43 protein-coding genes are annotated in these 45,463 nt (G+C 71.8%); 24 read left to right on the forward strand and 19 right to left on the reverse strand.

The features are described from left to right. The first annotated feature begins 42 nt into the window (after positions 1–42). From Q0D57_RS07745 to Q0D57_RS07755, 3 genes are all read left to right on the forward strand, one after another. On the forward strand, positions 43–135 hold the full coding sequence (locus Q0D57_RS07745; protein WP_291040961.1) for an SHOCT domain-containing protein: 93 nt from the start codon (positions 43–45) through the stop codon (positions 133–135). 98 nt (positions 136–233) lie between these two features. Further along, on the forward strand, positions 234–2,246 hold the full coding sequence (locus Q0D57_RS07750) for a M13-type metalloendopeptidase (RefSeq protein WP_291040817.1): 2,013 nt from the start codon (positions 234–236) through the stop codon (positions 2,244–2,246). A gap of 70 nt (positions 2,247–2,316) precedes the next feature. Continuing rightward, a complete protein-coding gene (locus Q0D57_RS07755; RefSeq protein WP_291040819.1) occupies positions 2,317–3,303 on the forward strand; it encodes a serine hydrolase in 987 nt (328 codons plus the stop codon). 114 nt (positions 3,304–3,417) lie between these two features. Here the strand turns inward: Q0D57_RS07755 and Q0D57_RS07760 are convergent, their stop codons facing one another. Then, positions 3,418–4,509 carry a LysR family transcriptional regulator gene (locus Q0D57_RS07760; protein WP_291040825.1) on the reverse strand — a complete coding sequence of 364 codons (1,092 nt, stop codon included), beginning with the start codon at positions 4,507–4,509 and terminating at the stop codon, positions 3,418–3,420. A gap of 93 nt (positions 4,510–4,602) precedes the next feature. On the opposite strand from Q0D57_RS07760, the gene Q0D57_RS07765 reads away from it, so the two are divergent. After that, positions 4,603–5,652, forward strand: a complete 1,050-nt coding sequence (locus tag Q0D57_RS07765; RefSeq protein WP_291040828.1) for an aminotransferase class V-fold PLP-dependent enzyme — start codon at positions 4,603–4,605, stop codon at positions 5,650–5,652. A 236-nt stretch (positions 5,653–5,888) separates the two neighbouring features. Here the strand turns inward: Q0D57_RS07765 and Q0D57_RS07770 are convergent, their stop codons facing one another. The 3 genes from Q0D57_RS07770 to Q0D57_RS07780 form a co-directional block, all read right to left on the reverse strand. Then, positions 5,889–6,305: an NUDIX domain-containing protein gene (locus Q0D57_RS07770; protein ID WP_291040830.1), complete on the reverse strand. Its 417-nt coding sequence runs from the start codon at positions 6,303–6,305 to the stop codon at positions 5,889–5,891. Between the two features lie 91 nt (positions 6,306–6,396). Then, positions 6,397–7,788, reverse strand: a complete 1,392-nt coding sequence (locus tag Q0D57_RS07775) for a glutamyl-tRNA reductase (protein WP_291040833.1) — start codon at positions 7,786–7,788, stop codon at positions 6,397–6,399. Between the two features lie 93 nt (positions 7,789–7,881). Beyond that, entirely contained in the window at positions 7,882–9,396 is a 1,515-nt protein-coding gene (locus Q0D57_RS07780; RefSeq protein WP_291040836.1) for a hypothetical protein, read from the reverse strand. A gap of 85 nt (positions 9,397–9,481) precedes the next feature. Between Q0D57_RS07780 and Q0D57_RS07785 the strand changes: the two genes are divergently transcribed. The 9 genes from Q0D57_RS07785 (at position 9,482) to Q0D57_RS07825 (ending at position 17,668) form a co-directional block, all read left to right on the forward strand. Further along, positions 9,482–10,693 (forward strand): uroporphyrinogen decarboxylase, encoded by a 1,212-nt coding sequence (locus Q0D57_RS07785; protein WP_291040839.1) that lies wholly within the window; start codon positions 9,482–9,484, stop codon positions 10,691–10,693. Beyond that, positions 10,690–12,417: an FAD-dependent oxidoreductase gene (locus tag Q0D57_RS07790; protein WP_291040846.1), complete on the forward strand. Its 1,728-nt coding sequence runs from the start codon at positions 10,690–10,692 to the stop codon at positions 12,415–12,417. Before Q0D57_RS07785 ends, Q0D57_RS07790 begins: the two co-directional genes overlap by 4 nt. Positions 12,418–12,571: 154 nt before the next feature. After that, positions 12,572–13,057, forward strand: coding sequence for a YtxH domain-containing protein (locus tag Q0D57_RS07795; RefSeq protein WP_291040848.1), 486 nt, complete (start codon positions 12,572–12,574; stop codon positions 13,055–13,057). A gap of 22 nt (positions 13,058–13,079) precedes the next feature. Then, a complete protein-coding gene (locus tag Q0D57_RS07800) occupies positions 13,080–13,487 on the forward strand; it encodes a phage holin family protein (RefSeq protein ID WP_291040850.1) in 408 nt (135 codons plus the stop codon). Then, entirely contained in the window at positions 13,484–13,777 is a 294-nt protein-coding gene (locus Q0D57_RS07805; RefSeq protein ID WP_291040852.1) for a DUF3618 domain-containing protein, read from the forward strand. The genes Q0D57_RS07800 and Q0D57_RS07805 overlap by 4 nt, the downstream gene beginning before the upstream one ends. Before the next feature lie 123 nt (positions 13,778–13,900). After that, a complete protein-coding gene (gene hemQ, locus Q0D57_RS07810) occupies positions 13,901–14,647 on the forward strand; it encodes a hydrogen peroxide-dependent heme synthase (protein ID WP_291040854.1) in 747 nt (248 codons plus the stop codon). A 74-nt stretch (positions 14,648–14,721) separates the two neighbouring features. Next, positions 14,722–15,912 carry a ferrochelatase gene (locus tag Q0D57_RS07815; protein WP_291040964.1) on the forward strand — a complete coding sequence of 397 codons (1,191 nt, stop codon included), beginning with the start codon at positions 14,722–14,724 and terminating at the stop codon, positions 15,910–15,912. Continuing rightward, positions 15,909–16,856, forward strand: a complete 948-nt coding sequence (gene hemC / locus Q0D57_RS07820; protein WP_291040856.1) for a hydroxymethylbilane synthase — start codon at positions 15,909–15,911, stop codon at positions 16,854–16,856. Before Q0D57_RS07815 ends, hemC begins: the two co-directional genes overlap by 4 nt. Further along, positions 16,853–17,668: a uroporphyrinogen-III synthase gene (locus Q0D57_RS07825; RefSeq protein WP_291040859.1), complete on the forward strand. Its 816-nt coding sequence runs from the start codon at positions 16,853–16,855 to the stop codon at positions 17,666–17,668. Before hemC ends, Q0D57_RS07825 begins: the two co-directional genes overlap by 4 nt. A gap of 33 nt (positions 17,669–17,701) precedes the next feature. Here the strand turns inward: Q0D57_RS07825 and Q0D57_RS07830 are convergent, their stop codons facing one another. Beyond that, positions 17,702–18,346: an alpha-ketoglutarate-dependent dioxygenase AlkB gene (locus tag Q0D57_RS07830; RefSeq protein WP_291040862.1), complete on the reverse strand. Its 645-nt coding sequence runs from the start codon at positions 18,344–18,346 to the stop codon at positions 17,702–17,704. A gap of 116 nt (positions 18,347–18,462) precedes the next feature. On the opposite strand from Q0D57_RS07830, the gene hemB reads away from it, so the two are divergent. The 3 genes from hemB (at position 18,463) to Q0D57_RS07845 (ending at position 21,305) form a co-directional block, all read left to right on the forward strand. Continuing rightward, positions 18,463–19,458: a porphobilinogen synthase gene (gene hemB, locus Q0D57_RS07835; RefSeq protein WP_291040865.1), complete on the forward strand. Its 996-nt coding sequence runs from the start codon at positions 18,463–18,465 to the stop codon at positions 19,456–19,458. Then, positions 19,458–20,837: a glutamate-1-semialdehyde 2,1-aminomutase gene (locus tag Q0D57_RS07840; protein ID WP_291040866.1), complete on the forward strand. Its 1,380-nt coding sequence runs from the start codon at positions 19,458–19,460 to the stop codon at positions 20,835–20,837. Before hemB ends, Q0D57_RS07840 begins: the two co-directional genes overlap by 1 nt. A gap of 93 nt (positions 20,838–20,930) precedes the next feature. Beyond that, the gene (locus Q0D57_RS07845) at positions 20,931–21,305 is read left to right on the forward strand and encodes a hypothetical protein (RefSeq protein WP_291040869.1); all 375 of its coding nucleotides are present in this window, start codon (positions 20,931–20,933) and stop codon (positions 21,303–21,305) included. Positions 21,306–21,347: 42 nt separating this feature from the next. On the opposite strand, the gene Q0D57_RS07850 is transcribed toward Q0D57_RS07845, so the two are convergent. The 3 genes from Q0D57_RS07850 to Q0D57_RS07860 all read right to left on the reverse strand — a co-directional run bounded on the left by Q0D57_RS07850 (position 21,348) and on the right by Q0D57_RS07860 (position 24,090). Then, positions 21,348–22,289: an MDR family oxidoreductase gene (locus Q0D57_RS07850; RefSeq protein WP_291040986.1), complete on the reverse strand. Its 942-nt coding sequence runs from the start codon at positions 22,287–22,289 to the stop codon at positions 21,348–21,350. A gap of 125 nt (positions 22,290–22,414) precedes the next feature. Continuing rightward, positions 22,415–23,224, reverse strand: coding sequence for an ABC transporter permease (locus Q0D57_RS07855; protein ID WP_291040872.1), 810 nt, complete (start codon positions 23,222–23,224; stop codon positions 22,415–22,417). Next, the gene (locus tag Q0D57_RS07860; RefSeq protein ID WP_291040877.1) at positions 23,221–24,090 is read right to left on the reverse strand and encodes an ATP-binding cassette domain-containing protein; all 870 of its coding nucleotides are present in this window, start codon (positions 24,088–24,090) and stop codon (positions 23,221–23,223) included. The genes Q0D57_RS07855 and Q0D57_RS07860 overlap by 4 nt, the downstream gene beginning before the upstream one ends. Positions 24,091–24,253: 163 nt before the next feature. On the opposite strand from Q0D57_RS07860, the gene Q0D57_RS07865 reads away from it, so the two are divergent. After that, the gene (locus Q0D57_RS07865) at positions 24,254–25,714 is read left to right on the forward strand and encodes an LssY C-terminal domain-containing protein (protein ID WP_291040883.1); all 1,461 of its coding nucleotides are present in this window, start codon (positions 24,254–24,256) and stop codon (positions 25,712–25,714) included. Positions 25,715–25,727: 13 nt separating this feature from the next. On the opposite strand, the gene Q0D57_RS07870 is transcribed toward Q0D57_RS07865, so the two are convergent. Both Q0D57_RS07870 and Q0D57_RS07875 read right to left on the reverse strand, forming a co-directional pair. After that, positions 25,728–26,588 (reverse strand): isocitrate lyase/phosphoenolpyruvate mutase family protein, encoded by an 861-nt coding sequence (locus tag Q0D57_RS07870; protein ID WP_291040886.1) that lies wholly within the window; start codon positions 26,586–26,588, stop codon positions 25,728–25,730. 22 nt (positions 26,589–26,610) lie between these two features. After that, entirely contained in the window at positions 26,611–27,561 is a 951-nt protein-coding gene (locus Q0D57_RS07875) for a rhodanese-related sulfurtransferase (RefSeq protein WP_291040890.1), read from the reverse strand. A 70-nt stretch (positions 27,562–27,631) separates the two neighbouring features. Here Q0D57_RS07875 and Q0D57_RS07880 point away from each other — a divergent pair, with 70 nt between their 5' ends. Beyond that, positions 27,632–28,180, forward strand: a complete 549-nt coding sequence (locus Q0D57_RS07880) for a thioesterase family protein (RefSeq protein ID WP_291040892.1) — start codon at positions 27,632–27,634, stop codon at positions 28,178–28,180. Between the two features lie 73 nt (positions 28,181–28,253). On the opposite strand, the gene Q0D57_RS07885 is transcribed toward Q0D57_RS07880, so the two are convergent. Continuing rightward, the gene (locus Q0D57_RS07885) at positions 28,254–29,819 is read right to left on the reverse strand and encodes an NAD(P)/FAD-dependent oxidoreductase (RefSeq protein WP_291040897.1); all 1,566 of its coding nucleotides are present in this window, start codon (positions 29,817–29,819) and stop codon (positions 28,254–28,256) included. Between the two features lie 42 nt (positions 29,820–29,861). On the opposite strand from Q0D57_RS07885, the gene Q0D57_RS07890 reads away from it, so the two are divergent. Beyond that, entirely contained in the window at positions 29,862–33,611 is a 3,750-nt protein-coding gene (locus tag Q0D57_RS07890; RefSeq protein WP_291040899.1) for a bifunctional proline dehydrogenase/L-glutamate gamma-semialdehyde dehydrogenase, read from the forward strand. A gap of 14 nt (positions 33,612–33,625) precedes the next feature. On the opposite strand, the gene Q0D57_RS07895 is transcribed toward Q0D57_RS07890, so the two are convergent. Then, entirely contained in the window at positions 33,626–34,009 is a 384-nt protein-coding gene (locus tag Q0D57_RS07895; protein ID WP_291040908.1) for a GntR family transcriptional regulator, read from the reverse strand. Further along, positions 34,006–34,434, reverse strand: a complete 429-nt coding sequence (locus tag Q0D57_RS07900; protein ID WP_173182027.1) for an Lrp/AsnC family transcriptional regulator — start codon at positions 34,432–34,434, stop codon at positions 34,006–34,008. The genes Q0D57_RS07895 and Q0D57_RS07900 overlap by 4 nt, the downstream gene beginning before the upstream one ends. Before the next feature lie 272 nt (positions 34,435–34,706). Between Q0D57_RS07900 and ddaH the strand changes: the two genes are divergently transcribed. The 3 genes from ddaH (at position 34,707) to Q0D57_RS07915 (ending at position 37,508) form a co-directional block, all read left to right on the forward strand. Further along, on the forward strand, positions 34,707–35,498 hold the full coding sequence (gene ddaH / locus Q0D57_RS07905) for a dimethylargininase (RefSeq protein WP_291040909.1): 792 nt from the start codon (positions 34,707–34,709) through the stop codon (positions 35,496–35,498). Continuing rightward, positions 35,495–36,715, forward strand: coding sequence for an ornithine--oxo-acid transaminase (gene rocD / locus Q0D57_RS07910; protein WP_291040911.1), 1,221 nt, complete (start codon positions 35,495–35,497; stop codon positions 36,713–36,715). Before ddaH ends, rocD begins: the two co-directional genes overlap by 4 nt. Positions 36,716–36,830: 115 nt before the next feature. Then, entirely contained in the window at positions 36,831–37,508 is a 678-nt protein-coding gene (locus Q0D57_RS07915) for a GntR family transcriptional regulator (protein WP_291040913.1), read from the forward strand. 133 nt (positions 37,509–37,641) lie between these two features. On the opposite strand, the gene Q0D57_RS07920 is transcribed toward Q0D57_RS07915, so the two are convergent. The 3 genes from Q0D57_RS07920 to Q0D57_RS07930 all read right to left on the reverse strand — a co-directional run bounded on the left by Q0D57_RS07920 (position 37,642) and on the right by Q0D57_RS07930 (position 41,023). Next, entirely contained in the window at positions 37,642–38,682 is a 1,041-nt protein-coding gene (locus tag Q0D57_RS07920; protein WP_291040916.1) for a hypothetical protein, read from the reverse strand. Between the two features lie 146 nt (positions 38,683–38,828). Continuing rightward, entirely contained in the window at positions 38,829–40,175 is a 1,347-nt protein-coding gene (locus tag Q0D57_RS07925; protein ID WP_291040919.1) for an ice-binding family protein, read from the reverse strand. A gap of 116 nt (positions 40,176–40,291) precedes the next feature. Then, on the reverse strand, positions 40,292–41,023 hold the full coding sequence (locus Q0D57_RS07930; RefSeq protein WP_291040922.1) for an FCD domain-containing protein: 732 nt from the start codon (positions 41,021–41,023) through the stop codon (positions 40,292–40,294). Between the two features lie 28 nt (positions 41,024–41,051). Here Q0D57_RS07930 and Q0D57_RS07935 point away from each other — a divergent pair, with 28 nt between their 5' ends. After that, positions 41,052–42,353 carry an MFS transporter gene (locus tag Q0D57_RS07935; RefSeq protein WP_291040925.1) on the forward strand — a complete coding sequence of 434 codons (1,302 nt, stop codon included), beginning with the start codon at positions 41,052–41,054 and terminating at the stop codon, positions 42,351–42,353. On the opposite strand, the gene Q0D57_RS07940 is transcribed toward Q0D57_RS07935, so the two are convergent. Next, positions 42,337–43,182: a DUF3097 domain-containing protein gene (locus Q0D57_RS07940; protein ID WP_291040928.1), complete on the reverse strand. Its 846-nt coding sequence runs from the start codon at positions 43,180–43,182 to the stop codon at positions 42,337–42,339. The genes Q0D57_RS07935 and Q0D57_RS07940 overlap by 17 nt on opposite strands. 124 nt (positions 43,183–43,306) lie before the next feature. Here Q0D57_RS07940 and Q0D57_RS07945 point away from each other — a divergent pair, with 124 nt between their 5' ends. Next, positions 43,307–44,254: a carbohydrate kinase gene (locus Q0D57_RS07945; protein ID WP_291040931.1), complete on the forward strand. Its 948-nt coding sequence runs from the start codon at positions 43,307–43,309 to the stop codon at positions 44,252–44,254. Positions 44,255–44,289: 35 nt separating this feature from the next. Here the strand turns inward: Q0D57_RS07945 and Q0D57_RS07950 are convergent, their stop codons facing one another. Next, the gene (locus Q0D57_RS07950) at positions 44,290–44,946 is read right to left on the reverse strand and encodes a transaldolase family protein (RefSeq protein ID WP_291040948.1); all 657 of its coding nucleotides are present in this window, start codon (positions 44,944–44,946) and stop codon (positions 44,290–44,292) included. Then, on the reverse strand, positions 44,946–45,463 hold a 518-nt coding region (locus Q0D57_RS07955), incomplete at its 5' end, for a transketolase C-terminal domain-containing protein (protein ID WP_291040951.1). The genes Q0D57_RS07950 and Q0D57_RS07955, both read right to left, overlap by 1 nt.

The raw sequence follows: 45,463 nt of genomic DNA on the forward strand, positions 1-45,463 counted from the left end.
CCCGCCGCCCCGTCCGCCCCGGCGGCCGGTGGCGTCGACATCATCGCCGAGCTCCAGAAGCTCGCCGCCCTCAAAGACGCCGGCGTGCTCACCGACGCCGAGTTCACCGCCGCCAAGGGCAAGCTCCTCGCCTGACCCTCTGCCGAACCGTCACTTTCCACACCACAGGGGCACAGGATGTGTGGAAAGTGACGTCTCGGCGGGGGTGGGGGCGGGGTGCGTAGAGTTGGGGCGTGACTGACTCCGGAATCGACCTCGCCGAACTCGACCCGACCATCCGCCCCCAGGACGACCTCTTCCGACACGTCAACGGGAAGTGGATCGCGCGCACCGAGATCCCGGATGACAAGGCGCGCTACGGCTCGTTCTACCAGCTCGCCGAAGAGGCCGAGAAGGCGGTGCGCGACATCGTCGTGGAGGCGCAGTCGGCCGCCGAGGGCACGGAGCAGCGGAAGTTCGGCGACCTCTTCACGAGCTTCATGGACGTCGAGCGCATCGACGCCCTCGGCGCCGCCCCGCTCGAGCCGCAGCTCGCCCTCATCGACGCGATCGACGACGTTCCGTCCCTCGCCCGCACGCTCGGCCGGCTCGAGCGCCAGGGCGTGCCCGGTCTCCTCCGTCTCTTCGTCGACAACGACCCCGGGAATCCGGAGCGCTACCTCGTGTTTGTGGAGCAGGGCGGCATCTCGCTGCCGGACGAGAGCTACTTCCGCGACGAGAAGTTCGCCTCGGTGCGCGAGGCCTACCTCGGCCACATCCAGCGGATGCTCGAGCTCGCCGGCCTCGACGACGCGCCCGTGCGCGCCCAGCGCGTGTTCGACCTCGAGACGCTGATCGCCTCCTCGCACTGGGACAACGTGCGCACCCGCGACGCCCAGGCCACCTACAACCTCGTCTCCTGGCGCGAGTTCCTCGACCAGGCCGGCGACGCGGCGACGGTCTCCGAGGCCTCCGCGGACGGCGCGGCGCGCACGTCGCTGTTCGACCTCTGGCGCGAGGCGCTCGACGCGCCGGCCGGGGTGTTCGACGAGCTCGTGGTGCGCGAGCCGAGCTTCATCACGGGCCTCGCCGCCGCCCTCACGGAGGCACCGCTCGAGAGCTGGAAGGACTGGCTGAGCTGGCAGGTCGTGCACGGCTGGGCCCCCTACCTCCCCGGCGCGTTCGTGGAGGAGAACTTCGACTTCTACGCCCGCACCCTCACCGGCACCCCGAGCATGCGCGACCGCTGGAAGCGCGGCGTCTCGCTCGTGGAGGGCTCGATGGGGGAGGCGGTCGGCCGCATCTACGTGGAGAAGTTCTTCCCGCCCACCGCCAAGGCGGCCATGGACGTGCTCGTGGCCAACCTCATCGAGGCCTACCGCGAAAGCATCTCGACGCTCTCGTGGATGAGCCCGGCCACGCGCGAGCGCGCCCTCGAGAAGCTCGGCAAGTTCACGCCCAAGATCGGCTTCCCCGCCACGTGGCGCGACTACTCGGCGCTCTCGATCGACCCCACCGACCTCATCGGGAACGTGCGGGCGACGAGCGAGTTCGAGTTCCAGCGCGAGCTCGGCAAGATCGGCAAGCCGCTCGATCGCGACGAGTGGTTCATGACCCCGCAGACGATCAACGCCTACTACAACCCCGGCTTCAACGAGATCGTGTTCCCGGCGGCCATCCTGCAGCATCCGTTCTTCGACGAGGCGCGGGATGCCGCGGCGAACTACGGTGCGATCGGCGCGGTGATCGGCCATGAGATCGGGCACGGCTTCGACGACCAGGGCTCGCGCTTCGACGGCGACGGCCGGCTCACCGACTGGTGGACGGCGGACGACCGCGAGGCGTTCGAGAAGCTCACGTCGTCGCTCATCGCGCAGTACGACGCGCTCGCCCCCGCCCAGGTGCCCGACCACCACGTCAACGGCGCCCTCACGATCGGCGAGAACATCGGCGACCTCGGTGGTCTCGGCATAGCCTGGAAGGCGTACCTGCTGTCGCTGCGCGACGCATCCGGAGCACCTGTCGAACCGCCCGTGATCGACGGGCTCACGGGAGCCCAGCGGTTCTTCCTCAGCTGGGCCCAGGCGTGGCAGCAGAAGTCGCGCGACGCCGAGGTCATCCGTCTGCTCTCGATCGACCCGCACTCGCCCAACGAGTTCCGCTGCAACCAGATCGTGCGCAACATCGACGAGTTCTACGAGGCGTTCGAGGTGGGTTCTTCGGACGGACTCTGGTTGAATCCAGCTGAGCGTGTGACCATCTGGTAGGTGCGGGCTGCGGTTCGCGCCCCGCTGCGACCCTCTCGGTCGCGCCGACAACTCGAGGAGGCCAGCTGGCATGCCGGATCCGATGCGCCGCCGAGGCCGCGAAGGCCAGCGCGACGAGGCGGCCGCCGCCGACTCGCTGCAGCGCGGCCGACGGGGTGATCCGGCGGGCAGCGGCGGCATCATCTTCCGGCAGGGCTTCGCCGCGCTGACCGAGCTCGCGCTCTCGGGTGTGCAGGTGACCGCCTGTGCCCTCGACCTCGCGACCGGGCGCGTGCTGTTCTCCGTCGACGACCACCTCTCGGTGCCGACCGCGTCGATCGGGAAGGTGCTGCTGCTGATCGAGGTGGCGGCGCGGATCGCGGCTCGGGACGGTGCGGGCGCCGAGTCCCGCGACTCGAGGGGCGGTGCCCGGCCGGGGCCGGGAGCGGAGGGTCTGAGCATCCTGAACCGCACGGCCCACGACACGGTCGCGGATTCGGGGCTGTGGCAGCACCTGCAGGTTCCGGCGCTGCCCGTGGTCGACCTCGCGGCGCTCATCGGCTCCACGAGCGACAACCTCGCCACGAACGTGCTGCTGCGCCGGATCGGGCTCGATGCGGTGCGTGCGCGCGCCGAGTCGCTCGGGCTCCGGCGCACGCTGCTGCTCGACATCGTGCGCGACGAGCGGGGTCCGGATGACGCGCCGCAGCTCTCGGTCGGGTCGGCGCGCGAGCTGGCGACGCTGTTCCGGCGGCTCGAGCTCGGTGAGATCGTCGACGAGACGGCCTCGCGGCTCGTGACCGGCTGGCTGCGGCTCGGGGTCGACCAGTCGCTCGTGGCGAGTGCGTTCGGGTTCGATCCGCTCGCCCACACGGGGATCGACCACGGTCTGACGCTGTTCAACAAGACGGGGTCGGATGCGGGCATCCGCTCCGAGGCCGGCGTGCTCACGGGGCCGAGCGGTGGGATCTCCTACGCGGTCACGATGCGCTTCAACGACGAGCACCTGCGCAACCGCCTCGCCGTGATCGAGTCGATGCGCACGCTCGGCACCGACTTCCTGGAGTACGTGCACTGAGCGCGTGCGGCTGCCTTGCCTGTCGCCGCGGTCCCGCCGCCGTGGTCCTGCCGACTTGGCACTAGATGGGCCTGAAGTCGCCGACTTGACACAAGATGTGCCAAGTCGGCGGTTTTAGGCGCCACTTCTGTCAAGTCGCGGGCAGGGAGAGCGAGGGCCGACAGCGCGGGCGGGGAGGCGAGGGTGGGAGGCGGAAGTCGCGGGTGCGTCGGCCGGTCTGGCGGTGAGGCGGCGGAGGATGCGCAGGGTCTCGCCCACGGCCGGGACGCGGTCGGCGCCCGGGCGCGTGACCGCCACGATCATCCGGTGGTCGCCCGACGTCGTGGGGGCCGAGGCCACCCCCGGCGGCAGGGGTGAGGCCGTGATGGTGAGGGCCGGCAGGAGCGCGACGCCGAGACCCTCCGCGACCATGCTCATCACGGCCACGAAGTTGTCGGTCTCGAAGGCGATCGTGGGAGCGAAGCCGCTGCGGGCGCACGAGTCGAGGAGGTGGGCTCGACAGCGCGGGCAGCCGGCGATCCACGTCTCGTCGCGGAGGTCTGCGAGGTCGACCGCCGGGGCCGGGGCCGGGTCGGGGGCGCCGGATGACGCGGGGTGCTCCGATCCGGGAGGCTGCCGCAGGGCTCCGTGCCCGTGCGGCACGAGCACGAGCAGCTCGTCGCGGGCGAGCTCGTGCACGACGAGGCCCTCGGCCCCCGCGGCGAAGGGATCGTCGCGGTCGGCGGGGTGCCGGAACGCGATCGCGATGTCGATCGCTCCGTCGCGCACGGCGGCGATCGCCTCGGGCGGTTCGGCCTCGAGGTAGGTGAAGCGCACGCCTTCGTGCTCCTCGCCCATCGAGCGGATGAGTCGCGGCACGATCGTCGACGATGCCGACGGGAAGGCCGAGAGCCGCACCTGCCCCGAGCGCAGGCCCGCGAGGTCGGCGAGCTCGCCCGACGCCGATTCGAGAGCGGCGAGCACGGTGGCGGCGTGCCTCGCGATGACGAGCCCGGCATCCGTCAACCGGATGCCACGCCCCGCCCGGGTGACCAGCGGCATCCCGATGCGGGCCTCGACCCGTTTGATCTGCTGGCTGAGCGCGGGCTGACTGAAGCCGAGCACTCCGGCTGCGCGCGTGATCGAGCCGTACTCGGCCACAGCCGACAGGAGCCGCAGGGTCTGCGAGTCGAGATCGAACGCACTCGGGAGCGGGGTGAGGGTCATGAGGCGAGTGTAGCCGGATGCATCACGTCAGGTTATGGAGAGCATGGCTGACTGGGTGTTGTCCAATGAGTGCAGCGGCGGGACCATGGGGGCATGGACACGATGGACGAGCTGCGCGGGCACTTCGACGTGCGGCCGGGCTACCTCGCCGCGTGCATGATCGGGGTGCCTCCGCGCGAGACGGTGGCGGCGCTCGCCGACGACCTGGCCGACTGGTCGCACGGGCATCCGGAACCGGCTCGCTACGGCGCCGCGGTCGAGCGGGCGCGGTCGGCGTACGCGGGGCTCGTGGGGGTGCCGGTCGACGACGTCGCGGTGGGGTCGCAGGTGTCGGTGCAGGCCTCTCTCGTGGCGGCGTCGCTGCCCCCGGGCTCCGAGGTGCTCGTGGTCGACGGTGACTTCAGCTCGATGGTGTTCCCCTTTCTCGTGCAGGAGCAGCTCGGGCGGCTCAGCGTGCGGTGCGTGCCGCTCGCGGGGCTGGCGGATGCGATCGGTCCGGCCACGACGCTCGTGTCGTTCTCGCTCGTGCAGTCGGCCACCGGGGCGCTCGCCGATGTCGAGGCGGTGCTGGCGGCCGCCGCGCTGCACGGAGCGGCGACGTTCTGCGACACCACGCAGGCCTGCGGCTGGATGCCGGTCGACGCCTCGCGCTTCGATGCGACGGTGTGCCACGCCTACAAGTGGCTGTGCGCTCCGCGGGGCACCTCGTTCCTCACGCTGAAGCCCGCGTTCGCCGAGCGGATCGTGCCGGCGCAGGCCGGCTGGTACGCGGGCGACGACGTGTGGGGCTCGTGCTACGGCCCCGGGATGCGACTGGCGGCGGGGGCGCGCCGGTTCGACGTCTCGCCGGCGTGGCAGGCGTGGCTCGGCACGGCGTCGTCGCTCGAGCTGTTCGCCCGGGCCGACCTCGGTGCCGTGCGGGAGCACTGCGTGGGGTTGGCCGACGATCTCTGCGCCCGGCTCGGTGTCCCGTCGAGCGGATCGGCGATCGTGACGTGGCCGGATGCGGACGGCAGCGCGATCGCGGCCCTCACGGCGGGGGGCATCGCGGCGTCGGCGCGGGCGGGGCGGGCGCGCGTGGCGTTCCACGTGTGGAACGACGCCGCCGATGTCGAGCTCGTGTGCGAGGCGCTGGGGCGCTGAGCCCGGGGTGTCGCTGGGGGGTGTGGCCGGTCGCCCGCGGCTCGCGCTCTCGCTCGGCGCGCTCTGGCTCGCCCGCTCGCCTCACTTGACAGAAGTTGCGCCTCTGGCTCCTGACTTGACACAAGATGTGCCAAGTCGGCGGCTATTCGCGCAGGTAGTGTCAAGTCGCGGTCGCGGTCGCGGTCGCGGTCGCGGCGTCGGTGGCTGGGTTGGTCGGCCAGCGGAGGCGGGCGCCCTCAGTCGACGAGGCCCGCCGCCACAAGCCGGCTGAGCGTCTCCGCCCCGGCCGGCGGGCAGCGGTGGGCGTCGGCCGAGGTGACCCAGTGCAGCGCGTCGATCTCGCTCGAGGCGCGCGGCGCATCCGGTGTCGATGCCCCGAAGACCTGCATCTCGACCTGGCGGCCCTCGGGCTCGCCGTGGGCCTGGGTCGTGACCGTGAACAGCGGCGTCACCTCGGCGGGGTCGAGCTCGACGCCGATCTCCTCGCGGGCCTCCCGCACGGCCGCCTCGGCCGCTGTCTCGCCCGGATCGATCTTGCCGCCGGGCATGTAGTGCACGTCGCGAGCGCGGGCGGTGACCATGAGCAGCCGGCGGTCCCGGATGAGCGCGACCGCCGCGACCCGGATCGGGTGCAGCGGGTTCTCACCGTTCACGCGTCACCAGCTCGCCCACTTGACAGAAGATGCGCTCATTCTCGTCGACTTGGCACGTCTTGTGTCAAGTGGGTGAAAGCGGCGGCGGGGGTCAGGCGCCGGCGCGGCGGTAGTCGTCGAGGTCGACGGGGCCGGAGGACGGGTCGTCGAGCGACTCCGAGAGGGCCGACTGGAGCGCCGAGCGCTGCGCGGCCTCGGAGCCCAGGCCGAAGAGGGTCTCGACCGCCGCGAACACCTCGTCGGCCCGGCCGTCGCGCGCGAGCTCGCGCGCCCGCACGGAGGGCGAATGCAGGATGACGCCCACGAGGTGACGGAGCGCCCGCTCGGTCTGCGCCGCGGCCTCCGCACCCGTCAGCGTGGCCGTCGGCGAGGCGCCGAACGCGCCGGCGCGCCCGCGGGAGCGCTCGATCTCGGCGTCGAGGAGGTCGAAGAGGTGCGCGCGCAGCGAGACGATCGCGGGGGTGACGGCAGCCTCGGCCTTGCCCGCGCGGTACTCGGCGGCGGCCTGGTCGACGAGCGCGCGCGCATCCGACTCGGCGTTCAGCTCGTCGAGGGGGGCGTGCAGGCTGATGGTCTCGAGGTCGAGCAGCTCGGTGCCGTGGACGCCGGAGACGGCGGGGTCGACGTTGCGCGGCAGCCCGAGGTCGATCACGAGCCGACGCTCGAAGGCACCCGGCAGCGCAGCCGCGGCGGCGAGGTGCTCGGCGTCGAGAACCACGGTCTCGGCAGTCGAGCAGGTGATGACCACGTCGGCGGTGGCCACGGCCTGGAGATAGCCCTCGGCCGCGACGGGCTCGAGCTCCTGCTTGGCGGCGAACACCGCAGCACGGCCCGAGGGGGAGTAGACGCGGATGTCGGTGACACCCCGGTCGCGCAGGTTCGACAGCGTGACCCGCGCGTACTGGCCCGTGCCGACGAGCAGCACGCGCGTGCGGGCCCACTCGGTGACGCGGCTCTCGGCGAGGTCGAGCGCGAGGCGGGCGAGTGAGCGGCCGGCGCCGCCGAGCCCCGTCTTGGTCTTGACACCCCGCGAGGTGTGCGCAGCCCGCTGGAAGAGGCGCTCGAGGTCGGAGGAGGTGGTGCCCTCGATGCGCGCGGTGCTGAGGGCGCGCTTCACCTGGCCGGCGATCTCGTCTTCACCCACGACGACGGATTCGAGTCCCGACGACACCGAGAAGAGGTGGTCGGCCACGGTGTCTCCGCAGAGCACGGTGAGGCTGTCGCGCAGCTCGCCCACGTCGGTGCCCGCGGCCCCGCCGAACTCCTCGGCCGCCTGCTCGACCGCCAGGGAGACCCCGGCGGTGAGCGGCTCGTCGATGTCGAGGTAGGCCTCGAAGCGGTTGCAGGTGGCGAGCACGACGGCCCCCTGCACGAAGTCGCTCTCGGCGACCAGCCGCTTGGCCACGTCTCCGGTGCCCACCGAGAGCTTCTCGAGGAGGTCGAAGCTCGCGTTCCGGTGGTTCGCGGTCAGGCAGATGAGCACTGAGCAATTGTACGCCCGTTGCGGATGTGCCCGTGCTGAAAGCAGGGCATCCGTCGGATGGGGCGCGGTGTCATGGTGTCGGGAGCGCTGCGGTCAGTCCCACAGCACCGTCGGGTTCTCGGCGGCCATGTCGACCGAGGGAGTGCCGAGCGACGGGCCGAACAGCAGGCTGCAGACGCCGGTCTGCCCGTTCTGGGTGCACGGCGCCTCGACGTCGATCGAGCCGACGTAGTCGCCCTGCGCGAGGGTGGGGTTGTCGTAGCTGAGCGTCGCCTCGAGCGAGTCGAGTGTCGTGATGGTGTCGGCGGGCAGCGTGCGCTTGATGGTGCCGTCGGTGAGCTGCGTGCCGTCGTCGAGCGTGGGCTGCAGGTCGAGCCCGCAGCCGGCGACGAGCGATGTGGAGGCGACGCAGGCGTCGACCGCGGCGCGCACGAGGCTCCGGAACTGGGCGAGCCCGGCCTCGGAGAGCTCGGCGGTGGTGTCGGAGAAGTCGGCCGTGGAGTACGGATCGGTGACCACGACGGTCGGGGTTCCGGCGATCGTGAAGTTCGGCAGGGGAGTGGCGAGCTCGTAGGTGCCCGGGAAGACCTGCAGGTCGTCGCCCTCGGCCGGCTGGCCGTTGACCGTGACGTCGAGCCCGTCGAACTGGCCGAGCGGCAGGTAGGCGAGGCCGCCGTTGATCTCCCACACGCCGTCGTCGTCGTAGTCGAGCACCGAGAACTCGGTGTCGACGGACGAGCCGCCGATCGAATACGAAGTGGTCACGATGGAGGAGCCGTTGTCGGTCACCTCGTTGAGGATCGTGATGTCCGTGATGGCGCCGAGCTCGGCGGAGGCGGCCAGGACGTGCCCGGTGAGGAGGGTGTCGTCCTCCGGCTCGTCGCTGATCAGGCTGAGCGCGGTCTCGGCGTCGCCCTCGGAGACAGCGGTGAGGTAGTCGGTGACGACGACCGAGGGGGAGTCGCCGGCGTCGCCGCCCGATCCACCCGCGCCGGGGTCGCTCCCGGCGGAGCCCGCGAACTGGTTGACCAGCACGACGGCGATCACGATGACTATCACGAGAAGCAGGGCGACGCCGCCGAGGATGATGCCGACGATGGCACCGGTGCCGAGGCGCTTGCGCGGGGGCTGGGGGCCCTGCGGTCCCTGGGGGCCCTGGGGGCCGTTGCCCTGGCCTGAGGCCTGGGGGTAGCCGGGGTGGGGCTGCTGCTGGCCGTAGGGCTGCTGGGGCTGGTTCGTCTGGGGGTAGCCGGGGTGGCGCTGCTGGCCGTACGGCTGCTGAGGCTGGTTCGCCTGCGGGTAGCCGGGATGCGGCTGCTGCTGGCCGTAGGGCTGCTGAGGTGCTGGGGGCTGCTGGTACGCGGGCTGCTGGTACTGAGGCGGCTGGTACTGGGGAGGCTGCTGGCCTGGGTAGGTCGGATACGGCGGTGCCGCATCCGGTGCACCCTGGGCCGTGGGCGGCGTGCCGGGCGCACCCTGCGCCGGGGCCGGTGCATCCGGAGCACCCTGCGCGGGGCCCGCCGCATCCTGAGCGCCCTGCGCCGGAGGCTGCTCAGGCGCCCCCTGGGCGTCGCGTCGCTGGTCGTCGGCCTGGTCGTCGTTGCTCATGGAGCCTCCCCGTCTGCGTCCTGTCTACCACCTGGGACCGACGGCGGCCCAGCCTCCGCGCATCCGTGTTCCGTAGGATGTGGCGGTGACTCTGCCCGCGAACCATCCCCTCGAAGACGGCCGTACGAGCGCATCCGCTCTGGTCACCACCTACCGCGGAACGCGCGGTGACCGCACGCCGGTGTGGTTCATGCGGCAGGCCGGCCGGTCGCTGCCGGAGTACCGCGAGCTGCGCGTGGGCACCCGGATGCTGGACGCCTGCCTCGACCCGGCCATGGCCAGTGAGATCACGCTGCAGCCGGTGCGGCGGCACGGGGTCGACGCGGGGATCTTCTTCAGCGACATCGTCATCCCGCTGAAGCTCGCCGGGGTCGACGTCGAGATCGAGCCGGGGCGCGGCCCCGTGCTCGCGAAGCCCGTGCGCACGCTCGCCGACGTCTCGGCCCTCCCCGATCCGGCCGGCGCCGACTTCTCGGCCATCGCCGAGGGCGTCGCCCTGACCGTGGCGGCTCTCGGCAGCACGCCGCTGATCGGGTTCGCCGGGGCGCCGTTCACGCTCGCGGCCTACCTCGTGGAGGGCGGCCCGTCGAAAGATCACATCCGCGCCCGCACCCTCATGCACTCCGACCCCGAGGCCTGGGACGGCCTGCTCACCTGGGCCGCCGACGTCACGGGCGCCTTCCTGCGCTCGCAGGTGCTCGCAGGCACGAGTGCGGCGCAGCTGTTCGACTCGTGGGTGGGGTCGCTGTCGAAGGCCGACTATGTGGCGCGGGTGGCCCCGTACTCCGCCCGCGCGCTCGCCGCCATCCGGGACCTCGACGTGCCCGTGGTGCACTTCGGTGTGGGCAGCGGCGAGGTGCTGGCCGAGATGCGGGACGTGGGGCAGCGCGGCGGATCGGGCGCTTCTCGCGTGGATGGTTCGGGTGCTTCTCGCGTGGATGGTTCGGGTGCTCCTCGCGTGGATGGTTCGGTCGCTCCTCGCGTCGACGCCGTGGGGGTCGACTGGCGGATCCCGCTCGACGAGGCGGCTCGGCGGCTGGGTGGGTCGGTGACGGTGCAGGGCAACGTCGATCCGGCGCTGCTGGCGGCTCCGTGGCCGGTGCTCGAGGCGCACGTGCTCGACGTGCTGCGGCGCGGGCGGAGCGCCAGGGCGCACGTGCTGAATCTGGGGCACGGGGTTCCGCCGGAGACGGATCCCGACGTGCTGACGCGGATCGTCGAGCTCGTGCACGCGCAGGGCGGGGCGGATGGCTCGATCGGGTCGGATGGCGGGTCGGACGGGACGAGCGGGTCGTGAGCGATCCGGAGCTCGGACGCCCCGGCTCGTCGCCGGAGGCGGAAGGCCGGGACACCGACTGCGACGTGGTCGTGGTGGGCGGAGGTGTCGCCGGGCTCGTGATGGCGCGGCAGCTGGCCCGGTTGGGACTGTCGGTGACCGTGGTGGAGGAGCGCCCGGCGCTCGGCGGATTCGTGGCCTCCCACGTGGTGGCCGGCGTGCGACTCGACGCCGGGGCCGAGAGCTTCGCCACCCGGAAGGGCACCGTGGCGAGCCTCGCGAAGGAGCTCGGGCTCGGCGACGACATCGTGACGCCAGCGCCGGCCGGAGCGTGGGTGGCGTGGGGCGGCGGGGCTGCTCCGCTGCCCGCTGCCGGCGTGCTCGGCATTCCCGGGGTGCCGCTCGCCGACGACGTGCGGCGCATCATCGGCTGGAGCGGATCGCTCCGCGCCTACCTCGACCGCCTCATGCCCCTCCTCCGCGTGCGCCCCGAGCACGACCTCGGCGACATCGTGCGCCGTCGCATGGGCGCGAAGGTGCTCGACCGGCTCGTGACCCCCGTGGTCGCCGGGGTGCACAGCGCCGACCCCTCTGTGGTCGACGTGCGCACCGTGGCGCCCGGCCTCACGCAGGCGATGACCACGCAGGGGTCGCTCTCGGGCGCCGTGATGGCGCTGCGCGAGCAGGCGCCGGCCGGGTCGCAGGTGCAGGGCATCGTGGGCGGGGTGTTCCGGATCGTCGAGGCTCTCGAGGCGGATGCGCGGTTCTACGGAGTGCGGGTTGTGACGTCGGCGCGGGTGGTGGGGGTGGCGCGGCTGGGGGCGGGGTCGGTGGCGGGGGATGCGGGCTCCACGGGCGCTTCGGTGCGGACAACGCCATCTCTCGACGCCACCGAGGCGTATGCGGTGGAGGTCGTGCGCAGGGTTGGCGAAGTCCGCGACGGGGCGGCCTCCGCAAGGGCAGATGCGGGTGCGGATGCCGGTGCGGGTGCCGGTGCGGCGGCCGCGAGTGCGAATGCGGCTGCGGCGGGCACGGCGGGCGACCTCGAGACGATCCGGGCGCGGGCCGTGGTGGTGGCGACCGACTTCCGGCCGGGGCTCGCGCTTCTGGCGGGCCTCGGCGTGGGATCGGCGGCGGCAGGCGCCACCGCGGCCCTGCCGGGGAAGACGGAGTGGCCGGAGCCGGCATCCGTGACCCTGGCCACGCTCGTGATCGACGATGCTCGGCTCGACGCGCATCCGCGGGGCAGCGGCGTGCTCGTGGCGGAGGGCACGCCCGGCGTGGCCGCCAAGGCGCTCACGCACTCGAGCGCGAAGTGGGAGTGGCTGGGCGCGAGCCTCCCCTCCGGCCGGCACGTGCTGCGGCTGTCGTACGGGCGGCGTCCGGTGCCCGCCGGAACGAAGGGGACGGCGAAGGCGGTTCGACCTGAGGCTGCCGCACCCCAGGTGGACCGCGCGACGGCGCTGAGCGACGCGAGCGCTCTGCTCGGGGTCCCGCTGCAGGATGCCGACGTGGTCGACTTCGCCCTCACCGCCTGGAACGACTCGCTCGCCTTCGCGACCGTCGGCCACAAGGCACGGGTGCGCCAGGCGCTCGCCGCGGTCGCCGAGGTGCCCGGGCTCGACGTCGTGGGCGCGTGGGTGTCCGGCACGGGACTCGCAGCCACCGTCGAGCACGCTCGAGTGACGGCCTCCGGCCTCGCGGCGGAGCTCCGAGGGGATCGCAGACTCGACCGCGAGGACTGACCGACCTGACTGACCTGGCCGACCGGCCTGGCCGACCGGCCTGGCTCACCGACCTGACTGACCGTCGCCCGTTAACCTCTCCGCCGTCGTCATGCGGCTCCAGAGCGAGAGGACTACGCTGGTGGAGACCTTGAAGTCATCGATCGGAGATCACATGCGCGGAAAGATCGTGTTCGTCGTCGGCCTGGCCACAGGGTATGTCCTGGGCACCCGCGCCGGTCGTGAGAGGTACGAGCAGATCAAGGCCGGTGCCGAGAAGGTGTGGAGCACTCCCACCGTTCAGGCCGGCGTGGAGAAGGTGCAGGAGATCGCCGGAGCCCGTGTCGACGTGGCGAAGGCCAAGCTGTCGCGCCAGGCCCGCAACGCTCTCGCCTCGCTCATCGGTCGTGAGCCGCTGAGCGACCCGAAGCAGTCGAGCCGCCCCGGGTCGAAGGCCCCGACGGCTCGGAAGCCCGCCACGAGGCCGAGTTCCGCTGCCGGCACGGCGGCCAAGCCGGCCGCTGCGAAGAGCGCCCCCGCGAGGTCGACCACCGCGAAGCCGTCCGCGGAGAAGTCGACCTCCGCCAAGACGACCTCTGCGAAGCCCACCGCCGCGACGTCCGGCGCCGCGACGTCCGACTCGTCCGATTCGGGCGAGTAGCCCGAGAACTGGAGTACACCCCGTGACCGAAGAACGCGACAAGCGCGCTCGCCGCTCGCTCGTCTCCCTGTTCGCCGAGCTCCCCACGCTCGTCATCCAGCTCCTGAAAGACGAGATCGAGAACCTCAAGCGCGAACTCACCGCGCGGCTGGCGAAGCTCGGCATCGGCATCGGCCTGTTCGTGGCCGCCGCCCTCTTCGCCTTCTTCGCTCTCGCGACCCTGATCGCCGCGGCGGTGCTCGGCATCGCCACGGCGCTTCCGGCCTGGCTCGCAGCTCTGATCGTGGCGGGCGGGCTCCTCATCCTCACCGCCATCCTCGTCCTGGTCGGCGTCTCGTCGCTGAAGAAGGGCCTGCCACCCGTGCCCGAGGATGCGATCTCGAGCATCAAGAAGGACATCAACACGGTCAAGGGATTGGGCCAGCCATGAGCGAAGCAGCGGACAAGTCGAAGGCCGCCGTCTCGCCGGCCGACCGCAGCAGCACCGAGCTGCAGGCCGACATCGAGAAGACCCGCGCCGACCTCCGGGCCACGCTCGACGCGATCGAGTTCCGGCTCAACGTGCCCAAGCAGGCCAGGCACGCCGCGCACCGCGTGAAGAGCAGAGTCAAGCGCTTCCAGGCTGCCAACCCGGCGGCCTTCGCCGCGGTCGTGGCCGGAGCCGCCGCCCTCGTCGTGACCGTCGGCGTGCTCGGCTACCGCTCGGCCTCTCGCCGCTAGCCATCCCGCGGGCGCCTCGCGGCGCATCCGCTGGTCAGCGAGAGCAACAGCAGCAGCAACAGATTCACCATCAGCAACACCCCCAGCACCGCCGCACCACACCGCACCGAAATGAAGAGGATCATGACTGACGACCCGACAGTCGCACCCACCGAGACCCACACCGCCCGCGACATCGAGGGATCCGACCCCGTTCCGGTGGTGGGGTACACGCTCTGGGCCGTCTTCCGCCGCAACCCCGACCAGCCGCTCGCGATCGACGGGCACGACGTGGCCGGCGCGCTCGAGGAGGTCGACGCCGCCATCGCCATGATCGAGGACGAAGACGTCATGGTGCGCGGCATCTACGACGTCTCGGGCCTCCGCTCGGATGCCGACATCATGGTGTGGCTCCACGGCAGCGTGCCCGAGACCCTGCAGTGGGCGCTCCGCCAGCTGCGCCGCACGAGCCTGTTCGTGACCCTCCTCCCCACCTGGAACGCGATGGGCGTGCACCGCGACGCCGAGTTCTCCGCCAACCACCTCCCCGCGTTCATGCGCGGCAAGGAGCCGGCGGCGTGGCTCACGGTCTACCCGTTCGTGCGCTCGTACGAGTGGTACATCCTCCCCGAGGAGGAGCGCCGCCGAATGCTCGCCGAGCACGGCCGGCAGGGTGCTCAGTACCGCTCGGTTCTCACCAACACCGTGGCGTCGTTCGCGCTCGGCGATTACGAGTGGATCCTGGCCCTCGAAGACGACGACCTGCTGAACCTGGTCGACCTCATGCGCCACCTGCGGGCGACGGATGCGCGGCTCCACGTGCGCGAGGAGGTCCCCTTCTACACGGGGCGCCGGATCGAGGTCGCCGAGATCGTGGAGGTGCTGCAGTGAGCGCCGTGAACCTGGGATCCGGAGACGCCGGAGCGGACTCGGCCGTGGATTCATCCGGCACCCCCGCCCCCGTCGTGCTCGCGGCGAGCCCGGCTGCTCTGCACGGTCCGGAGCACGTCACCGTGCCCGTGGCCTACGACGCCATCCTGCTCGCCTCGTTCGGCGGGCCGGAGGGGCAGGACGACGTGATCCCGTTCCTCCGCAACGTGACCCGTGGCCGTGGCATCCCCGACGAGCGGCTCGAGGAGGTGGCGCACCACTACCGCGCCTTCGACGGAATCAGCCCGATCAACGCCCAGAATCGCGCCCTCAAGGCCGCACTCGAGGCCGAGATCGCCGAGCGCGGCCTCGACCTGCCTGTGCTCTGGGGCAACCGCAACTGGGACCCCTACCTCCGCGACGCCCTCGTCGAGGCCGACGAACGCGGCTACCGCTCGCTCATCGCCGTCGCGACGAGCGCCTACAGCTCGTACTCCAGCTGTCGGCAGTACCGCGAGGACTTCGCGATCGCACTCGACGAGACCGGCCTCGGCGGACGCATCACGATCGACAAGGTGCGGCAGTTCTTCGACCACCCCGGATTCGTGCGCCCCTTCATCGACGGCGTGCGCGACGCTCTGGCCGACATCGAGGCGCGCTTCGAGGGGATCGATCTCGCGCGCGAGGTCGAGGTGCTCTTCACGACCCACTCCATCCCGACGGCCGATGCCGATCGCTCTGGCCCTGCAGCCCGCGGATTCGGCGCAGGCGGTGCCTACGCCGCACAGCACGAGGCCGTGGCCGAGGTGGTCATGATGGCTGCGGCCGGCGGTGGCACGGGCGGAACCGGCACCGGAGCCTCCGGCCCGGCCATCTCGTGGCAGCTCGTGTACCAGTCGCGATCCGGGCCGCCGAGCCAGCCGTGGCTGGAACCCGACATCAACGATGCGATCGCCGAGCTGCCCGCCCGTGGCATCCGTGCCGTCGTGATCGTGCCGCTCGGCTTCGTGAGCGACCACATGGAGGTGCTCTGGGATCTCGACAACGAGGCGCTCACGAGCTGCGAGGAGCACGGCCTCTACGGGGTGCGCACGCCCACGCCCGGTATCGACCCCGCTTACGTCAAGGGTCTCGTCGACCTCGTGCTCGAGCGCGTTCACGGCACCGCCGTGGCTGCGCGGCCGGCCGTGACGCAGCTCGGACCGTGGTACGACGTCTGCCGCCCCGGTTGCTGCGAGAACGTGCGGCTCGGCTTCAAGCCCGCTGTCTCCGGAATAGCGCCGTGAGTTCGCGGCCGCTGCGCGTCGCCACCCGGGGCAGTGCTCTCGCCCGGGCGCAGACCGGTCATGTGGTGGCCGCCCTGCACGAGGCGACCGGTGTCGAGATCGATGTCGTCATCATCACCTCGGAGGGCGACAGGTCGAAGGAGTCGCTCGCGAGCCTCGGCGGGACGGGCGTGTTCGCGAGCGCACTGCGCGAGGCCCTCGTGGCCGGCGAGTGCGACATGATCGTGCACTCCCTCAAGGATCTGCCGACCGCTCCGTATGAGGGACTCGCGATCGGTGCGGTGCCCGAGCGCGAGGATCCGCGCGACGCCCTGTGCAGCCGCGACGGGCAGACGCTCGACGAACTGCCCGAGGGCGCGCGCGTGGGCACCGGTTCACCGCGACGGGCGGCCCAGCTGCTCGCGCTGCGACCGGACCTCGAGATCGTCGACATCCGGGGCAACGTCGACACCAGACTCGCTCGCGTGCGCGACGGGGATCTGGACGCCGTCGTGCTCGCGTCGGCAGGGCTTGCCAGGCTCGGTAGGCTGGACGCAGCATCCGAACTGTTCGCGCTCGACATCTGGCCGACCGCACCGGGACAGGGTGCACTCGCGATCGAAATCCGAGAGGGCGACAGCATTCCCGAACTGTTGAGCATCGAGCACTCCGCCACGCGCACGGCTGTTCTGGCCGAGCGCTCGGTTCTCGCCGCCCTCGAGGCGGGGTGCGCCGCCCCCATCGGGGCCACCGCCACCGTGACCGCCGATCTCCTCGAGCTCTCGGCCACCGTGTACCAGCCCGATGGAGCAGCCGAACTCGGCTGCGAACGCAGCGCCGAACTCCTCGGCGACGACCACCTCGTGGCCGAGCTGCTCGGCCAGGCGGTGGCCACCCAGCTCCTCGAGGACGGTGCGGCGGAGATCGCGCCCCTCAGCGGACCCGGCCCGGAGGAGTCGGCGTGACGGCCTGGTCGAAGCGGCCCCTCGGCGGCTGGCGCATCCTCGTTCCGCGTGGCGGTCCGTGGGGTCACGGCGTGGCCGCAGACCTCCGCGCCGTCGGGGCGAAGCCCATCGTCGCACCCATGATCAACTTCGCGCCCACGGAAGACGCGGAGACGCTCGATCGGGCGCTCGAGGCGCTCGCGGCAGGGCGCTTCGACTGGCTCACGATGACCAGTGCCACGACCGTGGACGTGCTCACGGCTCATCAGGCGGTGGTGCCGGGCTCGACCCACATCGCCGCCGTGGGCGAGACCACCGCCGCGGCTCTGACCGCCGCCGGCTACAAGGTGGATCTGGTGCCGCCGGAGGACAACTCGGCGAAGGGGCTCCTGCGCGAGCTCAAGCGCTTCGAGCAGTTCGGCCCGGAACTCCGCGTGCTGACCCTGCGCAGCGACATCGCGAAGCCCGTGCTGACCGAGGGGCTCATCAAGCGCGGTCACACCGTCGAATCGGTCGTGGCCTACCGCACGATCGGCGTGGAGGTCGATCCCCAGATCCGCACCGACATCGCCGAGGGTGCGATCGACGCCGTGTTCGTGACCTCCGGATCGGTCGCCGAGCAGGTGCAGAAGCAGCTCGGCCCCATTCCGGAGTCGACCCTCGTGGCGGCGATCGGGCCCCGCACGGCGGAGGACGCCCGCGCCTACGGCCTGCGGGTCGACGTGATCGCCAAGGGGCGCTCGGCCGAATCGCTCATCAACGCGGTGATCGAGGTCGCGAACGCGCGGCGAGCGGCCGACCCGGATGCCGAGACGGACGACTTCGGGCACTGATCCGGTCATACTGCCCCCTTCACACTGACCCGGTCACGAGGGCCACACCGGCCTGAACTGCACGCTGATGCGCGGACCCACCGCCTGTTTCGTCTTCAGCACCGCGTGCTCGTGCGTGCGCTGGCAGCTGCCGCCCATCACCACGAGGTCTCCGTGGCCGACGGGGAACCTCAACGTCTCCCGCGGGCCGTCGCCGGCCTCCTTGGGCCGGACCGAGAGCGTGCGCTCCGCACCGACGGAGACGATCGCGACCATCGTGTCGCGGTCGATCGCCCTGCCCACGCGATCGCCGTGCCAGGCGACGCTGTCGTCTCCGGTGCGGTAGAAGCACAGTCCTGCCGTCTCGAACACCTGACCGGCGGGCCGCCCGTAGTGGTCGTTGAGCGCATCCTGAGCCCGGGTGAGCACGAGATCGGGGTAATGGGCTCCCCGGCCGAAGTGAGCGACCAGGCGCGGCACGTCGACCACCCGGTCGAACATCTCGCGGCGATCGGCCTTCCACGGCACGTCGAGGGCGAGGCGCTCGAAGAGCGAGTCGGAGTTGGAGAGCCACCCCGGCCGCACGTCGACCCAGGCGCCCTGGCCGAGCTCGGTGCGCTGCACGGTGGAGCCGAGCGGGCCGAGCCCGGGGTCGGCGTCGAGGTCGTCGAAGAGGGAGGACTGATACACGAGATCCATGTCGGCCACCCTACAGACATTCGAAACTATGTTCGAGGGTTGTGGAGAACTCGGATCGTTCTCCACAGCTTCTGCTCGGTCGGCTCGCTCGCACCGGGCCGACATAAGCTGGAAGCATGGATCAAGGAGTCTTCCCCGCTGTGCGACCCCGTCGCCTCCGCAGCACGCCGGCCATGCGCCGGCTCGTCGCGGAGACGCGCATCGACCCGGCGCAGCTCGTGCTGCCGCTCTTCGTGCGCGACGACATCGTCGAGCCCATGCCCCTGCAGTCCATGCCCGGCGTGGTGCAGCACACGTTCGACAGCCTCAAGGGCGCGGTCACGGAGGCCGCGGAGGTCGGCCTCGGCGGGGTCATGCTCTTCGGCGTGCCCGCCGATTCGGCGAAGGACGCCTCGGGCAGTGCCGCCACCGATCCCGACGGCGTGCTCAACGCCGCGACCCGCCTCGTCGCCGCCGAGGTGGGAGAGGCCCTCGTGGTGCAGACCGACCTCTGCCTCGACGAGTTCACCGACCACGGGCACTGCGGCGTGCTCGCGCCCGACGGCTCCGTCGACAACGACGCGACGCTCGTGCGCTACCGCGACATGGCGGTCGAGCAGGCGCGCGCCGGCTCGGCGCTCCTCGGGCTCTCCGGGATGATGGACGGCCAGGTGGCGGCGGTGCGTGCCGCCCTCGACGCCGACGGCTTCGAGCACGTCGCGGTCCTCGCCTATGCGGCGAAGTACGCCTCGGCGTTCTACGGACCGTTCCGGGAGGCGGTGGGGTCGACCCTCCGCGGCGACCGCAAGACCTACCAGCTCGATCCGGCGAACGGTCGCGAGGGGGTCCGCGAAGCACTCCTCGACGTGGCGGAGGGCGCCGACGTGGTGATGGTCAAGCCCGCGCTGAGCTACCTCGATCTCGTGGCCGAGGTCTCCGCCGCGGTCTCCGTGCCCACCTGGGCCTACCAGGTGTCGGGGGAGTACGCCATGATCGAGGCGGCCGCCGCGAACGGCTGGATCGACCGCGACCGCGCGATCCTGGAGTCCCTCACGAGCATCCGCCGGGCCGGTGCCGAGGCCGTGCTCACCTACTGGGCGGTCGAGGTCGCCCGAACGCTGAAGGGTCTGTGATGTCCGCCACCACCAACGCCGCCGAGTTCGAGCGCGCCCAGCGCTCCATCCCCGGTGGGGTCAACTCGCCCGTGCGCGCCTTCCGCTCGGTGGGCGGCGTTCCGCGCTTCCTCGTCTCCGCACGTGGTCCCTACGTCACCGACTCCGAAGGCGTGGAGTACGTCGATCTCGTGAGCTCGTGGGGCCCTGCCATCCTCGGCCACGCGCATCCACAGGTCGTCGAGGCCGTGCAGAAGGCGGCAGCGCACGGCCTCAGCTTCGGCGCCACCACGCCGGCCGAGACCGACCTCGCCGAGCTCGTGCGCGAGCGCGTGCAGGCGGGCGGCGTGCACCCCATCGAGAAGCTCCGGCTGGTGTCCACCGGCACCGAGGCCACCATGACGGCCATCCGGCTCGCTCGGGGCTTCACGGGCCGGGACGTGCTGATCAAGTTCGCGGGCCACTACCACGGGCACTCCGACTCCCTGCTGGCCGAGGCGGGCTCGGGACTCGCCACGCTCGCCCTCCCCGCCTCCGCCGGAGTCCCCGCCGCGACAGCGGCGCTCACGATCGTGGTGCCCTACAACGACCTCGACGCCGTGCGCGAGGTCTTCCGGCTGCGTGGCGGCGAGATCGCGGCGATCATCGTCGAGGCGGCGCCGGCCAACATGGGGATCGTGCCGCCGGCCGAGGGGTTCAACGCCGCGCTGGCCGACATCGCCCACGCGCACGGATCGCTCCTCATCGTCGACGAGGTGCTCACGGGCTTCCGGGTGGGCGCTGCGGGCTGGTGGGGCCTCGAGAACGCGGGCCGGCCGGTGGCCGAGGTGCACCAGGATGCGCCGGACGCGCACCAGGTGCCCGCCTACGTGCCCGACCTCATCACCTTCGGCAAGGTCATCGGCGGCGGCATGCCGCTCGCGGCGCTCGGCGGTCGCGCCGACGTGATGGACCACCTCGCCCCCCTCGGGCCCGTCTACCAGGCCGGCACGCTCTCGGGGAACCCGATCGCGGTGGCCGCCGGCCTCACCACGCTCCGGCTCGCGGATGCCGCGGTGTACGACGCGCTCGACGCCACGGCCCGCACCGTCTCCGCGGCCGTCTCGGAGGCGCTCGCCGAGGCGGGCGTCGCCCACAGCGTCCAGCGGGCGGGCAACCTCTTCAGCTTCACCTTCGGCAGTGAGGCGGCCCCCCGTGACTACGCCGACGTGCAGGCGCAGCAGGGCTATCGCTATGGGCCGTTCTTCCACGCCATGCTCGATGCGGGGGTCTCGCTGCCACCGTCGGTCTACGAGGCGTGGTTCGTCTCCGCAGCCCACGACGAGGCGGCCATCGACCGCATCATCGCGGCGCTCCCGGCGGCGGCGCGGGCCGCGGCCGGGGCCTCCCGACCGGCGTGATCCTGCGGTTTGTGGGGGCTGGATTCCTGAATCGTTATATATCCCCCGGGCCAATCCTGCCGTTCTTCAGGCAAGCCACGGCAGGATAGGAGCATGGCCGTTCTCTTCGTCCACACCGATCGCCTCGAGATCCGTCTGACGCGGGCCGAGAAGATGCTGTCCTTCCGACGCACCGACATCGTGGTGCCGCTCGAGAGCATCCGCTCCGCCGCGCTGACCGACGATCCGTGGGTGTGGGTGCGAGGCATCCGTGCTCCGGGCGCGGCCGTACCGCTCACCCTCGCCGTGGGCACGTGGAAGTTCCACGACGGTAAGGACTTCCTGCTCGTCAAGGGCACCCGCACCTCGGTGGTGATCGATCTCGAGGATCAGGAGTTCTCGCGCATCATCGTGACGACCTCGCACTCCGTGCAGCTCCTGCGCGCGCTGCGGCTGCCGCCGCTCGAGGGCACCCAGATCATCGAATAGCAGCGGACGCCTCCGGCCGGATCGCAGAGCAGCGGCTGGACGTCAGAGCGCCGGGTCGACCACGGTGCGCCCCCGCACGCCGCCCTCGAGGATGCGCCCGGCCACCTCGACGACCGACCCGAAGCCGACGACCTCGGTGAGCGAGTCCAGCGCGGCCGTGTCGAGCTCGTCGGCCAGCGCCGCCCACGCGCGTTCGCGCAGCGCGAGCGGAGCCTCGACCGAGTTGGCCCCGGTCAGCGTCACCGACCGGAGGATGAAGGGCATGACCGTCGTGGGCAGGTCGGGCCCCTGGGCCAGGCCGCAGGCCACGACCGTGCCTCCGTAGCGGGTCTGCGCCAGGATGTTCGCGAGGGTGTGGGAGCCGACCGAGTCCACGGCGCCCGCCCAAGCCTGGCTCTGCAGGGGCTTTCCGGGCGAGGAGAGCTCCGAGCGGTCGATCACCCGCGAGGCGCCGAGCCCGCGCAGGTAGTCGCCCTGCTCCGAGACCCGGCCGCTCGAGGCCACCACGGAGAACCCGCGGCCTGCGAGCAGCGAGATCGCGAGGGAGCCGACACCGCCGGCGGCCCCGGTGACGAGCACCTCGCCGGACTCCGGTGCGACACCCGCGTCGGTGAGTGCGAGCACGGCGAGCATGGCCGTGAACCCGGCGGTGCCGACCGCGGCGGCGCGCTGTGGTGACAGAGCCTCGGGCAGCGGGATGAGCGCATCCGGTCGCACCCGAGCCCTCGTGGAGAGACCGCCGTGACGGGACTCACCGATGCCGTCGCCGTTCAGGAGCACGAGCTGACCCACGGAGAAGCGGTCGGACCGGCTGGCGGAGACGCGGCCGACCACGTCGATCCCGGGGATCAGGGGCCACTCCCGCACGACTCCCGGGCGACCGAGGAGAGCCAGGCCGTCTTTGTAGTTGATGCTCGAGAACAGCACGTCGAGGTCGACCGCCTGGTCACCACCCGTGCCCTCGAAGAACTCCTCGTCGTCGATCTCGAGGAGCCGGGCCGGCGCACCCTTCTCGGTGGTCACGAAAGCCTGGGTCACGAGTCCTCCTCCGCCGGTGGGATGCCGCGCACCGGCACCCGACCAACGCTACTCCGGCGCTCCGGCGAACGTCAGGAGACGTCGCGCCGCCAGCTGGTGAAGAACCCGATGAGCGTGGCGATCGCCGCGTACGCCACGAGGACGAGGCCGCCCTGCCACCAGTCGAGGCCGGCCGAGCCGCCGGACATCGCCGTGTAGATGCTGGCGCCGACGAGTGCGTCGCTCGCCGCTCCCGGAAGGAACTGCGCCACCTGCGCCGACCAGTCGGTGAAGCTCGCAGCGAGCCTCAGCAGCGGTTCGACGAACTGCGTGAACGCCAGCACGATCACGATGGCGGCGACCTGGCTCGGCACGAGAACGCCGAGGCCGACGCCGATGGCCGACCAGAGCGCCATGGCCAGGATCGAGCGACCGACGAAGGCCCAGGTGTCGGGCTCGCCGAGCAGTGGGTCGATCCCGAACGCGGCCAGGAGCGAGGCGCCGAGCCCGATGGAGGCGATCAGGGCGACGACTCCGAAGACGGCGCCGACGACCAGGAGTGTCGTGGCCTTGCCGCCCAGCACGATTCCGCGGCGCGGATTGGCCAGGAAGGTCGGCGTGAGCGACTGGAACCGGAACTCGCTCGTGACGGCGAGGGCCCCGAAGAGCACGGGGAAGACGTAGCCCACCGACGTGGCGAAGCTGTACACGAGCAGCGGAAGCTGGGCCTCGGGGATGGCCGGCCCGTTCGCGCCGCCGCCGAGGCCGCCGAGGATGGCCGCCATGCCACCCGCGCAGAGCGCGACGTACGCCGCCATGATGACCAGGAGCACCCACCACAGTCGGGTGGTGCGCACCTTCGTGAACTCGGAGCGCACGGCGCCCAGGTATCCCGCGCTCACAGCGATCCCTCCTCGCCGACGAGGGTGAGGAAGCTCTCCTCGAGTCCCGTCCGCTTCTGCGACAACCCCGTGAGCGGGATGCCGGCCTCGAAGGCCAGCCGTCCGATCGTGGCGGCGTCGGCGTTCTCGACCAGCACTCCCGAGCGGAGGTTCGACACCTGGTAGCCGGCGTCGACGAGCACGGCGGCGAGTCGGTCGCGATCCTCGGCGTTGACCTGCACCTGCTTGGTGTCGGAGGTGTCGAGGCTCGAGAGCTCCCCGCGGTGCACGAGGGTGCCGTGGGAGATGATGATGACGTCGTCGACCGTCTGTTGCACCTCGCTCAGCAGGTGCGAGCTGATCAGCACCGTGCGGCCCTCGGCGGCCATGGCGCGAAGGAGCAGGCGGATCCACTTGATGCCCTCGGGATCGAGGCCGTTGATCGGCTCGTCGAGCACGAGCACACCCGGGTCGCCGAGCAGGGCGAAGGCGAGACCGAGACGCTGCCGCATGCCGAGCGAGTAGCCGCCGACCCTGCGGTCTCCGTAGCCGGACAGGCCCACCTTCTCGAGTGCGGCATCCGGTGCCGTCTTCGGCAGCCCCGCCGACTGCGCGTAGACCGCGAGGTGGTTGCGGGCGCTCCGCCCGGGGTGGAAGCTCGCGGCCTCGAGCGATGCTCCGACGGTCTGGAGGGGTGAGTCGAGCTTGGCGTAGGCGGTGCCCCCGAACGTGGCCGTTCCCGAGGTCGGGCGCACGAGCCCGAGCAGCATGCGGAGCGACGTGGTCTTGCCGGCGCCGTTGGGCCCGAGGAAGCCCGTGACCTGGCCGGGCTCGACCGTGAAGGTGAGGTCCGAGACCGCGCTCACCTGGCCGAACGTCTTCGTCAAACCGGAGAATTCGATTGGTACGCCAGTGGGCATCGATGTGGTCCTGTCGGTGTCCGGGGCGGGCCCGCAGTTCGCGGCCGCCCTTCAACCCTAGAGGTGGCGGCTCGGGGTTGTCACAGCATTGCCGCAATCCTGAGAGAATCCCTCTGAGGGAAGGATGCGTGTGACCGAGGAGCTCGAAGACGCCGGTCTCGTCGAGCACATCCGGCGTCGCACGCTCCGGGGCTCGGTGGGCCTCGTGGTCGACAGCCTGTTCTTTCTCTTCGGCACGCTCTCGATCGGCTGGCTCGCCTTTCTCGTGGCCACGGAGTCGTTCGCGAAGGGCTGGGGCCAGCTCTGGTTCCTCCTCGTGTTCTGGGTGGTGGTGGCCTACCTCCTGCTGCCGCGCGTGCACAGCATCCTCACCCTCTTCTACGTGCCCGACTACTTCATCGGCCGCGCGAAGACCAGGGAGGGCCTGCTCGGCGACCCCGTGAACGTGGCGCTGCGGGGCACGGAGCAGCAGGTGCACGCCGCGATGCTCGCCGCGGGCTGGCACCAGGCCGACGACATGGGGCTCACCTCGGCCCTCCGCACCGTGCGGGGAACGCTGCTGCGCCGGAGCTACCCGGGTGCCCCCGTCTCGCGGCTCTACCTGTTCGGCACCGTGCAGGACTTCACCTACCAGCAGGAGGTCTCGGGGAACCCCTCGAAGCGGCACCACGTGCGCTTCTGGCGCTGCCCGCCGGGGTGGCTGCTGCCCGGCGGTCACCAGGCCGACTGGCTGGCGGCCGGCACCTACGACCGCAGCATCGGCATCTCGTTCTTCACGCTGCAGGTGACGCACCGCATCGACAAGGAGACCGACAAGGAACGCGACCACATCGTGGCCTCGCTCGCCGAGGGCAACCCCGAGGCCACGGTGGAGCTCATCCGCAACTTCTCGACCGGCTACCACCACGTGAACGGCGGCGGAGACGCGATCGTGACCGACGGCGACCTGCCCGTGGTCGATCTGCGGGGGGTGCCCGCCCCCGATCCGGATGCACCCGGCGGTCTCGAGGCATCCCTGCCGGAAGCCGAGCGGCCGATCGCGCCGACGCCGTCGGCCGTGTTCTCCGAGCAGCCGATCAAGAGCGTGCGGCGACCCGCGTCGCTCTACCTGGGCGTGCTCCTGATGGCCCTGCGGGTGCTCGCGGCCCTCGCGGCGGCGGTGGTCGTGGCGTTCTCGATCGGCGACGGAGAACTCGACTTCCGCGGCGTCACAGGAGCGCTCACCCCGGACGACACGCTCTTCCTCACCTCCCTCGTGGCGGCGCTGTTCGTGACCATCGCGCTGCTGATCGCCGCGCTGTACTCGGTGCTCGCCTACCTCATCTACCACGGGCACAACTGGGCGCGGTTCACGGCCATGGGGCTGAGCTCGGCCGCCATCCTCATCACCGCCCTCGACTTCGTGAACGGCGGGCCGCAGATCACCCTCGAGACCAACCTCGTCGGACTCTCGTTCGACGTGCTCGTGCTGCTCGCCCTCTCGGGCACGGATGCGCGCAGCTTCTCGCACCGCCGGGCCCTCGAGCGGCGTGCGGCGCGAGCGGAGCGGAAGGCGGCGCGCACTCCCGCGGCCCGGAGCGCGGCGGCCTGAACCCCAGGCCCGCTCAGCTGGTGGTGGGCGTGTCACGAGGGAGTCCGGCTCCCGCATAGAGGGCGAGCGCCGATTCCTGGAGTGCGGCGAGGGCGACCCGCTGCGGCCACGGCCCGTAGGAGATGCGAGCGATGCCCAGATGCTCGTAGCGCGCCGCCGTGGGACCGCCCGGGGTGCCCAGCACGCTGACCCTCAGGTGTCCGATCCCCTCGACGAGCCGCTCCGCCGTGGCCTCGTCGACGGCGCCGGGCACGAACACGCAGGCCGCGCCCGCGTCGAGGTAGGCGCGCCCGCGCTCGATCGCATCCTCCACCGCCTCGTTCCACCCCGGCCCGGTGGCGTCGCGGGTGAGCAGCGCGTCGGTGCGTGCGTTGAGCACGAAGCGAACCCCCTCCTGCTCGGCCGCCTTCACCACCTCGGCGACGTTCTCGACCGATTCGATGTGAGGGCGCATCCGGTCTTCGATGTTCGCCCCCACGACGCCCACCCCGATGGCACGCCGGACGATCTCGCCCGGGTCGCCGTAGCCGGCCTCGAGATCGGCGGTCACGGGCAGGGAGGTGGCGAGGGCGATGCGGCCCACCGCGTCGAGCATGAGGTCGGGCGGGATGCGCTCGCCGTCCTCGTAGCCGAAAGCCGCCGCGATGGCGTGGCTCGCCGTGGCGAGCGCCTTGGTCTCGGGGAGGTCGGCGACCACGAGCGCACTCGCGACATCCCACACGTTCACGAGCGTGAGGATCTCGGGGGCGTGATGCAGGCTCAGCAGGGCATCGGCCCGGTCGTGGATGAGCTCGTGGCTCGGGTGCGCGAGCTGAGGGTCGTACGCGTCGGGGGCGTCGGGGGAGTCGGGGGTGCTGCTGTCGGTCTCGCTCATGGCCAGAGCCTACGGCGAGGCGTCAGGAGTGCGCGGGGCAGAACTCCGAACTGTTGACGGCGATCCCGTCGGTGACGGATGTGCAGGAATCGCAGAGCACGAGCTGCGAGCGGCACGAGGGGTCGGCGCAGTTCTGGAGGCGTGAGCTGGCGGCGCCGCACGAGACGCACTCGCCGATCACCGCGGCATCGGGCGAGAACTCGACCGAGCCGCGGCGGTCGAAGACGTAGAGGGCGCCCTCCCAGAGTCCCTTGTCGCCGAAGGCCTCGCCGTAGCGGACGATGCCGCCCTCGAGCTGGTAGACCTCGGAGAACCCGCGGGCCACCATGAGGGAGGAGAGCACCTCGCACCGGATGCCGCCGGTGCAGTAGGTGACCACGGGCTGCGACTTGAGATGGTCGTAGCGGCCGCTGTCGAGCTCGGCCACGAAGTCGCGCGTGGTGGCGACATCGGGCACGACAGCGCCCTTGAAGCGGCCGATCGAGGCCTCGAAGGCGTTGCGACCGTCGAAGAACACGACCTCCTCGCCCGCGGCGGCGCGCTCGTCGACGAGCGAGTGCAGGGCGGCGGGGTCGAGCCTCGTCCCGCCCCCCACGACGCCCCTCTCATCGACCTCCAGCTCATCCGGCGCACCGAAGCTCACGATCTCGTCGCGCACCTTGACGCTCAGGCGCGGGAAGTCGGTGCTCGCCCGGTAGACGGTGTGCTTGGACGCCGGGCCCTGCTCGAGGCCCGAGCCCTCGCTCCACTTCACGTCGAGATCGCGGAACGGCGCGAACTCGCGGGTCTTCCGCACGTAGCGCTTCACCGCGTCGAGCTCACCGCCGAGCGTGCCGTTGATGCCCTGGGGCGAGATCAGCAGGCGACCGCGGAGGCCCAGCGACTCGGCCAGGTCGCGCTGCCAGAGCCGCACCGCCTCCGGGTCCGGGATCGGCGCGAAGACGTAGTAGAGGATGATCTTCGGAACGGCCACCCGGCGATTGTAGTTGTAGATCTCGCACAGTGATCCCGGTCGCCTCGGGTGCCGACCCTACGATCGTGCCGTGCACTTCTTCTTCCGGACCCTGCTCCAGACCCTCCTCGGCCGCTTCCGCTCCCCGCTCGGGGCATGGGACGTCGCCTCGACCCCGTTCCGCGTGCTGCCGACCGATCTCGACCTGCTGCGGCACATGAACAACGGGGTCTACCTCTCGGTGCTCGACCTCGCGCGGGTCGACCTCATGCAGCGGAGCGGGCTGTACACGACGTTCACCAAACTCGGCTGGTACCCGGTGGTGGTGGCCGAGACGATCAGCTTCCGGCGGTCGCTCGAGCTGTGGCAGAAGTTCACCGTCGAGACGCGACTGCTCGGCTTCGACGAGAAGGCCTGCTTCGTGGAGCAGCGCTTCGTGGTGGACGGGCAGATCTGTGCCCGCGCGTACGTGAGGGCGCGGTTCCTCAAGCGCTCGGGGGGAGTGGTGACGGTGGACGAGATGCGGTCGCTCGCCGGGGACGCGCCGGACGACGGGCGGATGCCGGAGTGGGTGCGGGCGTGGGGCTCCTCGTCGGAGCTGCCGCCGAGGAAGACGGCCACGCCGAGCGAGTGGAGCTGACGGGACGCGTCGAGGCGCCGCCGACGGCCGCGGCCCGTGTCAGGGGTCGCGCCGTCGACGGCCGCGGTCGGTGTCAGGCGTCGAGGTCGTCTTCGAGCACGGCCATCGCAGCGCTGTGACCGCCGAGGCCCGAGACGGCGCCCCCGCGCCGTGAGCCGGAGCCGCAGACGAGGATCCGCGGATGCCTCGTGGCCACTCCCCAGCGTTCGGCTGGCGTGGTCAGCGGGGCGTCGTCGTCGACGAAGGGCCAGCTGAGCGGGCCGTGGAAGATGTGGCCGCCCGGCAGCCCCAGGGTGGCCTCGAGGTCTGCGGTGGTCTTGGTCTCGATGCACGGCCGGCCCTGCGCATCCGTGAGGATGAGGCTCTCGATCGGCTCGGCCAGCACGCTGTCGAGCGAATCGAGCACCGCGCGCTCGAGGTCGGCGGCACTCGCGCCCAGCCGGTGCGGGGCATGCAGGCCGAAGACCGTGAGGGTGTGGGCGCCCTGCTCGCGGAGCCCGGGCGAGAGGATGCTCGGGTCGGTGAGCGAGTGGCAGTAGATCTCCGCGGGCAGTGGCTGGGGGATCCGGCCGGCGCTCGCCGCCTCGTGCGCGTGCTCGAGCTGGGAGGCGAGCTCGTTGATGTGGAACGTGCCCCCGAAAGCGGCCTCGGGCACGATCTCGGGATCACGCAGCCGGGGGAGGCCGGAGAGCAGGAGGTTCACCTTCACCTGGGCGCCCTCCGGAGCAGCCGACCGGCCGGGCTGTTCTCCGAGCAGGCGGTCGAGCACCACGGGAGCGACGTTCGCGAGGATGCGACGGGCCCTCAGGGTGCGGATGCCGCCCTCGCCGTCGACCGCGCGGCACTCCACCTCGCCCTCCGGGGTGACCGAGACGACCTCGGTGCCCGTGCGGAGAACTGCTCCCGCCGTGCGTGCTGCCCGGGCGAGTTCGCCCGTGACCGCGCCCATGCCTCCCACCGGCACGTCCCAGTCGCCCGTGCCGCCGCCGATCACGTGATAGAGGAAGCAGATGTTCTGGGCGAGGTCGGCATCGTCGAGCGACGCGAAGGTGCCGATCAGGGCGTCGGTGGCGACGACCCCGCGCACGATGTCGCTGTCGAAGCGCTCCCGGATGACCTCGCCGAGCGGTCGCTCGATGTACGCCTGCCAGAGAGCGTCGTCGCCGAGCAGACGCTTCGCCTCGGATCGGGTGATGAGCGGGTCGGTGAGCCCGGGCCAGAACGCGGCGGCGAGCCTGGCGAGATCGGCGGAGAAGCCGTCGAACGCCGCCGCATCGCTCTCGGCGCCGACAGCCGCGAACGAGGCGCGAGTGGCCTCCGGGTCGTCGTTGTCGATGAGGAGACCGCGGTCGGTGCCGGGGAGTGGGGTGTAGGACGAGTAGCGACGACGGAGTAGCTCGATGTCGAGGCCGAGCTCGTCGATGATCTTCTGCGGCAGCAGGCTCACGAGGTAGGAGTAGCGCGACAGCTTCGCCTCCATGCCCTCGAAGGCATACGACGAGACGGCTGCGCCGCCCAGCTCGTCGAGCCGTTCGAGCACGCAAACCGACCGACCGGCCTGCGCCAGGTAGGCCGCGGCGACGAGGCCGTTGTGTCCTCCACCGATGACGACGACGTCGAAGTCCTCCACAGACTGCATGCCTTGAGCCTAACGGCGCGACCCACGATCTATTGTCGAAGCATGACCGACCCCCACCTGTCTCCAGCGGCCGCCGACCTCGGCGAGCGGGCTGTGGAGCTCGCCCGGCACTGGCTCGACGCGAGCCGCGACGCCCCGGTCGACCCGTCGGCCGCACGCCTGGCCGGTGTGCTGAAGGATCCGGACGGCCTGGCGTTCACGGTCGGCTTCGTCGACGGCGTAGCGCGGCCCGAAGACCAGGGGGTGGCGGCCAAGAACCTGGCTCAGCTCGCCAAGCGCGTGCCGGGCTTCCTGCCGCGGCATCTGCGAGCCGCCATCTCGGCCGGCGGCGTGGTGGGGGAGGCGCTTCCCGGAGTGGTCGTGCCGATCGCCCGCAGGGTGCTCCGCGAGATGGCCGGCCACCTCGTGATCGATGCGCGGCCGGCCAAGTTCTCGGCCGCCATGGAGAAGCTCCGCTCCGAGGGCACTCGGCTGAACATCAACCTCCTCGGCGAGGCGGTGCTGGGCGACAAGGAGGCTGCCAGGCGACTCGAGGGCACGAAGCGGCTGCTGCAGCGGGATGACGTCGACTACGTCTCGGTGAAGGTGTCGTCGATCGCGAGCGGGCTCACGATGTGGGGGTTCGACCAGAGCGTGGAGCGGGTCGCGCAGCTGCTCCTGCCCCTCTACCGGCTCGCGGCTCGCAAGGGGCCGTTGGGCGATCTCGGTGATCTCGGTGACCCGGGTGATCCGGGTGATCCGGCGGCCGATGCCGGAGACGCCGCGGCTCCGGCTCCGGCTCCCGCCTCGGGCACCTCGCCGCGCCGCAAGTTCGTGAACCTCGACATGGAGGAGTACCGCGACCTGGATCTCACGATCGCCGTGTTCCAGCGGGTGCTCGACGAGCCCGAACTGCTCGATTTCGAGGCCGGGATCGTGCTGCAGGCGTATCTGCCCGATGCCCTCGGTGCTCTGGAGCGCCTGCACACCTGGGCTGCGGATCGGCGCGCCCGGGGCGGTGCTCCCATCAAAGTGCGGGTCGTCAAGGGAGCGAACCTCGCCCTGGAGCACGTCGATGCCGCTCTGCACGACTGGCCGCTCGCCACCTACGGCACCAAGCAGGAGACCGACACCAACTACAAGCGGGTGCTCGAGTGGGCACTGCGACCGGAGCACACCGACGCGGTGCGCATCGGGGTGGCCGGTCACAACCTGTTCGACCTGGCGTGGGCGTGGCTGCTCGCCACCGAGCGAGGCGTCACTGAGGCGGTCGACGTCGAGATGCTGCTCGGGATGGCCTCGGCGCAGGCGGATGCGGTGCGCGAGACGGTGGGCTCGCTGCTGCTCTACACGCCGGTGGTGGAGCCGGCCGAGTTCGACGCCGCCATCGGCTACCTGGTGCGCCGGCTCGAGGAGAACGCGAGCGACGCGAACTTCATGTCGTCACTGTTCGACCTCGCCACCGACCCGCAGGCGTTCGAGCGGGAGCGCGACCGGTTCCTCGCGTCGCTCCGGGCGCTCGAGCCGTCCGACGCCGGTGAACCCGTCCCCATCCCTTCTCCGAACCGCACGCAGGATCGCTCGCGCGCCGAGCTCGAACCCGCGGGCGGCGGGTTCTCCAATGCGCCGGACACCGATCCGTCCCTCCCGGCCAACCGGCAGTGGGCCGAGCGCATCCTGGCGCGGGTGCCCGGATCGACCCTCGGGGTGCAGACCATCGCCGACGTCGAGGTGACCGAGCGGGCCACTCTCGACGAGCTCATCGACACGGCCGTCGCGGCAGGCGAGGCGTGGGGGGCGAGAAGCGCTCCGGATCGCGCCGGGTACGTGCGGCGGGCCGGTTACGCCCTGGAGGCCAACCGGGACCGGCTGATCGAGGTCATGGCCAGCGAGACCGGCAAGACCATCGACCAGGGCGACCCGGAGGTGAGCGAGGCCATCGACTTCGCGCGCTACTACGCGCACTGCGCGGTCGAGCTCGACGAAGTCGACGGAGCGGTCTTCGTGCCGTCGAAGCTCACCGTGGTGGTGCCGCCGTGGAACTTCCCGGTCGCGATCCCGGCGGGCGGGGTGCTCGCGGCGCTCGCGGCGGGCAGTGCGGTCATCATCAAGCCCGCGCCGCAGGCGAAGCGATCCGCGGCCGTGATGGTCGAGGCCCTCTGGGAGTCGGGGATCCCGCGCGACCTGCTCATCCTGATCGACGTCGAGGAGGGCGAACTGGGCCAGGCCCTGATCGCCGATCCTCGGGTCGACCGGGTCATCCTCACCGGCGCCTACGAGACGGCGGCGCTCTTCCGCTCCTGGCGCCCCGACCTGCCGCTGCTCGCCGAGACGAGCGGCAAGAACGCGATCGTGGTCACGCCGAGCGCCGACCTCGACCTGGCCGTCTCCGACATCGTGAAGAGCGCCTTCGGCCACGCCGGGCAGAAGTGCTCGGCCGCGAGTCTCGTCATCCTCGTGGGGTCGGTCGCGCACTCGAAGCGCTTCGCCCGTCAGCTCGTCGACGCTGTGCGCTCTCTTCGGGTGGGGCTGCCGGACGACCCGGCGGTGCAGATGGGCCCACTGATCGGGCCTGCCTCCGGCAAGCTGCTCGAGGCGCTCACCACGCTCGGATCCGGAGAGCGCTGGCTCGTGGAGCCCCGACCGCTTGACGAGACCGGCCGACTGTGGGCACCCGGGCTGAAGGAGGGTGTGCTGCCGGGCTCGGCCTTCCACCTGACCGAGTACTTCGGACCGGTGCTCGGCATCCTGCACGCCACGACCCTCGAGCAGGCCATCGAGTTGCAGAACGCCGTGCCGTTCGGTCTGACGGCGGGCATCCACTCCCTCGATCCGTCGGAGATCGAGCGGTGGCTCGCGACCGTGGAGGCCGGCAACGTCTACGTCAATCGCGGCATCACGGGCGCGATCGTGCGTCGGCAGCCGTTCGGCGGCTGGAAGAGGTCATCGGTGGGAGCGAGTGCGAAGGCCGGTGGGCCGAACCACCTCGTGCACCTGGGCTCCTGGCACAACGAGCCGGGTGAGCAGAGTGACGGCCTCAGCCTCGCCGGCCTCGACCCCCGGGTGGCCCAGCTGCTCGATTCGGCGACCGGGGGACTCGAGTGGAGCGACTTCGACGTGGCTCGCCGCGGTGCGAAGAGCGACCAGCTCGCCTGGGAGACCCACTTCGCGGCGCAGGACGTCTCGGGGCTCGGAGTCGAGCGCAACGTGCTGCGCTACCTGCCGGCCCACGTGGTGATCAGGCTGTCGGAGGGCCGGCCGCTGCACGAGCTCCTGCGGGTGCTCGCCGCGGCGACCCTCGCGCGGGCCACGGTGGTGGTGAGCTCGGCGGTCAAGCTGCCGCGGCCGCTCCGCGCCCTGCTCAAGGAGCGGCGCATCCGGGTGGTCATCGAGAAGGACGAGGCGTGGCTGGGACGCGCGCCGGAGTACCTGGGGAGCGGGTCGTCGGCGGGCGGGCGGGCGCAGACCGGCCAGGCCACCGGTGGGAGCACCGCGGGTGCGGGTGCGGGTGCGGGTGCCGGCGGGAGCACGGGCGCAGCGGCGGCCGTGGGGGCCGTGCCGCGCATCCGCCTTATCGGTGGTGACGCCTCGGCGCTCGCCGAGGCACTCGGCGGTTCGCCGGACATCGCGGTCTTCGCGGGAGAGGTCACCCGGGCGGGTCGCGTCGAGCTCCTGCCCTTCCTCCTGGAGCAGTCGATCAGCGCCACCGCGCACCGCTTCGGGAATCCGAGCGCCCTTCTCGACGACATCCTCCCGGCCCCGGCCGTCGACGTCGCGGCCCCTGAGCATCCGGAACCGGCGCGGGTGGAGTGATGTGCCGGCCGCTCTCAGGGGCGGTCGGTGCCGAGGGCCGCGGCCACGAGCGCCAGGGCGTCGGCCGCGGGGATACCGAGCGAAGCCGTGCGGTCGGCGTAGGCGCGGGCCGCGACCTGCGCCTCCCGCTCGGCGGGGGAGCCCGTGGCCGAGACGAACGAGCCGAGCCGGCCGCGGGTCTCGATCAGGCCATCGGTCTCGAGTTCGCGGTAGGCGCGGGCGACGGTGTTCGCGGACAGTCCGAGCTCGCCGGCCAGCGCCCGCACGGTCGGCAGCCGGGCGCCCGCTGCGAGCGAACCCGCCGCGACCGCATCCCGGATGCTCGTGCGCAGCTGCTCGAACGGCGGCACGCTCGACCGAGGGTCGACCTGCACCCCGAGGCCCGACGCGTCACTCATCGGCGGATGAGGTTCGACAGCACGATCGCGCTGCGGGTGTGGTCGACGTTCGGGGCGATGCGCACGCGCTCGAGGGCATCCTCGAGGCTCGGGATGTCGCGGGAGCGGATGTGCACGATGGCATCGGCGCTGCCCGTCACCGTTCCGGCATCGACCACCTCGGGCACCCCCGACAGGATGCGCTTGAGCTCCGCCGGAGCGACCGTGCCGCGGCAGAACAGCTCCACGTAGGCCTCGGTGACGGTGCCGTCGAGGGCCGGGTTCAGCTGGATCGTGAAGCCCGTGATGACGTTGTCGGCGACCAGCCGATCGATCCGCCTTTTCACCGCCGACGCCGAGAGGCCCACCACCTGGCCGATGTCACCGTACCCGCTCCGGGAGTTGATCTTGAGGAGGTCGATGATTCGGTGATCCAGTGCGTCCATCCCGCGATGCTACGACAGAATCGTGCGCGGACGCGCGAACTCCGCACCGAACCGGGTCTTCCGCGCCGGGAAACGGCGGAATCCTCGTGCGAGACTGGCTGAGGCGTGCCCCGTGCGGGGCCCGAGGACAGCGCGCTGGTCCGCCGTCGCCCCTCGCCCAGGAGACCGTATGCCGACCCCCACCCTGCACGACGCGCCGACCCCCACTGCACGACGCACCGAGCCCCGTCCCCGTCGGGGGCCCGCGCACCGCGACCCCCCGCCACTACCTCATGTGCCGCCCCGACCACTTCACGGTCGCCTACCGCATCAACCCGTGGATGGATCCGGCGGTCCCCACCGACACCGGCCTCGCCGTGCGGCAATGGCAGACCCTCCACGACATCTACCGCGAGCTCGGCCACGAGGTCGAGCTCATCGACCAGGTCCCCGACCTCCCCGACATGGTCTACACCGCCAACGGCGCCTTCGTGATCGACGGCATCGCCTACGGCGCCCGCTTCACCCACGAGCAGCGCGCGGCGGAGGGACCGGCCTTCATGGAGTGGTTCGGCGAGCGGGGTTACCGCGTGGTCGATCCCGCGAACACGAACGAGGGCGAGGGCGACTTCCTGCTCGTGGGTGAGCGGATCCTCGCCGGCACCGGTTTCCGGAGCGCCACCGGCAGCCACGCCGAGGTGGCCGCACTGTTCGGCCGCGAGGTGGTGAGTCTCACGCTCGTGAACCCCAGCTTCTACCACCTCGACACGGCCATCTCGGTGCTCGATCCGCTCACCGACGACGCCGGCGCGAACATCGCCTACCTGCCCAGCGCCTTCGACGAGGCGAGCCGCTCCACCCTCGAGCGGCTCTACCCGCAGGCGATCATCGTCAGCGAGGAGGACGGCGCCGTGCTCGGCCTCAACTCGATCTCCGACGGGCTCAACGTGGTCATCGCCGCGCGCGCCACCGGCTTCGAGCGCCAGCTGCGCGAGCGCGGCTACAACCCCATCGGCGTCGACCTCTCCGAGCTGCTGCTCGGAGGCGGCGGCGTGAAGTGCTGCACCCTGGAGCTCCGACGATGACGACCACCGCGAGTGCTGTCCAGCAGGTCGACGACCACGCCGCCCACAACTACCACCCCCTCCCGGTCGTGGTCGCCACGGGCGAGGGAGCCTGGGTCACCGACGTCGACGGCCGGCGCTACCTCGACTGCCTCGCCGCCTACTCGGCCGTGAACTTCGGCCACGGCCATCCGCTGCTCGTCGCCGCCGCGAAGGAGCAGCTCGACCGCATCACGCTCACGAGCCGCGCCTTCCACTCCGACCGCCTCGGCCCGTTCGTGGAGGAGCTCGCCGCCCTCGCCGGCAAGGAGATGGTGCTGCCCATGAACACCGGCGCCGAGGCCGTGGAGTCGGGCATCAAGCTCGCTCGCGCCTGGGGCTACCGGGTGAAGGGCGTGCCTGCCGGCACCGCGACCATCATCGTGGCCGACGGCAACTTCCACGGCCGCACCACGACCATCGTGAGCTTCTCGGACGACCCGACCGCCCGCGACGACTTCGGCCCCTTCACCCCGGGCTTCGTGCGCGTGCCCTACGGCGACGCCGCGGCGCTCGAGGCCGCGCTCGCCGAGCATCCGGCGACCGTGGCCGTGCTGCTCGAACCCATCCAGGGCGAGGCCGGCATCATCGTGCCGCCCGCCGACTACCTGCCCCGTGTGCGCGAGCTCTGCACGCAGCAGGGCGTGCTGTTCATCGCCGACGAGATCCAGTCGGGCCTCGGCCGCACCGGCGCCACCTTCGCGTGCGACCTCGTGGGCGTGGTCCCGGATGTCTACCTGCTCGGCAAGGCGCTCGGTGGCGGCATCGTCCCCGTCTCGGCGGTCGTGGCCGACCGCGACGTGCTCGGAGTGCTGCGGCCCGGGGAGCACGGCTCGACGTTCGGCGGCAACCCGCTCGCGGCATCCGTGGGTCTCGCGGTGGTGCGGATGCTCGCCACCGGCGAGTACCAGGAGCGGGCGGCCCGCCTCGGCGAGCACCTGCAGTCGCGACTGCGCGAACTCCGCGGCCGCGGCGTGGTCGCGGTGCGGGGGGCAGGGCTCTGGGCGGGCATCGACATCGATCCGGAGCTCGCGGATGGACGCCGCGTCTGCGAGCTGCTGATGGAGCGCGGCGTGCTCGCGAAGGACACCCACGGCTCCACGATCCGTCTCGCCCCGCCGATCGTGGTCGAGGCCCACGAGCTCGACCACGCCGTGGATCAGCTCGCGATCGTGCTCGAGGGGTTGCGTCTCCGCTGAGACGCTGCGCCGGATGCGCGCTGCGGCCGGCTGCACACGGGAGAGTGCACAGGCATGCATTCGGGGGAGGCGCCTCCGTGAGCCGAGTTATATTGGTACCGGAGGACGGTGACTGATGGCGATTGCGACTGAGGCAGGATCGCGCGTCGACAACGCGTACGAGTGGCTGCTGGCCGAGATCACCGGGTTCCGGCTGCGATCGGGTTCGCCGCTGTCGGAGAACCGGATCGCGACGCAGCTGGGCATCAGCCGCACGCCGGTGCGCGAGGCTCTGCAGCGGCTCGAGAAGGAGGGGCTGGTCAAGCGCACCGACAACGCGCGCTTCACGGTCTCGCAGCTCACCGCCAAAGAGGTCAACGACGCGTGCGACCTGCTCGAGGTGCTCGACTCGTACATCTGCCGGAAGGCGGCGTCGAAGCTGACGGACGAGGATGTCGCCGCGCTGCGGAAGCTCGTGGAGGACATGGCGTCGGCGGCGGCCTCGGAGGACCGGGCGGCGTGGTCGAACGCCGACATCCACTTCCATCGGCTCTGCAACTCGATCGCGGGCAATGCCCTCGTGGCGGAGACGGTGAAGGAGACGCGCCGGCGCATCCAGCGCTTCTGGCTGCGCGCCGCCTCGCTGCAGCACCGGCTGCAGGAGTGCTCGCGGGAGCACTACGTGCTCTCGGAGGCCATGATCGCGAAGGACTACGAGGCCATCGAGCCCGCGGTCAAGAAGCACATCGGCCACATGCGCCAGCGCATGCTCGACATGATCGCGGCCGCCGCCATCCTCCTCGGCGACGAGTAAGCCCCGCGCGGCGCCCGGCCCGCCGCCGGCCCGGCCCCCCACCCCACCCCACCCCACCCCTGCTTGCACTGAGTCGCGTCTAGGTGCTCTCATTTCGGGGATCGAGGGCGATTTGACGACACTTCGGCGCGACTCAGCGGGGTGGATCGGGGGCGGGGGCGGGGGCGGGTGCGGGATCGGGGGCGCGGGTGGTGAGCCAGTGGCGGAGCTGGAGGAGCATGTCGGCGGGAGCGGCCAGGTCGAGAGGGGTCGTGCGGAGGGTGACCCAGGCGGCGAAGTGGAGGTCGCGGGTGCGGGCGAGGTCGCGGCGCCACTGGTGGCGGTCGGTGCGGTGGTGGTCGCCCTCGTACTCGATGGCGATGCGGTGCTCGGGGTAGGCGAGGTCGACGCGGGCGATCTCGCGACCCTGCGCATCCTGCACCCGCACCTGGGGAGTCGGTGCCGGGAGCCCCGCCTCGATGAGGAGCACCCGCAGCAGTGACTCCGGCGGCGATTCGGCGAGGTCGGTGGACAGAGCCAGTGCGCGGAGGAGCGTCGGCCGCCCGCGGCGTCCGCGATGCCGCGAGACGCATTCGGCGAGCGAGCTGCGGGTCGCGAGTGGATCGCCGTGGAACAGCGCCCGGTCGGCGGCGGCGACCAGCTCGCCAAGGCTGAGAAGCGGCGCGAGGTCGCAGAGGGTGCGCTCGGGCGTGGTCACCCGGATGCCGACCGGGCTGTCTCGGGCATCGATCACGTCGATCGGATCGAGCGTGGCCTGATGCCCGAGGACACCCGCGGCGGTGGAGGCGCGCCGGGGCCCTGTGACGTGGAGCGACTCGCGCGTCACCTCCAGTCGCCGAGGAACGGGCATGCCGTGAAGGAGCGCGGCGGTGACGTGGCTGAACGCTGCATCCGGTGCCATCACGGTGGCGAACGCACGGCATCGAGCGGCCAGGTCACGGAGGCGGTCGGCGTCGGTCGCCCGCAGAAAGGCGTGCGACTCGACGCCGGAGCCCGACGGCGCCCGGTCGCCAGAAGCGATCGGGGGCGGGCCGGAATCGAGCACGCGGACACCGCGGAACGGGCGGCCCAGGTCGCCTCCTCGCAGGCGACCCCGCGACACGCCGACCTCTCGGGCGCGCTCGACCGAGAACTCCCTTCCGAGCTCGGGCAGCCCTCCCGCACGACGTGACATCCCGACATCCTGCCCCGTCAGGCGGCCTCCCCGCTCCCGTTCTCCACAGGCCCGCGTGAGTCGCGTCGAAGTGTCGTCATCGCCGCCCGAAAGCGGGGAATGGGGACACCTGGGCGCGACTCACGCGCCTGGGGATGGGGAGGGGGTCAGTTCGTGCGGGGGCGGCGACGGGTCCAGAGGAGGAGCGCCGCGAGGCCGAAGACCGTGGTGGCCAGGGCCGTGCCCACGAGGGGGAGGGGGTCGAAGCCCGTGCGGGCGAGGGAGCCGGTGGAGCCGCTCGAGGAGGATCCACCGCCCGTGCTGCTGCCGCCACCCGAGCCGCCGCTGCCGCCGGATCCGTTGCCGCCACCGGAGCCGCCACTGCCTCCGGATCCGCTGCCGCCACCCGAGCCGCCGCTGCCGCCCGAACCGCTGCCGCCCGCGCCCGAACCGCTGCCGCCCGAGCCACCGGTTCCGTCGCCGTTCCCGCCGGATCCGGATCCGCCGCCGGATCCGCCGCCGGTTCCGCCGCCCCCGTCACCGCTGCCGTCCGGGTTTCCCGGAGTCGTCGTGGGTGCCGGGTTCGTCGAACCGGGGTTGCTCGGAGAAGGGTTGGAGGGTGCCGGGCTCGTGGGCGACGGGCTCGTCGTCGGCGGGGCCGTGGTGGTCGGCGGGCCCGTCGTGGTGGGCGGACCTGTGGTGGCCGGCGGGTCCGAGGTCGGGATCGTCTCGTCGGCGCACGGCCCGCCCGTGAAGACGTTGTCGAGCAGGGTGACCGAGCCGGTCCGCGCGAGGGCACGGCCGTCGACGGTGGCGCCCGAGTTGAGGGTGATCGACTCCATGGCGAGGATCGTGCCGACGAAGGAGGTCCTCTCCCCGATCGTGGCCGAGCTGCCGATCTGCCAGAACACGTTGCAGCTCGTCGCGCCGTTGACCAGGACGACGCTGCTCGACGAGGCGGTCGTGAGTGCGGATGTGATCTGGAAGATGAAGACCGCATCCGGGTCGCCATGCGCATCGAGCGTGAGGGCGCCCGTGAGGCCGGCCGAGCTCTCGGCGAAGTAGACACCCGGGTCGAGCTCCTGGTTGCCGAGGTCGGTGGTGATCGTGGCATCGGACGCCTGGGACTCGATGGCGTCGTAGGCGGTGACCACCGCGGCCTTCGCCTCGCGGGCGTGCTGGTCGTCGACATGGGTGTCGCCCAGCCGGATGCCGGGCGGGAAGCCCGAGATCGCCGTGCCGGGGCTCACCCCGAGGTCGCCCCAGAGCACGGTGTTGAGATTCGGGATGGTCCCGTGGTCGTTGGTGACCGAGGCGCCTCCCAGCACGGCGTAGGAATCGGCGACGCCGAGCCCCACCGGTGTGCCGATGGCGGTGGCCGACTGCGAGACGAAGAGAAGCGAGCCGGCACCCAGCACCAGGACGGCAGCACCCCCGAAGAGCCCGGTGCGGCGGCGCACGGCTGCCGGAGTGCGATGATCGGTGCGGGCAGGATCGGTCGTGTGGCTTCGCATGAAGCCCCCCAAGGTCCCCGTCTGACGGGGGCTCCACTCGCAAAATGCGATTGGCCTCAACCTAGGCCGGTGCCGGCCGGGCGTGCCGGACTGGGGACGGATTGGCAGGTTCGGACTCAGGCGCCCTCGATCAACGGGTCGAGCAGCACCTCGATCTGCCGGCGGGCGGCCTCCGGATCGCCGACGACGATGGCCTCGACGAGCAGGCGATGGTGCTCGGCATGGGGGTCGGTGTCGCCCTCGACATCGGCGCGCTGCACCTCCTCGAACACCGCGGTGAAGCCCTCGTAGAGCTCGACGTAGAGCGCATTGTGAGTGGCTTCCACGATGGCGCGGTGCAGTGCGAGGTCGGCGCGGATGCGACGGTCGAGGTCGGGCACGGAGGCGGTGCCGGCGGCATCCGGCGTCTCCCACGACGCGGCGCGCTCGGCGAGCAGGTGCTCGAGTCTGGCGACATCGGTGGCGTCGCGGCGGACGGCCGCGAGTGCGGCTGCAGAGCCGTCGAGCGCGCTGCGCAGTTCGAGCCCGTCGCGGCGGGAGCCGTGGGAGATGCTGCGCGAGAGCGTCTGGGCGAGCTGGGAGCGCGCGATCACGAAGGTGCCGCGACCCTGCTCGCGCCGCACGAGGCCCGACTGCACGAGCGACTGCACCGCTTCGCGCACCGCGTTGCGGCCGGCGCCCGTCCACTCGACGAGCGCGCTCTCGACCGGGATCCGCTCGCCCACCGCCCAGCGACCCGAGCGGATCTCGTCGTGGAAGAGCTCCGTCACGTGGTCCGTCACGCCCGGCCGACGCGGGACACGCGACCCGCTGAGACGGTCGACCACGCTAGACTCATCGGGATTCATCCCATCATCCTACCTATTGGACCAGCCCATGAACTCCGTCGCCCACACGCCGCCTCGCGCCACCGGCGTCGCGCTCGTGCTCCTCGCGATCATCGCCACCGCGGTCAACCTCCGCACCGCCGTCACGGGCTTCAGCCCTCTGCTCGAGCTCATCGGCGACGAGCTCGGCTTCGGGGCGGCGCTGTTCGGGGTCTTCGGCACGATCGTCACGGCGTCGTTCGCCGTCTTCGGCCTGCTCACCCCGATCGTCGCGCGCCGCGCGGGCCTCGAGACCACGATCGCGGTCGCGACCCTGCTGACCACCCTCGGCATCCTGCTCCGCGCGTTCTCCCCGGACGCCGCGATGCTCGTGGTCTCGACGATCGTGGCGTTCGCGGGCATCGGCGCCTCGAACGTGCTCATCGTGCCCATCGTGAAGAAGTACTTCCCCGACCGGCTGAAGTCGGTCAGCTCGCTCTACCTCTCGCTGCTGCAGCTCGGCCAGTTCGTCGCGCCGCTCATCGCGGTGCCGGTGGCGGTGGCGGCGGGGTGGCGGTTCGCGCTCGGCATGTGGGCGGTGCTCACGGCGGTGGCGTGCGTGCTGTGGCTCGTCGTGGTGCTGCGAGCGCGGCGCACCGGCCTGACGAACGCGGCCGGCGCGCACGACGCGACCCCCGCATCCGGTGCGAAGCCGGCAGCCGACCGCAGCGCAGGCAACGGCAGCGGTCGCATCCCCGGTGCCTGGCGCACCCCGCTCCTCTGGAGCCTCGTGCTCATGTTCGGCATGACGGCGCTCAACACCTACGCGGTCATCACCTGGCTGCCCACGATCTTCGTCGACGCGGGGGCCGATCCGGCTCTCGGCGGCTCGCTGCTGGCGCTCTTCTCCATCTTCGGGCTGGGGGCCGCCTTCGTGGTGCCGCCGCTCACCATCCGGCTCCGCAACCCGTTCCCCGTGGTCGCCGTCTGCGCCGCGCTCCTCGCGATCGGCTACACCGGTCTGCTCGTGGCCCCGCTCGAGGGCGCCGTGGCGTGGGTGGTGGCGCTCGGGCTCGGGGTGAGCACGTTCCCGATGAGCCTCACGCTCGTCAACGCGCGCACCCGCACGCCCGCCGGCTCGTCGATGCTCTCGGGCGCGATGCAGGGCATCGGGTATGCGGTGGCCTGCATCGGTCCGCTCTGCATCGGCCTGCTCTACAGCGCCTCCGGCGGCTGGGAGACCTCCTACGCACTGCTCTACACGAGCATCGGCGTGCTCGTGGTGAGCGGTTTCGTGGCCTGCCGACCGCGCCCGCTCGAGGAGCTCGCCGAGGGGGTCACCCGCTCGGCCGCCGCTACTGCGGCTCGGTGACGAAGTCGATGAGGTGCTCGACGCGGCCGAGCAGCACCGGCTCGAGGTCGGTGTAGGTGTTCACGCGCGAGAGGATGCGCTTCCAGGCCCGCGCGATGTCGGCCTGATCGGCGTGCGGCCAGCCGAACGCCTCGCAGATCCCGTGCTTCCACTCGATGCTCCGCGGCACCGTGGGCCAGGCGCGGATGCCGAGGGCCTTCGGCGTGACGCCCTGCCAGATGTCGACGAACGGATGCCCCACCACGAGCACGTGGGTCCCGAACGGCCCGCGCGCCACGGCCTCGGCGATGCGGCTCTCCTTGGAGCCCGTGACGAGGTGGTCGACGAGCACACCGATGCGGCGGTCGCGGCTGGGGGCGAAGTCGCGCACGATCGCGTCGAGGTCGTCGACGCCCTCGAGGTACTCCACCACGACGCCCTCGGCGCGGAGGTCGTCGCCCCAGACCTTCTCCACGAGCTCGGCGTCGTGCCGGCCCTCGACGTAGATGCGGCTGGGTCGGGCGACCCTGGCGCGCTCCTGGGGCGCGGCGATGCTGCCGGACGCGGTGCGCTTCGGGCCCGCCGGCGCGGCCTTCGGGTGCACGAGCTGCACCGGCCGGCCCTCGAGCAGGAAGCCGGGGCCGAGCGGGAAGACGCGGCGCTTGCCGTGCCTGTCCTCGAGCTCGACCGTGCGGCCCTCCACCCGGGTCACGCTGCCGCAGAAGTCGCTCGCGACCTCCTCCACGACGAGGTCGAACTCGGCCTCCACCGTCGGCAGCTCCACGGGCTTGCCGCGCCGCTTGAAGTCGGCGAGCACGTCGCCGCCGTACCGGTCGTAGTCATCGCGCACCGCACCACCCTACGTCGCCCTCCGCCTGACGCCGCGGAGGCGCCGCCGGAGTCCTCCGTTGCCGCCGGGGCTCAATAGACTGGGCGGGTTCGAGCTGGGCGAGGGCCCGGGCAGGGAGGCAGGCATGGCCGCGAGGATCGTCGCGATCGGGGAGGCCCTCGTCGACGTGGTGCAGCCCGCCGCCGGGCGCGGGGATCCGGTCGAGCACCCCGGCGGATCGCCGCTCAACATCGCCTACGGGCTCGCCCGCCTCGGCCGCGACGTCACCCTCGTCACCGCCCTCGGCGACGACGACCGCGGTCGTGCGGTGGCCGATCACGTGCGCTCCTCCGGCGCGGCGATCGACCCGATCTCGTTCCGCGACGAACCCACCTCCTCCGCCACCGCGCACCTCCGAGCCGACGGATCCGCCGACTACGTCTTCGACATCCGCTGGTCGCTCCCCGGCCCGTCAGGGCTCCGGATGCCGCCTTCCGAGCTCGTGCACGTGGGCTCGCTCGGTGCGTTCGTCGACCCGGGCGGGGCATCCGTGGTCGAGCACCTGGTCGCGCTCGCACGCCACGAACCCGCCCCGATCATCGCGTTCGACCCCAACATGCGGCCCTCGATCGTGACCGACCACGCCGCAGCCCTCGCCCGCTTCGAGGCGATCGCGGGGCTCAGCACCGTGCTCAAGCTGAGCGACGAGGATGCCGAGTGGCTCTACCCCGAGGCCGGCGTCGACGGCGCGATCGAGCGCATCCTGGCCCTCGGCCCCGCGCTCGTGGCGGTCACCCGCGGCGGCGACGGCGCCGTGCTCGCCACGACCGCCGAGCGCGTGCCGGTGCCCGGCGTGGCGGTCGACGTGGTCGACACGATCGGTGCGGGCGACTCGTTCATGAGCGCGCTCCTCGACGGCATCGCGGGCCTTCTCGACGCGGGCACGGCTCCGGATGCGCTCCGCGACGCCTCGGCGCTCGACCGCGACACCCTCGAGCGCCTCGGCGCCTTCGCGGTGCGCTGCGCCGCCATCACGGTCTCCCGCGCGGGCGCCAACCCGCCCACCCTGGCCGAGGTCGGCGTCGAAGCGTAGCCGGGGGGCTCAGGAGGCGGGCTCAGAAAGTGGGCTCAGGCCGCAGGAGGCGCGGAGGCCGCCGCCACCCGCTCGAACTCCGCCGCCGACTGCTCCGTGACCGGGTCGACCATCATCGCGAGCAGCACCGGCACGTCGGCCGTGATGTGGCTGACCCCGTTGAGCGCGAGCGTGGCCGCCGCGTTCGGCGACCGCACGCTCGCCACGAGCACCCGGGTGCGGGTGGCCGACAGCACCTGCGTCATGTTCGCGACCTTCGACAGCCCGTCCTCGCCCGAGTCGACGAGCCGGCCGAAGTAGGGCGCGATGTAGTCGACACCGAGCGACGCCGCGAAGGTGGCCTGCGCGAGGCTGTACACGGCGGTCAGCAGCACCCGCACATCCTGCTGCAGCAGCTCGTGCGCCACCCGGAAGCCGTCCTGCGTGGCCGGCACCTTCACCACGATCCGGTGCCCGAAGGCGGCGATCCGCTGCGCGTCGGCGAGCAGGGCGGCTCGGGTGCCGCCCGTGGCCTGCAGGAAGATCTCGTCGGCCCCCGCCGCGCTGAACTCGTCGTAGAGCCGCGGCAGGTCGGCGGCACCGAGCCCGTCGCGCGCGAGGATCGACGGGTTCGTGGTGACTCCGCGCACGAGGCCGTCCCTGAGGAGCGGAAGAACGGCCGAGAGGTCGGCGCTGTCGGCGTAGAGCTTCATCAGATGCCGCGCGCCGACTCGTCGAGGGTGCCCTCGGCGCCGGGGCCCTCCTGCACCTCGTGGCCCGCGAGCGGCAGGATGCGGGTGTGCACGGCGTCGATGATGTCGGCGGGGGTCACGAAGAAGTCCCACTCGAGCTCGGCGGGCGGCGCGATCCAGTTGCGGGCGCCGAGCACGACGACGGGGGCGTCGAGGTCGTCGAAGGCCTCGGTCGAGACGGTCGCGGCGACCGTGTTGAGCCAGCTGCCGCGGAGGCTCGCATCCGAGACGCAGACGAGCCGACCGGTCTTCGCGACCGACTCCAGCAGCAGGTCGTACTCGAACGGCACGAGGGAGCGCGCGTCGATGACCTCGGTCTCGATCCCGTGCTGCGACGACAGCAGCTCCGCCGCCTCGAGCGCGCGGGAGAGCACGGCCCCCACCGAGAGGATCGTGAGGTCCGCACCCTTCCGCACCACGTGGGGCACGCCGATCGGTGTGCGGTAGTACTCGGCCGGCACGCCCTCGGGGTGCACGG

The sequence above is a fragment of the Herbiconiux sp. genome, from assembly GCF_023264895.1.
In the GTDB taxonomy this organism is placed as follows: Bacteria; Actinomycetota; Actinomycetes; order Actinomycetales; family Microbacteriaceae; genus Herbiconiux.

Coding starts and splice junctions, on each gene's coding strand:
- Q0D57_RS07755 (WP_291040819.1), top strand. CDS start 2,317: ATGCCGGATCCGATGCGCCGCCGAGGCCGCGAAGGCCAGCGCGACGAG.
- Q0D57_RS07760 (WP_291040825.1), bottom strand. CDS start 4,509: ATGACCCTCACCCCGCTCCCGAGTGCGTTCGATCTCGACTCGCAGACC.
- Q0D57_RS07765 (WP_291040828.1), top strand. CDS start 4,603: ATGGACACGATGGACGAGCTGCGCGGGCACTTCGACGTGCGGCCGGGC.
- Q0D57_RS07780 (WP_291040836.1), bottom strand. CDS start 9,396: ATGAGCAACGACGACCAGGCCGACGACCAGCGACGCGACGCCCAGGGG.
- Q0D57_RS07795 (WP_291040848.1), top strand. CDS start 12,572: ATGCGCGGAAAGATCGTGTTCGTCGTCGGCCTGGCCACAGGGTATGTC.
- Q0D57_RS07805 (WP_291040852.1), top strand. CDS start 13,484: ATGAGCGAAGCAGCGGACAAGTCGAAGGCCGCCGTCTCGCCGGCCGAC.
- hemQ (WP_291040854.1), top strand. CDS start 13,901: ATGACTGACGACCCGACAGTCGCACCCACCGAGACCCACACCGCCCGC.
- Q0D57_RS07830 (WP_291040862.1), bottom strand. CDS start 18,346: ATGGATCTCGTGTATCAGTCCTCCCTCTTCGACGACCTCGACGCCGAC.
- hemB (WP_291040865.1), top strand. CDS start 18,463: ATGGATCAAGGAGTCTTCCCCGCTGTGCGACCCCGTCGCCTCCGCAGC.
- Q0D57_RS07840 (WP_291040866.1), top strand. CDS start 19,458: ATGTCCGCCACCACCAACGCCGCCGAGTTCGAGCGCGCCCAGCGCTCC.
- Q0D57_RS07845 (WP_291040869.1), top strand. CDS start 20,931: ATGGCCGTTCTCTTCGTCCACACCGATCGCCTCGAGATCCGTCTGACG.
- Q0D57_RS07870 (WP_291040886.1), bottom strand. CDS start 26,588: ATGAGCGAGACCGACAGCAGCACCCCCGACTCCCCCGACGCCCCCGAC.
- Q0D57_RS07885 (WP_291040897.1), bottom strand. CDS start 29,819: ATGCAGTCTGTGGAGGACTTCGACGTCGTCGTCATCGGTGGAGGACAC.
- Q0D57_RS07890 (WP_291040899.1), top strand. CDS start 29,862: ATGACCGACCCCCACCTGTCTCCAGCGGCCGCCGACCTCGGCGAGCGG.
- Q0D57_RS07895 (WP_291040908.1), bottom strand. CDS start 34,009: ATGAGTGACGCGTCGGGCCTCGGGGTGCAGGTCGACCCTCGGTCGAGC.
- Q0D57_RS07900 (WP_173182027.1), bottom strand. CDS start 34,434: ATGGACGCACTGGATCACCGAATCATCGACCTCCTCAAGATCAACTCC.
- ddaH (WP_291040909.1), top strand. CDS start 34,707: ATGTGCCGCCCCGACCACTTCACGGTCGCCTACCGCATCAACCCGTGG.
- rocD (WP_291040911.1), top strand. CDS start 35,495: ATGACGACCACCGCGAGTGCTGTCCAGCAGGTCGACGACCACGCCGCC.
- Q0D57_RS07915 (WP_291040913.1), top strand. CDS start 36,831: ATGGCGATTGCGACTGAGGCAGGATCGCGCGTCGACAACGCGTACGAG.
- Q0D57_RS07920 (WP_291040916.1), bottom strand. CDS start 38,682: ATGTCACGTCGTGCGGGAGGGCTGCCCGAGCTCGGAAGGGAGTTCTCG.
- Q0D57_RS07925 (WP_291040919.1), bottom strand. CDS start 40,175: ATGCGAAGCCACACGACCGATCCTGCCCGCACCGATCATCGCACTCCG.
- Q0D57_RS07930 (WP_291040922.1), bottom strand. CDS start 41,023: ATGAATCCCGATGAGTCTAGCGTGGTCGACCGTCTCAGCGGGTCGCGT.
- Q0D57_RS07935 (WP_291040925.1), top strand. CDS start 41,052: ATGAACTCCGTCGCCCACACGCCGCCTCGCGCCACCGGCGTCGCGCTC.
- Q0D57_RS07945 (WP_291040931.1), top strand. CDS start 43,307: ATGGCCGCGAGGATCGTCGCGATCGGGGAGGCCCTCGTCGACGTGGTG.
- Q0D57_RS07950 (WP_291040948.1), bottom strand. CDS start 44,946: ATGAAGCTCTACGCCGACAGCGCCGACCTCTCGGCCGTTCTTCCGCTC.